Genomic DNA, 48,595 nt, shown 5'->3' on the forward strand with positions numbered 1-48,595 from the left:
GCTGTGAGAAATAAAATAATCCATCGGGTTTTTGCAGTAATAAAAAACCAAATCCCTTATAAAAAAGATTTGGTTTTATCATAGAAATCGGGATGACAAAAAATGCGCAAAGAAAGCTTAAAAAATAAAAAACTTTGCGACTCTGCGACTTTGCGCGATTAATAAAAATAGCCTCGCGAACTTTGAGAGAGATTTATACATAATGCTTAAAATGAACTTATATAACTTATATGGTTCAAATCAGATCAAGCAAATCACAAAACTCGTTTTATCTTCATCGGTTTGGTAACTTAAGTAGCCGCCATGGGCTTCGATGATGTTTTTAGAAAGTGTTAGACCAATTCCGGCGCCATCTTTTCTGGTGGTGAAAAATGGCAGAAATACTTTGTCTCTAATCTCAGAATCAATTCCTTTTCCGTTGTCTGAAATGGTAATAAAAAAGCGATTGTTTTCGGTATAACTGGACAAAAACATTTTCTTTTCTGACTTTTCTTTTAAGGCGTAAACACTATTGGTGATGAGATTAATAATCACTTGTTCGATCTGACTTTTATCTATCAAAATAGATCTTGGGCTACTGATTTCATTAACCAATTCGATATTCTCCGCTTTCAAAATTGGACTCATAATTCGCATACAATCCTCTAAAAGTAAATTTATTGGCGTCATTTGTTTTGTAGGCGTTGGCAGCATGGCGAGTTTTCGATAATTTTCGACAAAAACCTGCAAGTGATCACTTCGATTGATAATGGTCGAAATACTACTTTTAATATCATCGAAATCATCTTCTTCAAGTTTTTCCTGATCGACAATCTGAAGTAAATTCTGCGAAAGCGCACGAATTGGCGTTAAGGAATTCATCAATTCATGCGAAATAATTTTCATCAGATTAATCCAGGCTTCTTTTTCTTTTTTCTCAATAACACGCTGAATACTATCTAATAAAATAATAAAATATTCTTTTTCATACGTTTGTGTGTAGGATGTTTGCAGCATAAAAGTCTGTAGATCCTGTTCTTCTATTTTAATCGAAATTGCCGATTTTAATTCTGAAAATTCGGTTTTCTCAATCTCAGTACAAAGTGATGGTAAATAATTTTTCAGGTATTTCCAGTGACTCACTTTTGGTACTTTAAACAAACGGGAAAAACAATCGTTCATTAAAAAAACATTCCAGTCTTCGTTTTCTTTTTCAAGAATCAAAGTCGCTGTATCTATATTATTTAATATCGATTTATAAATTAATTCTTTTGAAGTCTGATCTTGCTGCTGGTATTTTAAGGTCTCATATAAAAGATATAAATTACTAAATTTCTTTTCTTTATAATCTTTCGGGAAGTTGGTCGAAAAATCATTCTGCAAGATCGAAAGCAATATCTTGTCATAAAACAAAGAATGATTTTTAATATAAAAATACATCTCAAACAATAATAGAAAAATAAAAAACCCAACTAAAAGCGCATTGTAATAAAGCGTTTTATAAATCAAAAAAATGCAAAAGAAAAAGGGAATCATAACAAAGACAACCCTTAAAAACAACGCATTATAAAATTTCCAGTTTTTCATTATTTTATTTTTTATTGCCCGAGATTAAAGTTTTTAACCGCAAAGCACACAAGGTTTTTCGCAAAGTTCGCAAGGTTTGGTTTGCAATTTAAACCTAATTAAAGATCACAAAACTATATCTATAGAATTGTGTTATGAGTTTTTCAAATCGTACTTTTCAATCCTTCTGTATAATGCAGCTCTTGACAAACCAAGCTCTTCTGCCGTTTTACTGATGTTTCCGTTGTATTTGAAAAGTGTTTTTTCGATAGCACTTTTTTCCATTTCAGATAACGGGTTTTCATCGTTTTCCTGAATTTCTTCGAAATCTAAAATATCGAGATTCGTTACAGAAATGGTATTATTATCGGCTAAAATCAAAGCGCGTTCTATTTTATTTTCAAGTTCGCGAATATTTCCTTTCCATGGATATTTTTCTAAATATGGCGCTACATTATCTTCAAAATGCCATCCCGAAGCTTCAGGACCATGATTGTATTTTTCGGCAATCTTATCCAGAATAAAATGTGCCATCGGGACAATATCATCTTTTCGTTCGCGCAATGAAGGCAAATGAATTTCCATTGTATTGATTCGATATAGCAAATCTTCACGGAAGGTTTTGTTTTTAACCTCAGCTTTTATATCACTATTGGTTGCTGCAATTACACGAACATTCAAAGGTCTGGCCTTACTTTCTCCTAAACGGGTAACGGTTTTAGTTTGCAAAACGTGCAATAGTTTAGATTGCAAATGCAGCGGAATATTGCCAATTTCATCCAGAAAAATTGTTCCTCCGGAAGCTATTTCAAATCGGCCGGGAGTATCTGTTTTGGCATCTGTAAAAGCGCCTTTTGCATAACCAAAAAGCTCACTTTCGAATAAATTATCACTCAAGGAACCCAAATCGACATGAATAAAGGGTTGTGCTTTTCGCTCAGAATTCAGATGAATAAATTCTGCAAAGACATATTTTCCTGTTCCGTTTTCACCCAGAATTAAAACGTTTGCATCTGTTCTGGCCACTCTTTCGGCAATAGAATAGGCTTGTTTTATTTTAAGCGAATTTCCAACAAAGTAGTTTTTTGCTGGTTTTTCTTCGACAACTTTTTTACTATTTTTTCTGCTTTCGGCTACAGCCTTATCAATTACTTCAAGTAATTTTTCGTTATTCCAGGGTTTCAGAATATAATCAAAAGCACCAATTTTTATTCCTTCAACAGCGGTATCAATTTTACCAAATGCGGTCATTAAAATCACAATGGTTTGTGGCGAAAGTGTTTTTATTTCTTTGAGCCAATGAATGCCTTCACGCCCATCTTCGAAACCAATTCGGTAATTCATATCTAATAAAACCACATTTATTTCATTTTCACTTAAAATAGAAATGATTTTTTTTGGACTATTTTCTGTAAAAATGGTTTCAAAATGTTTTTTGAGAATCATTTTTGCCGAAAAAAGAATTTCTTCCTGGTCGTCGACGATTAATATTTGGGCTTGTTTTTTTCGCATGATGTCTTTTTTTGTTCGATAACGAACGGTCAACTGTTCATTATCGAACACTTCTTTTTTGAATGGTTTTTAAAGCTTCTTTAAAATCAACACTTTACAAATAATAATTTTTACGGCACAGTATTTACCTATTGGTAATCAGTAAATTATTAAAGAAATGGACAAAGTAATTCCTCGTAAAAATAGAAAATTTAGATATCTCACAATAGCAATTGGAGTTTTTTTAGTTTTGGCAACAATCGTATTTTTTTCGTTTAATACTAAAAGAAGTTTAAATGTAAAAGCAGAAGAATTAAGTGTTCAGAAAGTTGAAAAAGCTTTTTTTGAAGATTTTGTTGTTTTTCAGGCCAAAGTAGAACCTTTGAATGTGATGCTGGTAAATGTTACTGAAGGAGGATCTGTAAAAGAGATTTTTGTTGAGAATGGCGCGATGGTTACACAAGGTCAGTCGCTGGCTCGTTTGTACAACCCAAATACGGAGCTGAATTATCTGACTCAGGAAACAGCAATTATTGAGCAAATCAACAATTTGAATACAGGAAAACTAAACATTAGAAATCAGGAATTAAACTTAAATAAAGATTTGGTTTTAATTGAACATGATTATAATGATGCAAAAAGATTATACGACATGAATGCCCGATTATATGAAAAAGAGGTGATTTCTAAAAATGACTGGAATACGTTTAAGGAAAGTCTTCGTTTTCAGGAAGAACGCAAAAGAACGATTCAGCAAAGTATTCAAAAAGAAAAACAAACGAATCAGATTCAGATTTCGCAAATCAATCATTCGATTCAAACCATGGAGAAAAGTTTGGATATTTTGAGAAACAACAAAAAGAACTTTTTGATTACTGCTCCGGAATCCGGCCGATTAACTTCTTTTCAACCCGTGTTAGGAAAAACATTTCAGGCGGGTGAAAGCATCGGAAAAATAGATTCTAAACAAGGTTACAAATTGACTGCGGATGTTGATGAATTTTATTTGGAAAAAATACGCGAAGGTTTGAAAGGTCATGTAGAATTTAAAGGGAAAAACCTTGAAGTTTTAGTTACCAAAGTAATTCCGGAAGTGAAAGGAGGACATTTTATAGTAGAACTGGCTTTTACATCTAAAGAGGATATTGTATTACAAGACGGATTAAGTTTTGGCGTGAAACTAATTTTATCTGAAAAAAATAAAACTCTTGTCATTCAAAAAGGAAGTTTTAGTCAGGAAACCGCAGGAAAATGGATCTTTGTAGTAAAAGGAAATAAGGCTGAAAGAAGAAATATAAAATTAGGCCGGGAAAACCCTTCGTATTATGAAGTTCTGGAAGGTTTAAAAGAAGGAGAATCTGTGATCACTTCGTCTTATACTGACTATAAAGATGTTGAGCAATTATCGATTAGTAGTTCACAGTAAAACAGTTTTCAGTCTCAGTTTTCAGTTAAAAAGTTTGCCACGAATTTCACAAATTTTCACGAATTTTTATTCTGATAGTCAAAAATTTAATTCGTGCTAATTCGTGAAATTAGTGGTAAAAAATAAAAGTTTCAATCATCAATCAAAAAACAATCAATAACAACTAAAATTTTAAAACTATGATAACAATTCAAAATTTAACCAAAGTTTTTAGAACAGAAGAAGTAGAAACATCAGCTTTAAGCGGGATTTCTTTAGAAATTAAAAAAGGAGACTTCCTTACAATCATGGGACCTTCTGGTTGCGGAAAATCGACTTTACTAAATATAATCGGACTTTTGGATAGCGCAACCAGCGGAAGTTATAAGCTTTTAGATCAGGAAATGGTGGGTTTAAAAGAAAAAGGAAGAGCCATTGTCCGTAAAGAAAACATTGGTTTTATTTTCCAGAATTTTAACCTGATTGATGAACTTTCGGTTTATGATAATATCGAATTGCCTTTGCTTTATAACAATGTAAAAGCATCAGAAAGAAAACAAAAAATCGAGGCAATTGCTGAGAAACTAAATATTTCGCACCGATTAAAACATTATCCGCAGCAACTTTCAGGAGGACAACAACAAAGGGTTGCCGTTGCAAGAGCTTTGGTAAATGATCCTAAAATTATCCTTGCCGATGAGCCTACAGGAAATCTGGACAGTAAAAATGGTAATGAAGTAATGGAACTTTTAACAGATTTACATGCTAAAGGAGCTACTATTTTGATGGTGACACACTCCGATTATGATGCTTCGTTTTCGCAAAAAACGATTCACATGAAAGATGGTGTTATATTTTCTGAAAAACTAAATCAGAGAAATGTTGATGTTTTTATGGACGCTAAATAATCTTAAAATGATAAAATTTATTGTAACCGCAATCTTAATCCTGGTGGGATTTGTTTGCAAAGTATTAGCTATAATATAACAATCTAACAGGCTTAAAAACCTGTTAGACCAAACTAAAAAAACCAACTACAATAACTATAAAAAAACTATCATGATTTTTAACTGGTTTAAAATATTTATATATCATTTAAAGCAAAACAAATTGTTTTCGTTTTTGAATGTCATGGGATTAAGCATTGGAATCGCCGGAGTAATTTTCGCAATTTTATATTGGAATAATGAACACGCCTACGATAAATGGAATCCTGAAAAAGAAAATGTATATCAGGTTCTAAATAAATTTGGAGACAGTGGCGATATATGGAACTCAAGCCCTGTGCCTTTTGGCTTAACCTGCAAAGCCACTATTCCTGAAATCGAATCTATTACTTTTTTCGCCAATTGGTATGCCGAAGATGTAATAAAACATGGCAGCCAAAAATGGATTGGAAAAAAAATCATAATGGCAGATTATGACTTTTTTGATTCTTTTCCGTTCCCAATTCTCAAAGGATCCAAAAAAGACATCTTAAAAGAAAAAAATAGTGTTGCTATTTCTGATGAGACTGCGAAACTAATTTTTAAAAACGAAGATCCTATTGGCAAAATTATTACAAAGGACAATAAACCTTTTGTGGTAAAATCGGTTTATAAAATCATCAAACCTTCTTCTATAGAACCCAATTATGTTTTTGGGGGCTTAATAGACCAAAATGATATTAGCCAATGGGGGAACTTCAATTATACCCTAATGATTAAAACCCGAAAAGGAGTTAGTATAGAGACGGTTTTAAAGAAGATGAAAAATGTAAATTTTATCAACAGGACTCTAAAAAGTGCTAAAGAAAATGGTCAAACAGCTGAGCAATATATCAAAGAAAATGGTGAGATTGGGATTATTGTTGACCAATTAGCGACATCTCGCTTACACGGCACAAAATCTATTAATGTCGATAATTTTCCTGAAGGCAGAGGTAATTTACAATTACTTTATATCATGGTTGGTTTATCTATCCTGATTCTTACTTTGTCTTTAGTAAATTATATTAATCTTGCAACTGCTTCGGCAATAAAACGTGCCAAAGAAGTAGGAGTTCGTAAGATTGTTGGTGCGAGCAAAAAACAAATTATCGCTCAGTTTATATTTGAAACTGCTATAATTGTAACTCTGGCTATTCTTTTTGCCTTGGCAATTGTAGAACTTTCATTGCCATACTATAACAACTTTTTGAAAAAGTCTTTAACTATGAATGGCAACGAATTTTACCTGCAGCTTATTTTTATATTTGTATTAGTAATTGTTCTTGCTGGTATATTCCCTGCTATTTACATCTCTAATTTTGAAACATTAAAAGTTTTAAAAGGCAATTTTTCCAGAAGCAAAAGCGGTATCTGGATCCGAAATTCGATGTTGATTTTTCAGTTTGGTATTGCTGCCTTTTTTATTATTGGTGCTTTAATCGTAAACTCTCAGGTAACTTATATGATGAATAAAGATCTTGGCTTTAGCGGAGATCAAGTCATCCGTATTCCGTTTAGATATAATGATCAATCTAAAAAATCCGAAAAGTACCAAACTACAAAACAAGAGATCTTAAAATTTTCAGGCGTTAAGGATGCATCTACATTTGCAGGTTCTTTTGGAAATGGCAGTAATTCAAGTTCAGGTTTTACCTACAATGGTATTTTTGTACAGCCAAGGAATATTGTAATGGATTATGGTTTTCTCGAAATGATGAAAATTAAAATTGTTAAAGGAAGAGATTTATCCCCGAAATACGCTTCAGACACCATCAGCAATTGGCTAATAAATGAAACTCTGGCCAAGAAACTAGGACTTAAAAACCCTATAAATACCATAATACAATCCGGTTGGGGAAATGAGAAAGGAAATATGTCATTTAAAGTGGTTGGTGTTGTTAAAGACTTTCATGTTACCGGTCTTCAGAGCGAAGTTCCTCCAATGATTTTCGTAACAATAAAAACTCTTAAATGGAATAATTTTGATAATGTTTTTGTAAAAGTTTCACCTAACAACCTAACCGAGACTTTAGCAAAATTAAAAAACTATTGGGAGAAAAACATCAATCAGGATTATCCTTTTGACTACGAATTTGTAAACAAAGGATTTGCCAAAACCTATCAAGAACAGGTGAAACAGAAAAATTTATTTTTTATCCTGAATCTCGTGGTAATCATTATAGCCGTTTTTGGATTATTTGCTTTAGCCTCATTCTCGATGGAAAGAAGATTAAAAGAAATCGCAATCAGAAAAACATTAGGCGCAGAAACGGATGCTTTACTAAAAGAACTTTCCAAACAATATATCGGTTTCTGTTTATTTGGGTTTGTAATTGGTATTATCCCAGCCTATATTTTGTTACAAAAATGGCTGGAGAATTTTGCATTCAGAACCAGTATTTCAGTTGCTCCGTTTAGTGTTGCTCTAGTTTCGTTAGTGATTTTAACTTTAATAATAGTGTTGGCAAAAGCCTATCAGGTAACCAAAATCGATATCTTAAAATATTTAAAATACGAATAAGCTTGTAGACCATTTTTTTTAAGAAACCCGCCAAATTTTAACAACTTGGCGGGTTTCTTTTTATTTTACATTACAGCATCAGCATAGAGTAGTTTATACAATTGCGTGTCTCTATCATAAACATCAGGATAAAAACCAATATCGCCGTCATCGCTTACCCAGGCTGTAAAATAACCAATGTAAATAGGTATTTTAGTTTTAAGCTTACAAGTAGTTTCTTTTTCGCCGCTCATCGCCTGATCTATTTTATCAACTGGCCAATCCGGATCGTCTTTTAAAATGGCAAGCGCTAGATTTTTTGCTTCTTTTACATTAATACATCCATGGCTAAAAATACGTTTTTCGAATTCGAACAAACTTTTTGCCGGTGTATCATGCAAGTAAATATCATTCGGGTTTGGGAACATAAATTTCACCAATCCCAGAGAGTTTTTAGGACCTGGTTTTTGTCGAACGTTCCCGCCATTCCATTCCATATTATGATCGGCCAGATAGTTTTTATCTTCGGCCATTTTTAGTTTTAATTCATTTTTAATGATACTCTGCGGAACATACCAATAGGGGCTAAAAACAATCCTGTCCATCTCTCCGCTAAAGATCACCGTTTCGGTCATTCGGGTTCCCACAAAAACATCTGATACTAATTCGTATTTACCATTTTTTACATAAATCAACCTGAATGATGGTATATTAATCATTATATATTCATCTGCTTTTGCCAGATTTGTCGGGATCCATCGGCAACGCTCCATGTTTAGCATTATCGTTTTTATACGATTACCAATTGGCTCATTCATTTGGTTGATATGATCTCTGGTAAGGGCATAATTTAATTTAAGTCCGTATCTTTTTTTATACTTTAAAACACCGGCCATCATCTCTTCGTCGTAGACATCTCTTTTAGAATCCTGCGCTAAATCTCCCACCACAAATAATCGTTCGCGTATTTGTTTTATCGCAACACCACTATCAAATGGTCGCAAATCTTTGTAAGTTGCACTATCAATATCTATTTTTTTCCAAAGATTATTTTTCTCAATTGTTCGGTATTTTTTTAATACTTTTTGAAGTTTATAATATTGTCCGAATAAAAGATTTTCATCTTTATTTAATCGGTCCGGATCAACCATAAGAGAGTCTAATATCTTGGCATACGATATGTTTTTTGCCGGCAAGAACCAACCAATTTTCTTTAGGGTTGCAGCATCAACACCTGAATAAACGTTGCTCGCATAAAACACATACATATTAGACAATAAAAGTTCGGTATCAATTTGAGGTAATTTATTAGAGACATTTTCATTAAAAATATCATCTACCAAATCCATATAAGGCATCGTAGCTTTTATACCCTGGTCATTAAGCAAATGCACTTTATGATACAAGAGCGATCCAAATTCGCTAACACTTTTATCATCATGCCAAATCAAATTATATTCTTTCTTTTTATAAAGATCCAGAACATCATTTTGGTATTTTTTTAATTTGGGATATTTTTTATAAAACTGAGTAATGGATTCCGCATCAACAGTAGCTTTTGAAACATATCTTTTGGAGGAAAGAACATTTTCAAATTCCGTCTTTTTATTTTTTGTAATAATCTCTTTGGCAGAAGATTCAAAGGGTGACATCAAAAAACTAACAGCAATAATTACAGAGAAGAAAGTAAAATTTCGCATATTTCTTAGATTTAAATTAGAAAGGAAATTCTATTAAAAAAATACCGAAACCCCATAATTTGTCCAAAAACAAGTTTTCATATATTTTTCAAACAGTGGAAATCATAATTTGGGTACTCAAATATAGCTAAGATTATTGACATTTTAGTCATCATTTTTTTAAAATTGAATATAAAATTAATCAGTTTTAACTTAAAAAGCATTTTTAATGCATCGTCTAAGATGCAATTTTTGCTTTAGTTTTATTGTAAGAAAGCAAATACAAACCATTAAAATCATTTTGACTAATCTCTATATCAATAAATACAATTTAAAAGGGTTTGAATCCGAACATAATCTGTTATCTTTGTAGTCTGAAATCAGTTTAAATAAACACAATACGTAAATTGATTTCTTTCAATAGAAAACAGTAGATTAAGATGAAATTAGATAGAAAAGAAATTCTTAAAGCTCTAGAGACAATCACTATAGCCGGAGAAGGAAAAAATATGGTTGAAAGTGGCGCTGTTGCCAATGTCATTACTTTTGGTGATGAAGTTGTAGTAGATTTACTTTTGCACACACCAGCAATGCACATTAAAAAAAGAGCCGAAGATGATATCAGAAAAACAATTCTTGAGTTGGTATCTCCTGAGGCAAAAATCAAAGTAAACATTAAAGTTGAAGCAAAGGAAAACCCGAACGAAATAAAAGGAAAGGCTATCCCGGGAATCAAAAATATCATTGCCGTTGCCTCTGGTAAAGGTGGAGTTGGTAAATCGACTGTTACTGCAAATCTTGCTGTAACGCTTGCTAAAATGGGTTTTAATGTTGGTATTCTTGATGCCGATATCTACGGACCATCGATGCCTATTATGTTTGACGTTGAAAGCGAAAAACCAATTTCGATCACTATTGACGGAAAATCAAAAATGAAACCTGTTGAAAGTTACGATATCAAAATACTTTCTATTGGTTTCTTTACAGCTCCAAGTCAAGCTGTTATCTGGAGAGGTCCAATGGCTGCAAAAGCATTGAACCAAATGATTTTTGATGCAGATTGGGGAGATTTAGATTTTATGTTAATCGATTTACCTCCGGGAACCGGAGATATTCATCTTTCGATCATGCAATCGTTACCAATTACTGGTGCTGTTGTAGTAAGTACTCCTCAGGCTGTGGCTCTTGCCGATGCTAAAAAAGGAGTTGCTATGTTTATGCAGGATAACATCAATGTTCCTGTTTTGGGAATTATCGAAAATATGGCGTACTTTACACCAGAAGAATTACCTGACAATAAATACTATATTTTTGGACAAGAAGGTGCAAAAAACCTTGCTCAGGATTTAGATGTTCCGTTTTTAGGTGAAGTACCAATCGTACAATCTATTCGTGAAGCCGGAGATTATGGCCGCCCTGCAGCAATGCAAACTGCCTCTGTAATCGAAACTGTTTTCGAAGAGATCACCAGAAATGTTGTGCAGGAAGTAGTAAACAGAAATGATACTTTGCCTGCTACAGAAGCCATTAAAATTACAACTATGGCAGGTTGTTCAGCAGTAAAGAAATAAATTAGATAATGAGATAATGAGGCAATTTGATAATGTTTCCGGGAGAATTTAAAATTTTCTTTAAGCATTATCGAATTCTCTAATTCTCTAATTGACACATTAATATTATGACAACAGAAGAATTAACAAACAACGTATTATTGGCTCTAGACGAAATCAGACCTTTTTTAAATTCTGACGGAGGAGACATTACGCTAATTTCTATAGACGATGACAAACATGTCAAAGTTCGTCTTGAAGGAGCATGTATTAGCTGTAGTGTAAACCAAATGACGCTAAAAGCAGGTGTTGAAACAACAATAAAAAAATATGCTCCGCAAATAGAAACTGTGGTAAATATAATGTAATAAAAACGCTATTTTTTCTGCTTTTTAGATTTAATCAATTAACAAGAATAATAGTTCTTTAAGCGCTTTGATTTGATATTTTTTAAAAATAAGACACAAACAAAGCAACTTATTGCGGATTTAGCAAAAAACAACGTAAAGATTTAAGAGTTTTAGTTAAGGAATTGTTACATATTTAACTTAAATTTGTCACATAACCCCAAAATCTTAAATTTATGAAGAACTATTACGCTCTATTTTTATTGCTATTTTTTGTTTCTGTGAATTATGCACAGCAAACTACGCAAACTCTAGTTGTTGACAAAGCCTGGTTAAACGAATCAGAAGAATGGTCAGACTTTAAATACTCAGGTCAGATTGTATTTTCGACCAACGCAAATGAAGAAGAAGGCAGTTTAAGAATTGGTAATTATGATTTCTTATACGATTTCTGTAACGGCAAAGCCAAATTTGCAAACAAAGCAACTTACAGCGCAGCTCAATTTGCACATCCTAGAAAAGTATCTGTAACAACAGATAAACAAGGAGTAATGAATTCAACTTATGAAGGTACTTTAATCTTTCAATCAGATAAAGATTATTATTCTGTAATTGCTTTTGTCACTATACTAGAAAAAAACGGAAATATTCTTGGTGTAAAAATGCGCCCTAAAGAAGGAAGCAAAAAAGAATACGCATTTAGTTTAAAAAATAGTTAACGTAATTAAGGATTTTTTCACGTTATAAAATCCTAACCAGTAAAATTCCAAATAATTAAAATGGATGTATTAATAAAGATTAAAGATCGAGAAGGAGTTATACACGAGTTACAAGCTCCAACTGATATGGCAATGAATATAATGGAGTTATGCAAAGCATACGAACTACCTGTTGAAGGAACATGCGGCGGAATGGCCATGTGTGCTTCTTGCCAGTGCTATGTTCTTAATGATGTTGCATTACCTGAAATGGGAGATGAAGAAGAAGCCATGCTGTCGGAAGCATTTTACGTTAAATCAAATAGCCGTTTGGGTTGCCAGATTCCAATTACTACCGAGTTAGAAGGATTAGAATTAGAATTAGCTCCTGAATACTAAACCATAAAGTACAATATTTTAAAATTCCAAATTCCAACAATAGTACACACTATCGGAATTTGGAATTTTTTATTTGTAGTTTACCCCAACTCATTCGGATCAAAAGGTTCAAATTCTCTTTCAGGAAACGCTTCGGTTAAAATTCCTGACGAACACAACCAGGTTATCGTTTCTTCGAGTGTATTTCCTGCTTTATAAATCATTTCGCTATGTCTTGGCAAAACGAAATATTCTCCTTTATAAAGAATAATTTCATCTCCGTCATACGTGTCTCCAATTCTAATTGTCCCGAAATCTCGGGATAAAACTTCCTCTTTTGTCAACACCTCTTTTCCTTCATCCCAAAACCAATATTCAGTTATACGATTTTTCCATTCTTCTAAAGTAAGAATTATGGTTTCCGGAAGATAGATTCGAACATAAGTTCCGCCAAGAATTCCGCTTCCGTAAGTTGAAACATATTCTTTATAATCATCATCAAAAACAATATTTAAGGTTTTCTCGCACGCCAGAATATCTTCATCCTCTGCAAGAAATAAGTCTGTTTTATTGGTCTTGTAATTCGGGATTATTTTATAATTGTCGAAATTCATTTCATCTGTATTTATAATAGCTAAGATACGATTTTCGCTATTTTCTTTAAAACTTTAAACTCAAATATCATATTCAATTTCTCCTATATATAAGAGATTAAATTTTGCATCAGCTATCGAAACCGGGTTTTTAATTTGATTTTTCGAAATAAACACAAGCGTATTTAGCTCTTCCGGATTTTTGTTTAAGTGCATCAATCTTTTTTTCGCTTCAGAAATCCATTGTGTACCATACGAATATCCCACGAATTTTTCTTCAAAAGAAATCGCTTCATTTTCAAATCCGCTTTCGATAAAATCATGATCTAAAAAATGCTCGCTTTGGGATTTTGCAAACTCCGATATGTATTTTTCTTCGTAATCATCATCTTTATAATACGCCTCATCTTCTCCCACAAAATCAAAATATTCTTTTTCTGATTCAAACTTCCCAAACCAAAAATAACTAATCTCTGTTCTCATAATTTTAAATGAATATCAAACAAAAGTATCGTTTATGAATTACAATTTTTAAAAGTTACGCAATAAAAAAACCGCAATCACATTTCTGCAATTACGGCTTTTCCTTTATAACAATTTTCTTTAATCTCTAACTTATACCAAACCTGCCTGAATTAAATATTCAGCAATTTGAATTGTGTTTGTTGCAGCACCTTTTCTCAGGTTATCAGCAACGATCCACATGTTTAATGTATTTGGCTGGCTTTCGTCACGACGAATTCTACCTACAAAAACATCATTTTTACCTTCTGCATATAATGGCATTGGGTATGTAAATGTATCTAAATTATCCTGCACCACTACTCCATCTGTATGATGCAAAATTTCACGTACTTCGTTTACATCAAAATCATTTGTAAACTCAACATTTACCGCTTCACTATGTCCGCCAACAACTGGTACACGAACTGCAGTTGCAGTAACTCTGATAGTATTATCACCAAGAATTTTTTGAGTTTCACGAACTAATTTCATTTCTTCTTTAGTGTATCCGTTTTCTTCGAAACTATCGCAATGTGGAATCGCATTTCTATGAATTGGATATTTGTATGCCATTTCTCCCTGAATTCCGGCGTACTCATTTTCTAATTGTCTTACCGCTTTTACGCCAGTTCCGGTGATCGATTGATAAGTAGAAACAATGATTCTTTTGATGTTGTATTTTCTGTGCAAAGGAGCCAAAGTCAATACCATTTGAATAGTAGAACAGTTTGGGTTTGCAATAATTTTATCTTCTTTTGTTAATGTATCAGCATTGATTTCCGGAACGATCAATTTTTTTGTCGGATCCATTCTCCATGCCGAAGAATTATCAATAACTGTTGTTCCTGCTGCTGCAAATTTTGGTGCCCACTCTAATGAAGTATCTCCTCCTGCCGAAAAAACAGCAATATCTGCTTTCAAATCAACAGCGGTTTGTAATCCTACAACTTTATATTTTTGACCTTTATATTCAATTTCTTTTCCAACCGACTTCTCAGAAGCCACAGGAATTAATTCTGTAACAGGGAAATTTCTTTCTGCTAAAACTTTAAGCATTATTTCGCCAACCATACCAGTGGCACCTACAACGGCTATTCTCATTTTTATATTTTTAGTATGAATTAATCTAATTTACTCTGCAAAAGTAGCTATAATAAAAAACAAAACAATGTGCTTCACAAAAAATAACAAAATGTTACAAATCAAACAAAAATAAAAAAAACCGCCTCAATCAAGAAGCGGTTAAGTTAGACTTAGTGTAGCGGTATATTATATTATTGCTTATTCTTTAACAGATCTCTAATCTGAATAAGTAATTCTTCCTGTGTTGGTCCTGCTGGTGCAGCTGGTGGCGGAACTTCTTTCTTTTTTGCATGATTTATTCCTTTAATAATTAAGAATAAAACAAAAGCAACAATAAGAAAGTTAATTACTGCCGAAAGAAACAAACCATATTTAACGCCTCCAAAAGCAGTTAGCTCTTCTATAGTCGATAAATGTGCCGCATCTAGTGCCGGTTTTAATATTAATGGCGTAATTACATTTTCAATTAATGAGCTCACAATTTTGCCAAAAGCAGCTCCAATTATAACACCGACAGCCAAATCGACTACGTTGCCTTTCATTGCAAATTCCTTAAATTCTGAAAACATCCCCATAATTGATTCTTTTAGTTTATAAATTAATTGAAATCGAAAATACGGAATTTTCTGCAAAGTTTCAAAATCTACCTAAAAAATACTCTTTTTACGCGTTGCGAAATGCTGGTCATAATTTCATACGGAATCGTTTTTAGCGCTGCAGCCATTTCTATAACGGTTGGGCTTTCGCCGAAAATAATCACAGAATCTCCTTCTTTACAGTCGATATGGCTTACATCAACCATCAGCATATCCATACAAACATTCCCTACTATTGATGCTTTTTGATTTTTAATTACAACATAACCCACTAAATTTCCCCATAAACGAGAAATTCCGTCAGCATAACCTATTGGTATTGTTGCAATTTTAGTTTCCTTTTCGGCCATAAAACGACGTCCGTAACCCACACTATCTCCGGCAGGAATTGTTCGAACCTGAGAAATAATCGATTTTAAAGTCCCAACGTTCTCCAGGTATTTCTGTTCTGCCGGATCGTTTGAAACTCCATACAAACCAATTCCTAAACGTACCATATTATATTGTGCGTCCGGGAAATTACTAATTCCGGATGTATTTAGAATATGACGAATTGGGTTTATATTTAATTCTGAAATTAATTTTGATGATAATCTTTCGAATAAATTAATCTGCGAATGAACAAAATCAAAATGTCTTGCTTCGTCGCTTGTTGCCAAATGCGACAATACACTTTTTACTTTTACGGTTGAATTTCCTTTTAAAGTCTGAATCAATTCGTCCAGCGTATTTTCTTCAAAACCCAAACGATGCATTCCTGTATCTAATTTAATATGAATAGGAAAATCTTTTAAATTCTTTTCGCGGGCAATTTTCAAAAAGGCTTTCAATCCTTTTACACTATAAATTTCTGGCTCAAGATTGTACTGAATAATCGAAGGAAAACTGGTCGATTCAGGATTTAAAACCATAATTGGCAGTTTTATTCCACCATTCTTAAGCGAGATTCCTTCATCGGCGAAAGCCACACCCAAATAATCGACTTTATGATGTTCGAGTAATTTCGCAATTTCTAATCCTCCGTTGCCATAACCAAATGCTTTTACCATCACCATTAACTTTACGTTATTGGCTAATTTTGATTTAAAATAATTCAGATTATAACTGATAGAATTCAGATTAATTTCGAGAACTGTTTCGTGCGTTTTCTCTTCGAGCAGCGACACAATTTCTTCAAACTGAAATGATCTTGCTCCTTTTATTAAAATCGTTTCATTTTCGAAATTCAGATTTTCAATTTCAGCAATAAATTCGGCTGTATTTTGAAACGTGATGACATTAGAAAATTTAGACTTAAAAGCCGAAATTGTAGTTCCAATTCCGATCACTCTGTTAATTTTATTATCCGTAATTAATTGCCCAACTTTAGTGTACAATTCTTCATTCGAAAAACCACTCTGAACAATATCAGACAGAATAATCGTTTTTGAAGCATTCTTTTTCTTCTGACTTTCCAGAAAATCAAGGGCAATTGTTAGCGACTCAAAATCGGAACTATAACTATCATCAATTATACTGCAATTATTGATTCCGTTTTTAACTTCCAGACGCATTTGTACCGGATACAAACGCGCAAATCTATTCTGAATCGTCTCTGAATCGTATTTTAAATAAAGCAAAACTACCAAACAAGAGATGGCATTTTCTATAGAAGCGGTATCACTAAACGGAATTTCAAGATCGAAAGTTTCTCCTTTATATTGGTATTGAATATGTGTTGAATCGCTTTTATTTTCTTTTTTCAGAATAAAAACATCAGCAGAAGTATCTATAAAACTCCACGAAAAAAGAGTTCTTGGATGCATCATATATTCGGCGACAAACTGAGATAAACAAGAATCTACAATTTCGTTCTTTTGATAAATTATTACCGGGCAGTCTTTAAATAAAATTAATTTTTCGTCGATCTTTTGCACTAAATTCAAAAATCCCTCATCGTGTGCGCTTCCTATATTGGTAAGTACGCCAGTGGTGGGTTTGATAATTTTCTGCAGATTTACCATTTCGTTAACCGTAGAAATCCCGGCTTCGAAAATTCCTAAATTATGTTTTTCATTAATGGCAAGTACAGACAAGGGAACTCCTACCTGAGAATTGTAGCTTTTAGGGCTTCTGATGATATTAAAATCAGGGCTTAACAAGAAATTAAGCCATTCTTTTACGATCGTTTTACCGTTGCTTCCGGTTAACCCAATAATAGGAAAATCGAAAAGATTACGGTAATATCCTGCCAACTCCTGTAATGCTTTTAGCGTGTTTTTAACGACAAGAAAATTGGCTTTACCCGCACAATTTTCTGGGATATATTGTACTACGAAATTTTGAACACCATGCGCAATCAACTCCTCAATATACAAATGAGCATCATTATTAACACCTGATAAGGCAATAAACAAAGTTTCAGATCCGTTTTGTAAAGAGCGGCTATCGATTGAAATATGATTAATAAAAATATCCGTTTCGGAGCCCGTCCATTCGGCATTAAGAACCGGTATAAGGCTTTTTAAGTTTATGCTCATTGAGAAATTCTTTTTGTCAAATTTAAAAAAAGGTTTGCCATGAATTTCACAAATTTTCACTAATTCTTTGTGTGTTTTTTTTGCCACAGATTAAAAAAAGGTTGCCACGAATTGCACAAATTTTCACTAATTCTTTGTGTGTTTTTTTTGCCACAGATTAAAAGATTCCCGGAGATTAATAAAGGTTTGCTAAGAATTATAACAAATAAAATTTGTGTTATTTCGTGAGATTGCTTCGCCTGTTCGCTATCGCTCGGGTCGTGGCAAAAAACCAGCATAGAAAAGAAATCTTTTTTAATTCTTTTAATCTGTGGAAAAAAAAATAATTCATGCTAATCCGTGAAATTCGTATCAAAAAACATTATTTGTTTATATTTGCTTAACACCACTAAACACAACGTTTTGAAAAGAATCCTTCCTTTATTTTCGTATATATTACATCCGATTTTTATCTCGATGTATGCCACTTTATTTTACCTTTTTTGCAAAAATGACGCTTTTACTAATCAGGAAAAATATTACGTTTTATTTCAGATTCTGATCATTACGATTTTAGTACCGGTATTGTTTTTCTTGTTGTTACGTTCAACGGGACATGTAAAATCAGTAATGGTACATGAAACTTCACAACGCAGGATTCCGCTTGTCCTGCAATGTTTTTTGTATATTTTACTGGTAAAAAGAAGCATTGTTATCGCGCGTTATCCGGAGCTGCACTTCTTTTTTCTGGGTGCGTTGTTTAGTACAATTTTAGCTTTGGTACTTTCCATGTTTAAAGTAAAAGCAAGTTTGCACATGATGGCCATTAGCGGATTTACAATTTTTGCCATCGGGCTTAACATGCATCTTCAAATGCAAAATCCTTATTGGGCTGCTTTTCTGATTTTAATGACTGGAGTTGTAGCATCTTCTCGTTTAGAAATGGAAGCACATTCGCCAAATGAATTACTCATTGGAACTTGTATAGGTATTGTTCCGCAATTGCTGTTTTTATATTTGTGGCTATAAAATATAGAAAATCAAACCTATATTCATAGCGTTCATTTGAATACTTTCTCCAGAAACGGTTTTCACTGATTTATCGAACAAACTATTTAAACCATAATAACAATACACGTTCCAGGTATTATAACCCGCTGACATGTAAACGCCGTATTGAAATTGATTGACGTCTTTATTATTAGAGATTTTATAAGTCGTTTCTCCGTCTTTCAGGATTGATTTATCTGAGAATATATAACTCAATTTTACCCCGCTATAAATCCTCCAGAATTTATAACTTTCGTAGGTCGAGGTTCTCCATCGAAACTCAATAGGCATATCTACTGAGTATTGCTTGTATCTGTTGGTAACAAATTCGCTATAGCCATTTACGCCATACACCTGCTCTCCGTCCGGACCTTTTGAAATGGTTAAGTTTTGATAAAAGTTTTGATAACTCAACCCTAAACCTGCTGCAATCGAAATGTTTCTTGTTTTATTGATGGGCATATCACGCAAAAAACCTGCAGAAAGTCCTGCTGAAAATTTGTCCTGTTTTAAACCTGAAGGAGCCTGAACCAAAAGATTATATGTAACCGAAAAATAAAACTGATCTTCACGATATAAAGAATCGATTTTTACAATAGGTTTTATCTCCGGCTTAACGTCTTGCGCAAAAGAATTGAAAAACGATACTAAAAACAAACAACTAAAAAGTAATCGCATATCGTATTTTGGTTTTAAAGAGTTTTTCAAGTAAACGTTTTTTAGAGTAGATTTATTTTACTTACAAATATAATATAATGCTAGTTCAGGAAGCAATTAGATCGTAATTATTCTCTTTTTGATGAAGAATAAATTCATTCTTTGCACTTTTTTCATCAAATCAGGAACAGAATTCAAAAAATAAATCGATTTTACTTTGATCTTTTATACCTTTGTCGGGAAATGAAAAGAAAACAACTCATATTAAGTGTTTCTTTGGCTCTGACAGTATTGTTCTCAATATTGTTTCAGTCCATACACAGTTATGAGCATATTGTAAAGCAGCTTTCAGAAAAACAATGTCATCATAACTATAATGACCCAAATGGCGAAATAACGCATCAGCATCATGATTATGATGTATGTTTTGTTTGTCATTTTGTTTTTGGAAGTTATATTGTTCCTGAACAATTTGCTTTTGAGTTTCATTCTTTCAACTACGAAATCCCTTATTTTTTCTCTCTTTCAGAAAAAACATTTTCACTTTCAGAAAGTCCGTATTTACTGCGTGGCCCGCCCTCTGCTATAGTTTCTTAAGTTCGAAATCATTCGAAGTAAAATCAAACTCTTTTTAAATCTAATCCTGAAAAATTAGCAGATTTCCCCATCCTGAAATTCTCGGGATCGGCAAATTTTACTATTCTTTTTCGTTTTTGTTTTTCAAAAGATAAATACAATTAACTATAGCATCATTTTCAAATGAAAAAAATAATATTAGCCCTTATTTTAGGGTTTTCGGGCATTCTTTCTGCTCAAAATTCGGTTTCAGGAACAGTAACAAATCTTGAAAACCAACCGTTAGCAAACGTATCTGTTTATGCGCCTGAGCTGCACAAAGGAACGACGACTGATCAGAACGGAAAATATGAATTTAAGAATCTTCCAAACGGAAGCTTCCGTATTACTTTTAGTATCGTTGGATTCACCGCTCAAAGTAAATCAATCAATAAATTATTAAAAGAAAATACCATCGATATAACGCTTACCGAATCTGTTTTTGAAATGGATGAAGTGGTAGTTTCAACACCTTTTAATAAGCTGCAATCGCAAAACGTAATGAAGGTGGAGCACGAAAGTATTAAAACTTTACAGCAAAAAGGAACTTCGACTTTAATCGAAGGTTTGGCTACAATTCCAGGGGTTTCTCAAATTTCTACCGGAACCTCTATCGGGAAACCGGTCATTCGAGGTTTGAGCGGAAATCGTGTTTTGGTTTATTCTCAGGGTGTTCGTATCGAAAATCAACAATTTGGAGACGAACATGGTTTAGGTTTAAATGATGCCGGAATCGAAAGTGTCGAAGTGATCAAAGGGCCAGCATCTTTATTATATGGTTCTGATGCTTTGGGTGGAGTTTTGTATTTTAATCCCGAAAAATTTGCCGATGCAAATACATTCAAAGCTAATTTTAGTCAAAAATATTTCACGAATACACAAGGAAGCAATTCTTCTATTGGACTAAAAACTTCGACTGATAACTGGAAATTTCTTGCTCGTGGAAGTTTCAATACACATTCTGATTATAAAATTGCAGATGGGGAACGCGTAACCAACACTCGTTATAACGAAACTGATTTTAAAACCGGAATTGGCTACAGCAATTCTAGTTTTTCTAGTGTTTTAAGATACAACTACAACAAACTTGATCTTGGAATGCCAGATAACGGAATTGGAGAGCAATCGACCAGCAAAAACACAGAGTTTCCAAGACAGGGAATTTTCAATCATTTATTGAGTTTAAACAACGTTATCTTTTTTCAAAATTCGAAATTAGATGTTGATTTAGGATATATTGCGAATGACAGAAGCGAGTTTGAAGACAGTAACGAAGCATCGCTTCATATGAAACTGAATACTTTTAACTACAATGCTAAATATCATTTCCCAAAATTGGGTAAAATTGAAACTATTTTGGGAGTTCAGGGAATGCACCAAACAAACAAAAATTCTGGTGAAGAATATTTGATTCCGGACGCTACAACAAATGATTTTGGTGTTTTTGGAACTGCAAATTACGAATGGGACAATAGTGTTATTCAGGCCGGATTGCGTTTTGACAACCGAAATATTACTTCTATAGCACACGGAACTGAAGGCGAAGAAGGTTACTTTTTACCTCTTGACAGATCTTTTGACAGTTTTAATGCTTCTTTGGGTTATAAAACAAAACTGGCAGAACCGCTAACTCTTAGATTGAATGTGGCAACCGGATTTAGAGCTCCAAATTTAGCGGAATTAACTTCGAATGGGGTTCACGAAGGAACCAACCGTTATGAAATTGGAAATGCTAATTTGAAAACGGAACAAAACGTTCAGACTGATTTGAATTTAGAATACAAAAACACGCATTTTGAATTCTTTATTAATGGATTTTACAATCATGTAAACAATTATATTTTCACTTCGCCAACTGGAGAAGTTCGTGACGATAATGATGTTTTTGCTTATATTCAGGACAATGCAAAATTATACGGTGGTGAAGTTGGTCTACACTTTCACCCTCACCCATTAGATTGGTTGCATTTTGAAACTAGTTTTGAAACGGTTACGGGTAAAAAAGCAAACAATGATTATTTGCCTTTAATTCCTGCTAACAACTGGAACAACACTTTAAGAACGGAATTTAAAATCAACAACTGGTTTGAAGAGGGATATGCTTCTTTGAATGTTTCATCAACTTTCGCGCAGAAAAATGTGAGTGGTTTTGAAACGGCTTCAGACGGCTATACTTTAGTAAATTTAGCTTTTGGAGGAACGGTAAAACTTGGTAAACATGCTTTTGATGTAAACCTGAACGGAAATAACTTATTCGATAAAAAATATATTGCTCACTTATCAAGATTAAAAACAGACGGAATTCCTAATATCGGACGTAATATCGTGTTGGGAGTTAACTTCAACTTATAATTTTTTTTAATTAAACCATGTAAGTATGATGCCTGTTTATTTTGTTTTTGGTTGAACATGTATTTCTTACGTGGTTTATTTAATTGTACTTTTTTAAACCACGAATTTATATTTTAAACCATATAAGTTATATAAGTAAATATTAGGCTAAACCTAAATTAAATGAACTTATATAACTTATATGGTTTAGTTCTTTATCGCTTTTATTTTCACAACAAAAAACGCTATTTTTGTGACAACTGTTAAACATAAACTATGAAAAAAACATTTCTTATAATGGCAATTACAACTGCAGGAATTTCATTTGCACAAAATAAAATTCAATATCCTGAAACTAAAAAAGGCGAAACAGTTGACGTCTATTTTGACACAAAAGTAAACGATCCTTACCGTTGGCTTGAAGATGACAAATCAGCTGAAACAGGTGCTTGGGTAAAAGCTCAAAATGAGGTTACTTACGGATATTTAGATAAAATTCCATTTCGTGAAGAACTAAAAAAACGAATGGAAAAACTTTGGAATTATGAGAAAATCAGCGCTCCATTTGTAGAAGGAAAATTTACTTATTATTCAAAAAACAACGGACTTCAGAATCAAGCTGTTATTTATAGAAAAGGAAAAGATGGCAAGGAAGAAACTTTCTTAGATCCAAATACGTTTTCTAAAGACGGAACAACTTCTCTTGGTGGTTTGAATTTTTCTAAAGATGGAAATAAAGCTGCTTACGCGATTTCTGAAGGTGGAAGCGACTGGAGAAAAGTAATCATTATTGATGCTTTGTCTAAAAAAGCTATCGAGGACACTTTGGTTGATGTAAAATTCAGCGGTGTTTCATGGCACGGAAACGACGGGTTTTATTACTCTAGTTATGACAAACCTAAAGGAAGCGAATTATCTGCTAAGACAGATCAGCACAAATTGTATTACCACAAACTTGGAACTTCTCAAAAAGAGGATAAAGTTATTTTTGGTGCAGATCAAAAAAGAAGATACGTAGGCGGTTATGTTACTGAAGACGATAAATATTTAGTAATTTCTGCTGCTAATTCTACTTACGGAAACGAATTATACATCAAAGATTTAACTAAAGCGAATAGTCCGATTGTAACGATTGTAGACAATTTTAGCAGCGACAATCAGATCATCGAAAACGAAGGAACAAAATTGTTTATCGAAACTGACTTAAACGCTCCAAACAAACGTGTTGTAACGGTTGACATAAGCAATCCTAAACCAGAAAACTGGAAAGATTTTATCAAAGAAACTCAAGATATTTTATCGCCTTCAACCGGAAGCGGATTTTTCTTTGCTAATTACACAAAAGATGCTGTTTCATTTGTACAACAATACGATTATAACGGAAAATTAGTTCGCGAAATCAAACTTCCTGGTATAGGAACTGCAGCTGGATTTGGAGGAAAAAAAGACGAAAAGACTTTATACTATAGTTTTACAAACTATATAACTCCAGGGACAATCTATTCATTTGAACCAAAATCTGGTAAATCTGAAGTATATCAAAAACCAAAAGTTGATTTTAAAAGTGAAGATTACGAATCAAAACAAGTATTCTATACTTCAAAAGACGGAACAAAAATCCCGATGATCATCACGTATAAAAAAGGATTAAAATTAGACGGTAAAAACCCAACAATCCTTTACGGTTACGGCGGATTCAACATTAGCTTAACGCCAAGTTTCAACATTGCAAATGCTGTTTGGTTAGAAAATGGCGGAGTTTACGCTGTTGCTAACTTAAGAGGTGGTGGAGAATATGGTAAAAAATGGCATGATGCAGGAACTAAATTACAAAAGCAAAATGTATTTGATGACTTTATTGCTGCCGGCGAATATTTAATCGCGCAAAAATATACTTCATCTGCTTTCTTAGCGATTCGTGGAGGTTCTAACGGAGGTTTATTAGTTGGAGCTACAATGACACAACGTCCGGATTTAATGAAAGTTGCATTACCAGCTGTTGGTGTAATGGATATGTTACGTTACCATACTTTTACTGCAGGTGCAGGTTGGGCTTACGATTACGGAACGTCTCAGGATAGTAAAGAGATGTTCGAATATTTAAAAGGATATTCTCCTGTACAAAATGTAAAAAAAGGTGTTCAGTATCCTGCAACTATGGTTACAACTGGAGATCATGATGACCGTGTAGTTCCTGCACATAGTTTTAAATTTGCTGCTGAATTGCAGGAAAAACAAACTGGTCCTAATCCGGTTTTAATTCGTATTGATGTAAAAGCTGGTCACGGAGCAGGAAAATCTGTTGCGGCTATGATCCAGGAAAATGTAGACATTCAGGCGTTCACGCTTTACAATATGGGTTTTAAAGCTTTACCTAAAAAATAAAACTTTAATCGCTTAAATTGTTAGCCACGAATTCACGAATTATTTTTGTGAGTTCGTGGCTTATTTTTTTTACCACAGATTCTGTGACGTTTTTTTTCGCCACGAATTTCACGAATTAGCACGAATTATTTTGCCGAGAGCTATTTTATTTCGGATTGAGAATTTTACCGCAAAGCACGCAAAGATTTTGTATCAGCTTGTCGTTGTAAAAACACAAGTTTCGCAAAGCTGGTTCAATACAAAGCTTTGCGAACTTTGCGTTTTTATAAAATCTTCTAAGTATAAAAACTTTGCGTGCTTTGCGGTAAAATTAAATCTGCATGAAAATTAATTCGTGAATTCGTGGCTGTTTTTTGTTTTCTCGCAGATCTTGCAGATTTAGCAGATTTTTTGTGTTAGGATCTGCAAAGCTTTGTATTGTTGAATCCAGCTTTGCGAACTTTGTGTTTTTATAAAATCTTCCAGGCATAAAAACTTTGCGTGCTTTGCGGTAAAATCAAATCTGCATAATCTACATGAAAAAATAATTAGTGAAAATTCGTGAAATTCGTGGCAAACCTTTTTAAATTTGAATAACTAAAAAACCAAAAAAAATGAAAATTGTAAAATGGGGAATTATAGGTTGTGGAAATGTAACCGAAGTAAAAAGTGGTCCTGCATTTCAGAAAACGCCTAACTCGGCTTTGGTTGCTGTTATGCGCAGGGATGCGGCTCTTGCCGAAGATTATGCCAAACGTCATAATGTAGCTAAATGGTATTCGAATGCTGCTGATTTAATTAATGATCCGGAAGTCGATGCTGTTTATATTGCCACTCCTCCATCGTCTCATAAAGAATATACTATTTTGTGTGCCAAAGCAGGAAAACCGGTTTATGTAGAAAAACCAATGGCCCTGAATTTTGAAGAATGCAACGAGATGATCAGCGTTTGTAAAGAACACAATGTTCCTTTGTTTGTTGCGTATTACAGAAGAAGTTTACCGCGTTTTTTAAAAATAAAAGAACTTATTGATCAAAATAAGATAGGAACTGTCAGACACGTAAATTGTGTTTTATACCATCCGTTTGAAGAAAGATACGATGACGAAATTAACTTGCCCTGGACGGTTTTACCGCATATTTCAGGTGGCGGGATTTTTGTTGATCTGGCTTGTCATACTTTAGATTTTCTGGATTTTGTTTTGGGTCCGATTCAATCGGTTCGTGGTCATGCCAGTTCGCAACTTAAAGCGTATCCGGCCGAAGATTCGGTTTCGATGTCTTTTTTATTCGAAAACGGAATTCACGGAACGGGTTTATGGAATTTCGCTAGTTTTGAGCGTTATGACAATACTGATATTGTGGGTGATAAAGGAAAAATATCGTTCTCTACTTTTGGAAATGACCCAATACATATTCAATATGCAAATGGTGAAAAAGAAAGTATTACGATCGAAAACCCATTACATATTCAGCAGCCTCTTATTGAAACTGTTGTTGCTGAGATTTTGGGTAATGAAGGAATTAATCCATCAAAAGGAACATCGGCGGCAAGAACTACCTGGGTTATTGATGAAGTTTTGAAGGAGTTTAGGAATTCTAAATAATTATTATAATTGTGAGTTGTAAATTGTGAATTGTGAATTCTCTCCAGCTTTAATGGAGTTTGCATACTTACTATCAAGAGGGCTTTAGCCAAAAGGTTTGAATCTTTGGCTAAAGCCTTTTTTGTTTTCATTGTGTTCCTCCAGCTAAAGCTGGAGACAATTCAATTCTTTATCAAAAATCATTGTTTGCAACGAATGAATTAAAATCCTTTGCGTTAGTTTCTTGCGGAGATCCTTCGTTCCTCGGAATAACAAACTATATTGAAATATTGTTATGAAAACGTGTGTCCTAGCCCCGATAGAAGTGGAAATCCTTTTATTTTTTTCCTTTAAAAAAATAAAAGATTGGAGCGGATAGCGGGATTAGCTCCTGAAAAAAAATATTATAAAAACTAAGATGAAAAGTTTGTGCAAAAAAAAGAGGATATTCATTATGAATATCCTCTTTTTCAAAAAACTAAAAAGTACTATAAAATTATAGGCTGTATTTAAGACCAAGTGTTAGTCCTAAACCTGAAATTCCAACGTAAGAACTTAATTCATCCATTGGTTTAGTTTTATCAACACCATTTGGATTTGTCAAAGCATTATTAGAATTAACATCTAATTTACTTCTATAATTTGTATGAATTTGAGATGTAGATCTTGTTGCTAAGGCATCATTGCCATTAACTGTAAATTCAGTAGTTTCTTTAGTCTTACCGTGTACAGTAAAATTACGATATTCTAATTCACCAAAAACTGAAATATTTTTTCCTAATTTATAAGATGTTCCTAAAGCGGCAACAAATCCAACTGTTGGGTTTGGTTTTACTTTATCGACACTATGAACATTTCCAAAAGCAGTTGGAGCCCCTGTATTTGAAAAAGCAATTGGAGCGTATGCATCAGAAGTAATTTCTAAATCTCCGTGGATAGGAACTAAAACACCTACTTTAGTATAAGGCTCAAAACCTTTGTGTTCTCCTAAAAACAATACCAAAGCCGGAGCAAGATCAAAAGCAGTAATCTGACCTACTGATTTAAAAGCATATACACCAGCTGGTGTAATAGGCACATCTGATCTGGTTTGTGCCATTGTCTTATCTTTACTAGTGTAATAATTAACCCCTAATTCAACTCCTAAACGAGCATTAAATCTATATCCGGCAGTGATTCCAGTTCTAAAACCTTCACCAAAAGAACCTGTAACACTTTCTTCAGAAACTAATTTTCCTCCTACAAAAGTTCTATCCAATGGAAGATTTCCTCCTACAGTTGGGAATTCAGTAGCAGCGGTTTGAATAAAATAAGATCCACCCAATTTAAAATACCAACTTTCTGGTTTATCTGCTTTTTCTGTTTGCGCCATTGTGGCCATAGAGCAAACTAATAATCCGAGTAAAAATAGGTTTTTTTTCATAATTCTGTTTTTAATTGTTTTTTTACAAACTTAGATTATTTTAACATATTCTTAGAGTTTGCATTGTTAGACTTGGCACGAAAACGTTGTAATTTTAAGCAATATTACTAAAAAACTATTATGCATGCATAATTTTAACACTAAAAAAATACATAACCCTAAATTTTAACTGTTAAAATTTAGTTTAGCTTAAAATTTATCTGCATTTTCTCTAATTCTATCAATAACTCGGTAGAAATCTTAACTTTTAGCCTGCGACTAGGCATGGTAAGTTTGGTTACAACTTTTATTTCTTCGACTTCATTTACTTCCTGAATTTTAGTTTCTTCAATTGCTGCTTCGGTATCTTCGTTTTCGTCGACAAAAACAGCATCATCAGCTTCTTCAAAATCAGTTGGAGTTTCTACTTCGACCAAACGTTTTATCTTTTCTAACTCCATGATTTCAAAAGTCACAGAATTGTCTCCTTTATTTTCACTAAACAAGCGACTCAACGAATGAATAAACTCTTCTTGTAAGTCTTTTATATTTAATAGTAAAATCAATTTTTTGGCAAAAGCTTCCAGAATATCCTGCAACTGTCGAATCTCGACAAATTGCATTCTTGGATCTGACTTTTTACCGGTATCATGATTGACCCAACCGTCTTTTATTAATATTTTTATGAAAGCAAAATTATTCTGAATCAGGAAATGGCGGAATTTCAAGTATTCTTCGCCAAAAATCTTAAACTCATAACTTTCATCATAACCTTCGAGATTAAATACAGCCCAGCCTTTTCCGTTTTTTGCCACACGATGCTGAACGTTATTAATGATTCCGGCAAAGTTTAGATTTTTACCCACATATTCGTTCATGCTTTTCAGGGATTCTAATCGGGAATTACAGAAGTATTTCATCTCAAATCTAAAATCATCAAGTGGATGTCCTGAAATGTAGATTCCAACTACTTCTTTCTCTTTGGCCAATTTTTCCATCGTGCTCCAGTCTTCACATGGCGGCACAACCGGTTCATCAATTTGTACTTCGCTAGTTTCTCCAAACAAACTTACCTGTGATGAATTTTCATTTTCCTGAAATTTAGATCCGTAACGAATTGCTTTTTCATAAAAGGTAATTCCGTCGCCATCATCATGAAAATATTGGGCTCTTGTCGTTCCTTCAAACGAATCAAAACCTCCTGCCAAAGCCAGGTTTTCGATTGCTTTTTTATTTGCAGCACGCAAATCAATACGTTTTGCTAAATCAAAAATCGATTTGTACTTACCGTCTTTTCTGCTTTCTACAATGGTTGCCACAGCTCCGGAACCTACTCCTTTAATCGCTCCCATACCAAAACGAACAGCATATTCATCATTTACGGTAAATTTGTAAAACGACTCGTTTACATCCGGTCCTAAAACCTGTAAGCCCATTCGTTTGCATTCTTCCATAAAAAATGATACTTGTTTGATATCATTCATATTATTCGAAAGTACCGCCGCCATATATTCAGCAGGATAATGCGCTTTTAAATAAGCAGTTTGATACGCAATCCAGGCATAACAAGTCGAGTGGGATTTGTTGAAGGCGTAACTCGCAAATGCTTCCCAGTCTTTCCAGATTTTCTCCAGAACTTTTGCATCATGACCTTTTTTCGCCGCTTGTTCTACGAACTTAGGCTTCATTTTATCTAGTACGTCTTTTTGTTTCTTACCCATCGCTTTACGCAAAACGTCGGCCTCACCTTTTGTAAAGTCAGCCAGCGATTGCGACAAAAGCATTACCTGCTCCTGGTAAACGGTAATTCCGTAGGTTTCTCCTAAATATTCCTCACAGGCATCTAAATCGTATTTGATTTCTTCCTCGCCATTTTTTCTTCGTACGAAAGACGGAATATACTCTAAAGGTCCCGGACGATACAAGGCGTTCATGGCAATTAAATCTCCAAAAACCGTAGGTTTCAGATCCTTCATGTATTTCTGCATTCCGGGTGACTCATATTGGAAGATTCCAACCGTTTCTCCTCTTTGGAAAAGTGCATAAGTCTCAACATCATCAATCGGGAAAGTATCGGGATCCAAATCAATTCCGTTTCTATATTTTACCAGTTTAACGGTATCTTTAATCAAGGTAAGGGTCTTCAGACCCAAGAAGTCCATCTTCAGCAATCCTGCACTTTCTGCAACCGAGTTATCAAACTGTGTTACATATAAATCAGAATCTTTTGCTGTAGTTACGGGAACGAAATTCGTAATATCCGATGGCGTAATGATTACACCACAGGCATGAATTCCGGTATTTCGCATCGATCCTTCCAGGATTTTTGCTTGTTGAATGGTTTCTCCCGCCAAATCATCTTCGTTGGCAATGGCGATCAATTCTTTTACATTATCAAATTCATCAGAACGAAGCGCTTTTTTAACCTCTTCTTCGCTTTCAGAAATAAAACGCGCCAAATTCCATTTTGACGGCATCATTCCCGGAATCAGTTTTGCAATTCTATCGGCTTCAAACAATGGTAAATCCAGTACACGAGCCGTATCACGAATCGCCGATTTGGTTGCCATTTTACCATAAGTAATAATTTGCGCCACCTGATTTTGTCCGTATTTATTAATTACGTAATCCATAACACGACCACGACCCTCATCATCAAAATCGATATCAATATCGGGCATGGATACACGGTCAGGATTCAGGAAACGCTCAAAAAGCAAATCGTACTTAATAGGGTCAATATTGGTAATTCCTAAACAGTATGCTACGGCAGATCCCGCAGCAGATCCACGGCCTGGCCCTACAGAAACGTCCATTTTTCGGGCTTCAGCGATAAAATCCTGAACAATCAGGAAGTAACCCGGATATCCGGAATTGGAAATCGTTAATAACTCAAAATCCAGACGCTCCTGAATCGATTCTGTGATTTCTCCGTATCGTTTTTTTGCTCCCACCATTGTAAGGTGTCGCAGGTATTTATTCTCTCCACGAACTCCTCCATCAGCTTCATCTTCAACAACTACAAATTCTTCCGGGATATCAAATTTAGGAAGTAATACATCTCGGTAAAGCGAATAAATCTCAACTTTATCTACAATTTCCTGAATATTAATAATCGAATCAGGCAAATCGGCAAAGAGTTTTTTCATCTCTTCTCCAGACTTGTAATAATACTCCTGATTAGGTAATCCGTAACGATATCCACGTCCACGACCAATTGGCGTAGCTTGTTTTTCACCATCTTTTACACACAATAAAATATCGTGCGCATTGGCGTCTTCTTTATTTAAATAATAGGTATTATTGGTTGCAATTAATTTGACATTGTGCTTTTTAGAAAACTCAATCAGGGTTTTGTTTACACGATTTTCGTCTTCCTGATTATGTCGCATAATCTCAAGATAAAAGTCATCGCCAAATTGTTCTTTCCACCAAATCAAAGCTTCTTCGGCTTGGTTTTCACCAATGTTCAGGATCTTACTCGGAATCTCTCCATATAAATTCCCGGACAACACCATGATGTCTTCTTTGTATTTTTCGATAATGGCGCGGTCAATCCTCGGAACATAATAAAATCCGTTTGTAAAAGCGATCGAAGACATTTTCGCCAGATTATGATAACCATTTTTATTTTTGGCTAATAATACAACCTGATTTCCGTTGTCTTTTTTACTTTTATCCAAGTGATTGTCGCAAACATTAAATTCGCAACCCACGATTGGTTTTATTTCGGTTTCTGTTGGTTCTTCACCCGCTTCAACCAAAGCTTTATTTTTTCCTGATGCTGCTTTATTGTGGTTCATAACGGCGCTCACAAAGTGAAAAGCTCCCATCATGTTTCCTGTATCCGTCATGGCAACGGCAGGCATTCCGTTTTTGGCTGTAGCCGCAACAATATTTCCAATTCCTATAGTCGATTGTAAAACCGAAAATTGGGTGTGATTGTGTAAATGCGCGTATTTTGCCTCTTTAAAATCTTCTCTGTCAGAATGCGAAACTGCAGGTTCTTGCCCTACAGACTCTAAAGCTTTTAACTGCTCTCTGATTTTATCAGAAGCTGCTTTTAGATTGATGTGCTTTAAACCAATTAACGGAAATTCCTGTGGGTTTCTATTTTGAAATTCCTTGAAATAATCCTTCGGAACATCCAGTTCTTCTTTGGTAAAAACTTCTCTTCTTATTAATTCCAGAAAACAACGCGTAGTTGCCTCAACGTCGGCAGTTGCGTTGTGCGCTTCTGCGAAAGGTTTATTAAAAAGATATTCGTGTAATTCTGTAAGTGTTGGTAATTTAAACCTTCCTCCACGACCTCCCGGAAGTTTTAATAACGAAGCCGTAACCTCGGTACAAGTATCTAAAACCGGCATTGAACTCATAGGAGAATCTACTCCCATTCTATGAAATTCAGCACCCATAATATTAACGTCGAAACCTAAATTCTGACCTACAATAAATTTGGTTTTGCTTAAAGCAATATTGAATTTTTCTAAAACCTCAGCCAAAGTAATTCCATCGGCCTCGGCCAATTCTGTCGAAATTCCGTGAATACGCTCTGCATCATATGGAATATTAAATCCGTCAGGTTTTACCAGGTAATCCTGATGTTCAATAAGCTGTCCCATTTCGTCATGAAGCTGCCATGCGATCTGAATACAGCGAGGCCAGTTATCAGAATCGGTTATTGGAGCATCCCAGCGTTTTGGTAATCCGGTTGTTTCGGTATCGAATATTAAATACATAGAGTGAAAATACAAAAATTAAAGCTCCAAATTCCAAATCCTTCCTATATAAACATCTGATTATATGGAATATAAAAAACTACTCTGTAAATTATGGAGGAAGTTCAAATTTACGCTTTTTTTAAACAAATTAGCTAGTGAATTTTGTTAAGAATTGTGCCTAATTTATTCCTTGCCTTTTACAAAAACCATTAAAGAAATTGCCAAATACGGAATATCTTTTAAAATAAAAAAATCGGTAACAGGAAACCCCTCTACAGTTTTAAAAACACCCGGAGTTGTAATTAAAAAACTCAACGTTGTTACAAATATTACTGCTGAAGCAAAACCGGCATAAAAACCAATTCTTTTAAAAAACAAAGAAATAAACAACCCAATTCCGGTAAGAACTTCAAAAATTCCAATAAAATTAGAAACCTGTTGTACAGACATCACTTTATACATCCAGCTCATCGCAAAATGATTCTCGACCAAACCTTTTATCGCTCCGGCTTCAACGGCTGTAAACTTAAAAAGCCCTACCCAGATTAAAATAATTACAGTTCCTAAAACTCCCAGTTTGTACGCAAATTGATTTAAATTCATGATATTTTATTTAAAATTAAATTCTTCAATATTAGAAGTTCTTTTTAAAAGTAATTGTCAGCTAGCTGTCATAATGAAGCAATTGACCCATTATGATATTTAAATTTCCATTTAATTTCATTCTGAAAACTTCGATTATTCATTTTGGATACTCATTGCACCAAAATGAACACTTTTAAACTCGGCTCTATCCTGAACTTTGCCCTATCAATTTAAAACAAATTATTATGAAAACTATTTTTATCACAGGCGCATCATCAGGATTAGGAAAAGCTACAGCAAAATTATTTCAGCAAAAAGGATGGAATGTAATTGCTACAATGAGAACTCCGGAAAAAGAAACCGAACTTTCTAATTTAGAAAATGTAACACTTTTACCATTAGATGTTACCAACTACGATCAAATACAAAGCACCGTTAAAAAAGCATTAGAATTAAGCGATATTGATATCGTTTTTAATAATGCAGGTTATGGTTTAATTGGACCTTTGGAAAGCTTTAATGACGATCAAATCACGAAACAATTAAACACAAATTTATTAGGCGTAATTCGTGTAACTAATGCTTTTATTCCGTATTTCAGAGAAAGAAAAAGCGGATTGTTTATCTCTACAACTTCTATTGGCGGATTGATTTCTTTTCCTTTAGCATCTGTATATCACGCAACAAAATGGGGATTAGAAGGCTGGAGCGAAAGTATGGCTTATGAATTAAATCCGTTTGGAATCAATATTAAAACGGTTTCTCCGGGCGGTATCAAAACAGAATTTCTTCATGGTTCGCTTGATACAGGAGTTAAACCTGAATACCAGGCAATGGCAAATAAAATGTTTGAAAATGTAGATGTAATGTTTGAAATGGCATCAACACCGGAACAAATTGCCAATGTTGTTTACGAAGCTGCAACCGATGGAAAAAGCCAACTAAGATATGTAGCCGGAGAAGATGCAAAAGCACTTTACAAATAAAGACAGGAACAAGGTGACGAAGTTTTTCGCGCTGCATTTGGCAAACAATTTTTAGGAGCATAATTTATTACTGATACCGCTCAGGTTTGATAAGCTGTGCGGTATTCGTTTTTGATTTTTTTATACATTTATATCATGGAAAAGAAAAACAATAATCCGGCAAAAATTTCCTCTATATCGCAATTTCATAGCTTACTGAGGCTTCCAAAACCGCTTCATCCTATGATAAGTTTAGTCGATAATACGCAACTTGTTATAAATGCTGATTTAACGAATACTTCTTTTTTACTCGATTTTTACAAAATATCTTATAAGTTTTCTACTAACGGAAAAATGGGCTACGGTCAGGGATATTATGATTTTAATGAAGGCGGATTAATGTTTGCTTCGCCTAATCAATTGATTTTCACTGACAATGAAGAAGGTATCGAGTATTTTGGTTTTACCTTGCTTTTTCACCCGGACTTTATTAGAAATTATCCTTTAGGCAAAAACATCAAAAAATACGGTTTCTTTTCTTATGATACGAATGAAGCACTACACCTTTCTGATAGCGAAAAAACAACCATTATAGGATTATTAACCAGCATTGATAACGAACTTCATACTGCAATAGACGAAATGAGTCAGGATGTAATTGTTTCTTATATTGATGTTTTGCTGAATTACAGCAATCGTTTTTACAAACGCCAGTTCATTACCCGAAAAACAGTCAGTCACGATTTATTACTGAAAGTCGAAGAAACGCTGGACAATTATCTTAATAATGCCGAAACTTTAAAAAAAGGATTACCTACAGTAGATTTTCTTGCTTCACAAATCAACGTTTCTACGCATTACCTGAGCGACATGCTCCGAAATCTAACCGGACAAAATGCGCAACAGCACATTCATTCGAAACTCATCGAAAAATCAAAAGATTCCCTGATTTCTACCAATCTTTCGGTAGCAGAAATAGCCTATCAATTGGGTTTTGAATATCCACAATCGTTTAGCAAACTCTTCAAAAAGAAAACCAATCTCACGCCATTGGAATTTAAAAACTCATTGAATTAGTCTCTAAAATTATCTTCTTCAATAGATTCGTTTTTACATTAAAAATCATAAAATTTCATAAAAATACACTTCTTGGATGTCGTAGTATTTTAATGAATTTTAGAATATTTAAAAACTTCAAAAATTAGCTTTTAAAGCCATTACAATCCATAAAAACAAAAACTTCAAAACAAATCAAACCTAACAATTATTACTATTTCAACTCATATTGTTACATTTTTTTGAATAAAAACCTATATTTTATATTGATTTTGAGATAAATTTGCCAACTATTAAAATTAAAGCAATCAAATCAAAATTAACCTGAAAAGGAAAAGGAAAACCAATTTATATTCATTCTACAATCAAATCTAAGGGCAAAAAAGCCAATCACAATTTGTATTTAAGTTTGGGTATCGTATATAATGAAATATTGAAATTGACGCCCTTATATCTTTTTCTAATTTTGTTTTCCTATTATAATGAGCAGGAAATTGCTGTGGTTAGAAATTACAATTAAAAAAAATAAAAATGAGTAAGACATTATTTGACAAAGTATGGGATTCACATGTAGTGCGTAAAATTGAAGATGGACCAGATGTGTTTTTTATTGACCGTCATTTCATTCATGAGGTTACGAGTCCTGTTGCTTTTTTAGGATTAAAAGCCAGAGGCGTTAAGGTTTTATATCCTGAGCGTACTTTTGCAACTGCAGATCACAATACACCAACCATAAACCAACATTTACCAGTTGAAGATGCACTATCGGCAAATCAGCTTAAAGCGCTTGAAGATAATGCTGCCGAATACGGAATTTCGCACTGGGGATTAGGTCACATTAAAAATGGAATTGTACACGTAGTGGGTCCTGAAAACGGAATTACTTTGCCAGGTGCTACTATTGTTTGTGGAGATTCTCATACGTCTACTCACGGTGCTTTTGGAGCGATTGCTTTTGGTATCGGAACTTCTGAGGTTGAAATGGTGCTTTCTACTCAATGTATTATGCAGCCAAAACCAAAGAAAATGCGTATCAACGTAAACGGTCAATTAAGTAAAGGTGTTGGTCCAAAAGACGTTGCGCTTTATATTATTGCTCAATTGACTACTTCTGGAGGAACAGGTTATTTTGTTGAATATGCTGGTGATGTTTTCGAAAACATGACTATGGAAGGTCGTATGACTGTTTGTAACCTAAGTATCGAAATGGGTGCTCGTGGTGGTATGATTGCTCCTGACCAAACTACTTTTGATTTCCTTGAAGGAAGATTATTTGCTCCTAAAGGTGAAGCATGGACAAAAGCAGTTGAATACTGGAAAACTTTAAAAACGGATGCTGATGCTGTTTTTGATGCTGAATTAAACATCAAAGCTTCAGACATTGAACCAATGATTACTTATGGTACTAACCCTGGAATGGGAATTGGTATCTCAAAACATATTCCGAACGCCAATCAAGTTGAAGGCGGTGAGGAAACTTATAAAAAATCGTTAGCTTATATGGGCTTCCAGGAAGATGATGTGATGATTGGAAAACCAATTGATTACGTTTTCTTAGGAAGTTGTACAAACGGACGTATTGAAGATTTTAGGGCTTTCGCCGAAATTGTAAAAGGAAGAAAAAAAGCAGATAATGTTACCGCTTGGTTAGTTCCGGGTTCTCACGTTGTTGAAGCTCAGATTAAAGAAGAAGGTATTTTAGATATTTTGACAGAAGCTGGTTTTGTATTGCGTCAGCCGGGTTGTTCAGCGTGTTTAGCAATGAACGATGATAAAGTTCCTGCTGGAAAATATGCAGTAAGTACTTCAAACAGAAACTTTGAAGGTCGTCAGGGTCCTGGTTCAAGAACATTATTAGCAAGCCCAATTATGGCTGCCGCTGCTGCTGTTACCGGAAAACTAACAGACCCGCGCGAATTATTTTAGATTGGAGATTTTAGATTTTTCAACTATGAGCAATCTTTATCTAAACTTCTTCAAATAAAATTGATTTACATTATTTAATACAAAACATTTTTAGGTTCTAACATTTTAAGTTTTCAAAAGAAAATCTAAAAATCTAAAAATCTAAAATCTAAAATTCCAAAAAATGGCATACGATAAATTTAATATACTTACAAGTAGTGCTGTGCCACTACCAATTGAGAACGTAGATACAGATCAAATCATCCCGGCTCGTTTCCTGAAAGCTACAAAGCGTGAAGGTTTTGGAGACAATCTTTTTAGAGACTGGAGATATAACGGAGACGATTCTCCAAAAGCTGATTTCGTTTTGAACGATTCAACCTATAGCGGAAAAATCCTTGTTGGAGGAAAAAACTTTGGTTCAGGATCTTCAAGAGAACACGCTGCCTGGGCAGTTTATGATTACGGTTTTAGAGCTGTAGTTTCAAGTTTCTTTGCAGATATCTTTAAAGGAAACTGTTTAAATATTGGAGTTTTGCCAGTTCAGGTTAGTCCAGAATTTGCAGACACAATTTTTAAAGCGATTGAAGCTGATCCAAATACACAACTAGAAATCAACTTGCCAAACCAAACCATTACTTTATTGTCAACTGGTCAGCAAGAATCTTTTGCGATTAACGGATACAAAAAGAACAACATGATTAATGGCTTTGATGACATTGATTATTTGCAAAATATTAAAGAAGATATTGTGGCTTTCGCCGATAAACTTCCTTACTAACAATCAACCTATAAAAATGCAGTTACTCAGGCTTCAACTTTATAGTTGAGCTTAGTAACTGCTTTATAATTTAAAATAATAACCAATTGCAATTTATAACTTCTAAAAAATGAACGACAATAGCATTGTATTACCGAACCATTATTCAGAAATCAAAAACGCTTCTGAAAAAATTTCGTTTTCAATGCCGTCAGATTTACAAACAGGAAGTTTACTTAGAACATTAGTTGCAACAAAAAAAGACGGACATTTTTTAGAATTAGGCACTGGAACAGGATTATCACTTGCGTGGATGATTGAAGGAATGAGCAAAAATGCTAATTTAATTTCGATCGACAATTCAGCAGAATATCAAAACATTGCTAAAAAATATTTTCAGGAACCGAATGTCAGATTCGTTTGTGAAGATGCCGAAAAATGGATTTTAAATTATACAGAAGAAAAATTTGATTTGATTTTTGCCGATGCCTGGCCAGGCAAATATGTTGTTTTAGAAGAAACATTAAACCTCTTAAATCCAGGAGGAATCTATCTAATTGATGACATGTTGCCACAGCGAAACTGGCCAAAAAACCACGATAAAAATGTCGAAGCTCTTATTCAGGATTTAGAAAAAAGAAAAGACATTCAATTAACAAAAATGTGCTGGTCGACAGGTTTAATTCTTATCACAAAAATATAAGTCATCAAGATTACTCATGCTTAATTATCTAAAGCAAACAATATTATAATGGAAAAAAGAAAAATTGAAATAATGGATACAACGCTCCGTGATGGTGAACAAACCTCGGGAGTATCTTTTTCTGCTGCAGAAAAATTAACCATTGCGCAATTATTGTTGGAGGAATTAAATATTGATAGAATCGAAATTGCTTCGGCTCGCGTAAGCGAAGGAGAATTTCAAGCCGTAAAAGGCATTACATCCTGGGCTGAAGAGCGAGGATATATTAATAGAATTGAAGTACTTTCGTTTGTAGACGGAGGTGTTTCTATCGAATGGATGAAAAAGGCCGGTGCCAAAGTGCAGAATTTATTGACGAAAGGCTCAATGAATCACTTAACGCATCAATTAAAAAAAACTCCTGAACAGCATTTTTCTGAAATCGCTCAAATCATCGCTTTAGCGAAAGAAAATAATATTGATACCAATGTTTACCTGGAAGATTGGAGCAACGGAATGCGAAATTCACCAGAATATGTTTTTCAGTTTTTGGATTTTTTATCTACTCAGCCTGTTAAACGAATTTTACTCCCAGATACTTTAGGTGTTTTAATTCCATCTTTGACTTTTGAATTTATTTCAAAAATCAGAGCAAAATATCCAAATATTCACTTTGATTTTCATGCACATAACGATTACGATTTAAGCATTGCTAACGTTATGGAAGCTATAAAAGCAGGTATAAACGGACTTCACGTTACAGTAAACGGAATGGGAGAACGCGCCGGAAATGCTCCGCTTGAAAGTACGGTTGCCGTAATCAATGATTATTTACCAGAAGTTAGCATCAACATAAAAGAGACTTCCCTTTATACGGTAAGTAAATTAGTTGAAACCTTTACAGGTTATAGAATTCCTGCCAACAAACCAATTGTGGGCGATAACGTTTTTACACAAACCGCCGGAATTCATGCTGATGGAGATAACAAAAACAATTTATATTTTAATGATTTGCTTCCGGAACGTTTCGGGAGAAAGAGAAAATACGCTTTAGGAAAAACTTCCGGAAAAGCCAATATCGAGAAAAATCTTCAGGAATTGGGTTTAAAATTAAATCAGGAAGATTTAAAATTGGTTACGCAACGAATCATAGAACTAGGCGACAAAAAAGAAACCGTTACCAAAGAAGATCTTCCGTATATTATTTCAGATGTTCTGGACAGTCATACTTACCAAGAAAAAATTACCATACAGTCTTACGTATTAATGCATTCAAAAGGAACGCGCCCATCATCAACATTAAGCTTAAATCTTGATGGAGAAATCATAGAAGAACATGCTCAAGGCGATGGTCAGTTTGATGCATTTATGAATGCTTTATCCAAAATTTATAAAAGCAAAAAACTAACACTTCCGAAATTGATTGATTATGCCGTGAGAATTCCTCCCGGAAGTAGTTCAGACGCTTTATGCGAAACGATCATCACCTGGACAAACAACGGAAAAGAATTTAAAACAAGAGGACTAGATTCAGATCAGACAGTTGCAGCAATTATTGCAACTCAAAAAATGCTGAATGTAGTTACTTCTTAAAGGCACTAAGGCGCTAAGATTCTAAGCTACTAAGGAAAAGTTAGAAGCTTAGAAAATCTCAAAAAAACTAATAAAACAATTATAAATAAAGATTCTCATTTACTAAGAAAAAAACTTAGAACCTTAGTAACTCAGAATCTTAGAAACTCAAAAAAATGAAATTTAACATAGCCCTTTTAGCAGGAGACGGAATTGGTCCTGAGGTAATAAATGAAGCTGTAAAAGTATCTGATGCTATTGCAAAAAAATTCAATCACGAAATAACCTGGGCTCCTGCCCTGACTGGAGCTTGCGCAATTGATGCCGTTGGAGTTCCTTATCCTGATGAAACGCACGAAATTTGCATGAAAGCTGATGCGGTTTTATTTGGAGCAATTGGTCACCCAAAATATGATAACGATCCAAGCGCACCAGTTCGTCCGGAGCAGGGATTATTATTGATGCGTAAAAAATTAGGCTTGTTTGCAAACGTACGTCCTACTTTTACTTTTCCTTCTTTGATTGATAATTCTCCTTTAAAAAGAGAAAGAATCGAAGGAACTGATTTGGTTTTCTTAAGAGAATTAACAGGCGGAATTTACTTTGGAGAAAAAGGAAGAAAAGACGACGGAGAAACTGCTTTCGATAATTGTGTTTATACAAGAGCCGAAGTACAGCGTTTGGCTAAAAAAGGTTTTGAACTCGCGATGACTCGTAGCAAAAAATTATGTTGCGTTGATAAAGCTAACGTTCTTGAAACTTCACGTTTATGGAGAGAAACGGTTCAGGCAATGGAAAAAGATTATCCTGAAGTTACTGTTTCATACGAATTTGTTGATGCTGTTGCAATGCGTTTGGTACAATGGCCAAACTCTTATGACGTATTAATCACTGAAAATTTATTCGGAGATATTTTAACTGATGAAGCTTCTGTAATTTCAGGCTCAATGGGATTAATGCCTTCTGCTTCTGTTGGAGAACATACTTCTTTATACGAACCAATTCACGGATCTTACCCACAAGCTACAGGATTAAATATTGCAAACCCATTAGCGACTATTTTATCTGCAGCGATGATGTTCGAAGACGCATTCGGATTAAAAGACGAAGCCGAAGCGATTAGAGCAGTTGTAAACAAATCATTAGAGCAAGGAGTTGTTACTGAAGATCTTGCAACTAAAGGATCAAAAGCATACAAAACCAGCGAAGTTGGAGATTGGCTTGTAGAAAACCTATAATTTTTATTTTCGCAGAGACGCACAGCAGTGCGTCTTTTGCGTTAGATGCACTGCTGTGTATCTCTACAGAAACAAATCTTACTGCATAAAAAAAGGGATCAACGCAAGTTGATCCCTTTTATATATTTAGAAAAAAATATTAATATCCTCCTCTGTTACCACCACGGTCGTTTCCACCACCACGGTTGTTTCCGTAACCTCCGCGAGAATCACCTCCACGGTTGTTATTGAAGCTTCTTCTTTCACCTTCAGGTTTCGGTTCAGATTTATTAACTACAATTGCACGACCTTGAACAGTAGCTCCGTTCAATTCATCAATTGCTTTTTGAGCCTCTGCATCGTTTGGCATCTCTACGAAACCAAAACCTTTGCTTCTTCCTGTAAATTTATCAGTAATGATTTTAACTGAATCTACTGCTCCGTAAGCCTCGAAAGACTCTCTTAAATCTGCTTCCTCAATACTGAATGGAAGGCTTCCAACAAAAATGTTCATATGTACTTATTTATAATAATGTAGCAAATGTAGTCTTATTTTTCTGTAATCTACTATATATTAGTTTATTTATGTTTTTATTTTGATTTAAAAAAATAGAAATCAATAAAACCAAACAATTGCAAATGAAAAACTTAATTTTTAGAAGTTTACCTTCGGTGTGTAAGGAATCTTATAAAAAACACCTTCGGTAAAATGCAGCTCAGATTTTTCTCCATCTCCCGCATTCTCATTTACTGCCGTAAACCTAAATGTACCTGAAATAGTACTGTTTTTAACATCAAATTCTGTAATCACAATCTGGCCATTACCCAGATTTGTACCTGTAGTAAATTTAGGCACTGTATTGGCAAAAACATCAGAATAGGAAGCTGTAACCTGATCATTAACACCCAAAATATATGTTTGAGGAATTGGAGATGGCATTTTTAAGCTTACTTTTTCAGCTCCCAACCCTCCTTCGATAATTAAATCTCCGTTTATTTTTGTGTAAGCTGTATAATTTTGAGACCTCCAAAAGACGTTATCTTTTAATCCCTGAAAAGCAGGAGTATTAAATTTCACATCTTCAGTACAGGATGCAAACACAAAAACACTAAGTAACAAGTAGATATATTTTTTCATAAAGTCATGAATTTGAGGCAAAAGTACCTTATTTGAGTCGGAAAATGAAAATTCGAACTTCAAAAAAAGCTCAAAAAACAACAAAAATCTACTGTAAATATATTTAATAAAGTTTGAAACCGATAATTCATAAAAAAATTATATCTTTGCGCCCTTAATTAACAGAGGTCGAGTACCTCAAAATTTAATCATAAGATTATGTCAGTAAAAATTAGATTACAAAGACACGGTAAAAAAGGAAAACCTTTTTACTGGGTTGTAGCTGCAGATGCACGCTCAAAAAGAGATGGTAAATACTTAGAGAAAATCGGTACTTACAATCCAAACACTAACCCAGCAACTATCGACTTAAACCTTGATAGTGCAGTTAAATGGTTACACAATGGTGCACAACCAACTGATACTGCAAGAGCAATTCTTTCTTACAAAGGTGCTTTATTGAAACACCACCTTGATGGAGGTATTCGTAAAGGTGCTTTAACTCAAGAGCAAGCTGATGCTAAATTATCTGCTTGGTTAGATGCTAAAGCTGGAAAAGTTGATGCTAAAAAAGAAGGTTTAACAAAAGCGCAAGCTGATGCTAAAGCTAAAGCTTTTAAAGCAGAACAAGAAGTTAACGCTAAACGTTTAGCTGCTGCAGCTCAAGCTGAAGCTGATGCTATCGCTGCTGCAACTCCTGCAGTTGAAGAAGAAGTTGCTGAAGTTGAATCAACTGAAGAAACTCCTGCTGCTGAAGAAAATAACGAAACAACTGAAGCATAAATTATAATTAGCGAGAATGCGTAAAGAAGAATGTTTTTATTTAGGTAAAATCGCTAAAAAATTTAGTTTCAAAGGTGAAGTTCTGGCTTATTTAGACACGGACGAACCTGAGTTATACGAAAATCTGGAATCGGTGTTTGTTGAATGCAACAAACACCTGGTTCCTTTTTTTATTGAAACAAGTTCATTACATAAAAACGATTTTCTTAGAATTCGTTTTGAAGATGTAAATAATGAAGAAGAAGCAGAAGCCTTATTGGGTAATGCCATTTATCTTCCTTTAAACATGTTACCTAAACTTACTGGTAACAAATTCTATTTCCACGAAGTTATCGGTTTTGAAATCGAAGATCAACGTCTGGGTGTTTTTGGCAAAATTGTTGCCGTAAACGATAGTACCGCACAACCTCTTTTTGAAGTTTTAAATGGTGAAGTAGAAATGCTGATCCCAATGATCGATCATTTTCTTGTAAAAATCGACCGCGAAAACAAAAAAGTAATAATGAACCTTCCGGAAGGATTGGTTGAGATGTACCTATAATTAGATTTTTAGACTTCTTAGATTGCTGGATTTTTAGATTATAACTTTCTAAGAATTTCAATTGTTAACTTATAATCATAAATAAAATGTTTCAGTTTAAGCAATTTTCTGTAAAACAAGACAAAACTGCCATGAAAGTCGGCACAGATGGCGTTTTATTGGGTTCTTGGGCTCCTATTCATCATAATCCATTTAGTGTGTTAGATGTTGGTGCAGGAACCGGAATTATTGCTTTGATGCTTGCTCAGCGAACTTATGCAGAACAAATTGATGCACTTGAAATTGATGAGGATGCATACGAACAAGCGGTTGATAATTTTGAAAATTCTCCCTGGGGCGACCGCTTATTTTGCTTTCATGCCGGATTGGACGAATTTATTGAAGAACCAGAGGACGAATACGATCTGATTGTTTCAAATCCTCCTTTTTATGCTGAAGATTATAAAACAGAAAATGAACAACGTTATTTAGCGCGCTTTCAGGACGCAATGCCGTTTGAAGAACTTATTGAAGCAGCAGATTTATTACTTTCAGAAAACGGAATATTCGCCTTAATTCTTCCTTTCAAAGAAGAACAAAATTTTATCGCTTTAGCAAAAGAATCAGAATTATATCCAACCAAAATTACACGCGTAAAAGGCACTCCAACTTCAATTGTAAAACGCAGTTTATTGGCTTTTAGCCGCAATGAAAATTCAGTACCTGAAGTCGACGAGTTAACCATCGAAATTGACAGACACGTTTATACTCCGGAATATATTGAGTTGACTAAGGATTTTTACTTGAAGTTTTAAACCTGCTCAAAAATACTTTTAAACTGATATAAAATTCTTTCGATAAGTCGTAAATCTTCGGTTACAATTTCGGCGCTTCCTTTCATTTCCTGCTGGAACACGATTTGTTTATTATAAGAAGTTTGCAATCCGTTTGGAAGAGCAACATCTAATAATAAATTTCCATCTTTATCCGGAACCAGAGAAATATTCTGAATTTTTCCTTTTAACACTCCAAATTCTCTGTCTGGGAAATTCGCCAATCGAATATTTACTCGTTGCCCTACTTTTATTTTTCCTGAATTTAAAGCTGGTGCTTTTACTTTTCCTACAAATCCATTTTTTGTATCCGGAATGATAGAGAAGACATTATCACCAGTATTTATGGTTTGATTTTCTGTCCAAACCTGCAAAAATGTAACTACTCCGCTCACAGATGATTTTAAGGCATAAGCCAATTCCCAATCTTTTATTACTTTTTTAAGCTGATAGAAGGACTGCGCCATGTTTCTTCCTAACGTAACTTCTTCTTTAGTGCCGCTTATTTGCGAATTCTGACTCAATTTCGAATTATCAATCAAAGAGGATTTTAGCTGAGAAATCGACGTTAACAGGCCTTTATAATTCTTCTGCGCCTGAAGATAACCTAACTTTTTAGCCTCCATTTCCTGAGCCGAAATAATTCCTTTATTGAAGAGTGTTTCAAAACGGGCAATTTCGTTTTTTTGAAGCTGTAATTCGCTTTCGTTAATTACCTTTTGCTGCTGCAAAATCTCTAATCTTTCTTTGATTTGAACTTTCTCTGAAACCTGCGCTCTGTTTTCGACCTGAAAAGGCTGCAAATCCTTATTTAATTGTTCTGCCTGATAATCTTTTTGAAAAACAGCAAAAGCACTTTCGATTTCTCCTAACTGTGCATTTTTTAGCAAAGCAAAAGGAAAAGCTTTCTGAGGATTGTTGATATTATATTCATCGACTATTTTTTTTAATAAAAAAACATCTTTGTAATTGGCTGTGTTTTCGATAATCGCAAGCGTGCTGTTTTTTGAAACGATCGATTTGTTTTTGACCAAAAGAGCCTCGATACGTCCTGAAGATTTCGAAACTATTTTTTCTGGCGGAATATTGGTTGTAATGACAATTTCGGTATTGACAACATCCGGATATTTGATGAACCAGGATACAAAAAATAACATAAAAATAATTACAAATATCAATACTGTTCCCCAACGAATCATCCAGTGGGGTACTCTGGTAAGGATGTCCTGAACTTCCTCACTTCTTAATTCGAATGTAGTATCTTCGGCCATGATTAATTTCCTAATTGTAATTGATTTTTAACCAGTTCAAAATAATTTCCTTTTTGTTCTACCAAGGCAGAATGATTGCCAATCTCAATAATTTTTCCTTTGTCTAAAACTACGATTTGGTCTGCATTCATCACCGTACTTAATCGATGTGCAATAACCACTACAGTTTTATCTTTAAAGAAAATATCGAGTTTGCGCATAATTTCTTTTTCATTATTAGCATCCAGAGCTGATGTTGCTTCATCAAAAAACAATATCTCAGGATTTTTATACACTGCCCTTGCTATTTGCATACGCTGTTTTTGTCCTGTACTCATTCCGGTTCCTTCCGCTCCAATTTTTGTATTATAACCAAGCGGCAAACCACTGATATATTCTTTTATATTGGCTACATCAGCCGCGTACACCAAGCGTTCTTTATCGACTTTATCAACTCCAAAAGCAATATTATTGGCGATAGTGTCACTAAAAATAAAACCTTCCTGCATAACTGCTCCAATATGAGATCGCCATGCTTTTTGCGAAATGTTTTTAAACTGTGCATTGCCAATGGTAATTTCCCCTTTTTCGGGTTCATAAAATTTAAGAAGCAATTTCATTAAAGTTGTTTTTCCGCTTCCGCTAACGCCAACTATTGCGGTTACTTTTTTGGCAGGAATCTTTAGCGTTAAATCATCTAAAACCGGAATATCTGATCCCAGATAACGGTACGAAAGATTCTTTATCTCAATATCAGAGTCAAACGGGACATCATTTGTCTGATGAACTTCTTGTTGCATTTCATCTTCTTTTTCGTGAATTTCAGACAATCTGGCCAATGAAATTTTAGCATCCTGAAGTTCTCTCACAAATTCTATAAGCTGCGTGATAGGTCCGTTTAAACTTCCTACGATAGAACTTATCGCCAGCATCATTCCTAACGTTATAGAACCATCAATTACTAATTTTGCAGAAAGAAATATGATAAAAATATTTTTTAATTCATTGATTACAGATGAACCAATAGTTTGGGTTTGCTCTAAAACCAATCCTTTTATCGAAACCCTGAAAAGTCTGGCCTGAATATATTCCCAACCCCATCGTTTTTGCTTTTCGGCATTATGCAGTTTGATTTCCTGCATTCCGTTAATAAGTTCCATTACTTTATTTTGTTCGTTCGAAACCTCAGCAAAACGTTTATAATCGAGCACTTCTCTTCGTTTTAAGAACAAGGTAATCCAACCAAAATAAAGTATACTACCAACAAAAAACACAAAGAATATCTGAAGATTAAAATAAGCCAATACTCCGCCCAGCACAAACATATTAATTACAGAAAACAAAACATTTAATGATGATGTGGTTAGAATTTTTTCGATTCTGCGGTGATCATTAATACGCTGCATAATATCTCCGGTCATTCGCACATCAAAAAATGAAATGGGCAGATTCATTAATTTTATAAAGAAATCCGAAATAAGTGAAATATTGATACGAGTTGAAAGATGCAATAATATCCAACTCCTGATAAGTTCCAGGCCAGTTCTTCCGGCAAAAAGAAATAATTGCGCAAAAAGAATTAAATAAATAAAGTGGATGTTTTGGTTTTGTATACCGACATCAACAATACTTTGGGTTAAAAACGGAAAGATTAGCGACAGCAAACTACTGGCTAATAATCCTATACTCAATTGAATTAAAAATGATTTGTATCGCAACACATATTGCGATAATAATCTAAACCCTAAACCTTTATTTTCTTCCTTATCAAATTCAGACTGAAAAAACTTTGGAGTAGCTTCCATCAATAACGCAACTCCTTCCTGAGTCAGTTCGTCTGCATTATTCCCTATCCAGAATTTAATAAAATCCTGTTTGTTATATTCGATTAGACCAAAAGCAGGATCAGAAATATAATAAGTTCCTCTTTTGATTTTATAAAGTACCACATAATGGTTTTTATTCCAATGCAAAACACATGGCAGTGGTGCCTCGTGTAATCTTTCAAGATTTAATTTTACACCTAAAGTTCTAAAACCAATTCTTTCTGCTGCATCGCTTAAAAAAAGTAAATTACTTCCTTCACGAGTTGTTTCACTAATGTCTCTCAACTCCTGAATGTTGATTGTTTTTCCGTAATGCTTAGCGATAATCTTTAAGCATGTAGGCCCGCAATCCTTATAATCAGCCTGCTTGTAATTGGTAAATTTTTTCAACTTCAAATCTTTTATTTCAGAGCAATTTAAGATTAAATTTCTTTATTTAACAAAAATATGATATTTACTGTTAAATTATTTTTTTTCTCTTTTTATGAAAATTTTCAATACTATATTTTAAAGTAATTACACTTAATACATCGTATTTCTATTTAATCTCTATCAATTTTGTTTTAATTAATTTCTATAAATCAGAACACCTGCAAGAACCATCAGGAGTTGTATAAAAGAAACCGCCTAATAAAACATGAGGCGGTTTCTCTTTATTTAAAAATTATGAAAATTAGCTATTTAGTAAACAACTTTCCTCAATAACTGATGAGCAAACTTCACCTTCTCCCGGATGAATAACACCTGCAAAAGTACCATCAGGACAATAACAAGCCTCAATTCCTGGCCCTCCGCCATTAATACTTTTCTTCTCACTGTTACTTAAAACTTCAATTCCAATTAAATCTTTCAATTTTTTCATAATTTGTTTTTTTGATTTGTTATTTCTTCAATCATTTTAAGACAGTTGAAGGCTCTGTCTGCTAAAAAACTATCATAATATTGATTACTATTATTCTATGA

The 48,595-nt window shown here is 34.1% G+C and carries 38 protein-coding genes and 1 pseudogene; 22 read left to right on the forward strand and 17 right to left on the reverse strand.

Annotated features, from left to right (window positions below; translation table 11 throughout):
• Positions 1 to 240: 240 nt before the first annotated feature.
• Positions 241 to 1,566 carry a sensor histidine kinase gene (locus tag FLACOL7796_RS04080; protein ID WP_173969559.1) on the reverse strand — a complete coding sequence of 442 codons (1,326 nt, stop codon included), beginning with the start codon at positions 1,564 to 1,566 and terminating at the stop codon, positions 241 to 243.
• Positions 1,567 to 1,698: 132 nt separating this feature from the next.
• Positions 1,699 to 3,057: a sigma-54-dependent transcriptional regulator gene (locus FLACOL7796_RS04085; RefSeq protein WP_173969560.1), complete on the reverse strand. Its 1,359-nt coding sequence runs from the start codon at positions 3,055 to 3,057 to the stop codon at positions 1,699 to 1,701.
• A 157-nt stretch (positions 3,058 to 3,214) separates the two neighbouring features.
• On the opposite strand from FLACOL7796_RS04085, the gene FLACOL7796_RS04090 reads away from it, so the two are divergent.
• The 3 genes from FLACOL7796_RS04090 to FLACOL7796_RS04100 all read left to right on the forward strand — a co-directional run bounded on the left by FLACOL7796_RS04090 (position 3,215) and on the right by FLACOL7796_RS04100 (position 7,930).
• Complete coding sequence (locus FLACOL7796_RS04090) at positions 3,215 to 4,462, forward strand: efflux RND transporter periplasmic adaptor subunit (RefSeq protein WP_173969561.1); 1,248 nt, start codon at positions 3,215 to 3,217, stop codon at positions 4,460 to 4,462.
• A gap of 179 nt (positions 4,463 to 4,641) precedes the next feature.
• Positions 4,642 to 5,349 carry an ABC transporter ATP-binding protein gene (locus tag FLACOL7796_RS04095; protein WP_173969562.1) on the forward strand — a complete coding sequence of 236 codons (708 nt, stop codon included), beginning with the start codon at positions 4,642 to 4,644 and terminating at the stop codon, positions 5,347 to 5,349.
• Positions 5,350 to 5,500: 151 nt separating this feature from the next.
• Positions 5,501 to 7,930 (forward strand): ABC transporter permease, encoded by a 2,430-nt coding sequence (locus tag FLACOL7796_RS04100; protein WP_173969563.1) that lies wholly within the window; start codon positions 5,501 to 5,503, stop codon positions 7,928 to 7,930.
• A 65-nt stretch (positions 7,931 to 7,995) separates the two neighbouring features.
• Here FLACOL7796_RS04100 and FLACOL7796_RS04105 read toward each other — a convergent pair whose 3' ends face one another.
• Positions 7,996 to 9,609, reverse strand: coding sequence for a L,D-transpeptidase family protein (locus tag FLACOL7796_RS04105; RefSeq protein ID WP_173969564.1), 1,614 nt, complete (start codon positions 9,607 to 9,609; stop codon positions 7,996 to 7,998).
• A 419-nt stretch (positions 9,610 to 10,028) separates the two neighbouring features.
• Here FLACOL7796_RS04105 and FLACOL7796_RS04110 point away from each other — a divergent pair, with 419 nt between their 5' ends.
• From FLACOL7796_RS04110 to FLACOL7796_RS04125, 4 genes are all read left to right on the forward strand, one after another.
• Positions 10,029 to 11,159: an Mrp/NBP35 family ATP-binding protein gene (locus FLACOL7796_RS04110; protein ID WP_173969565.1), complete on the forward strand. Its 1,131-nt coding sequence runs from the start codon at positions 10,029 to 10,031 to the stop codon at positions 11,157 to 11,159.
• Between the two features lie 107 nt (positions 11,160 to 11,266).
• The gene (locus FLACOL7796_RS04115; RefSeq protein ID WP_055097397.1) at positions 11,267 to 11,506 is read left to right on the forward strand and encodes a NifU family protein; all 240 of its coding nucleotides are present in this window, start codon (positions 11,267 to 11,269) and stop codon (positions 11,504 to 11,506) included.
• A 215-nt stretch (positions 11,507 to 11,721) separates the two neighbouring features.
• Positions 11,722 to 12,204, forward strand: a complete 483-nt coding sequence (locus FLACOL7796_RS04120; RefSeq protein ID WP_173969566.1) for a hypothetical protein — start codon at positions 11,722 to 11,724, stop codon at positions 12,202 to 12,204.
• A gap of 60 nt (positions 12,205 to 12,264) precedes the next feature.
• Positions 12,265 to 12,582, forward strand: a complete 318-nt coding sequence (locus tag FLACOL7796_RS04125; protein ID WP_026982672.1) for a 2Fe-2S iron-sulfur cluster-binding family protein — start codon at positions 12,265 to 12,267, stop codon at positions 12,580 to 12,582.
• An 80-nt stretch (positions 12,583 to 12,662) separates the two neighbouring features.
• On the opposite strand, the gene FLACOL7796_RS04130 is transcribed toward FLACOL7796_RS04125, so the two are convergent.
• The 5 genes from FLACOL7796_RS04130 to FLACOL7796_RS04150 all read right to left on the reverse strand — a co-directional run bounded on the left by FLACOL7796_RS04130 (position 12,663) and on the right by FLACOL7796_RS04150 (position 17,856).
• Positions 12,663 to 13,175 carry an SMI1/KNR4 family protein gene (locus FLACOL7796_RS04130; RefSeq protein WP_173969567.1) on the reverse strand — a complete coding sequence of 171 codons (513 nt, stop codon included), beginning with the start codon at positions 13,173 to 13,175 and terminating at the stop codon, positions 12,663 to 12,665.
• Between the two features lie 60 nt (positions 13,176 to 13,235).
• Positions 13,236 to 13,637 (reverse strand): immunity 22 family protein, encoded by a 402-nt coding sequence (locus tag FLACOL7796_RS04135; protein ID WP_173969568.1) that lies wholly within the window; start codon positions 13,635 to 13,637, stop codon positions 13,236 to 13,238.
• 132 nt (positions 13,638 to 13,769) lie between these two features.
• Complete coding sequence (locus FLACOL7796_RS04140) at positions 13,770 to 14,759, reverse strand: aspartate-semialdehyde dehydrogenase (protein ID WP_173969569.1); 990 nt, start codon at positions 14,757 to 14,759, stop codon at positions 13,770 to 13,772.
• A 173-nt stretch (positions 14,760 to 14,932) separates the two neighbouring features.
• The gene (gene mscL / locus FLACOL7796_RS04145) at positions 14,933 to 15,316 is read right to left on the reverse strand and encodes a large conductance mechanosensitive channel protein MscL (protein ID WP_065451524.1); all 384 of its coding nucleotides are present in this window, start codon (positions 15,314 to 15,316) and stop codon (positions 14,933 to 14,935) included.
• Between the two features lie 68 nt (positions 15,317 to 15,384).
• Positions 15,385 to 17,856: a bifunctional UDP-N-acetylmuramoyl-tripeptide:D-alanyl-D-alanine ligase/alanine racemase gene (locus tag FLACOL7796_RS04150; protein WP_173969570.1), complete on the reverse strand. Its 2,472-nt coding sequence runs from the start codon at positions 17,854 to 17,856 to the stop codon at positions 15,385 to 15,387.
• A 402-nt stretch (positions 17,857 to 18,258) separates the two neighbouring features.
• On the opposite strand from FLACOL7796_RS04150, the gene FLACOL7796_RS04155 reads away from it, so the two are divergent.
• The gene (locus tag FLACOL7796_RS04155; protein WP_232067289.1) at positions 18,259 to 18,864 is read left to right on the forward strand and encodes a hypothetical protein; all 606 of its coding nucleotides are present in this window, start codon (positions 18,259 to 18,261) and stop codon (positions 18,862 to 18,864) included.
• On the opposite strand, the gene FLACOL7796_RS04160 is transcribed toward FLACOL7796_RS04155, so the two are convergent.
• The gene (locus tag FLACOL7796_RS04160) at positions 18,859 to 19,593 is read right to left on the reverse strand and encodes a porin family protein (RefSeq protein WP_317168322.1); all 735 of its coding nucleotides are present in this window, start codon (positions 19,591 to 19,593) and stop codon (positions 18,859 to 18,861) included. The two genes, FLACOL7796_RS04155 and FLACOL7796_RS04160, sit on opposite strands and share 6 nt — an antisense overlap.
• A 192-nt stretch (positions 19,594 to 19,785) precedes the next feature.
• On the opposite strand from FLACOL7796_RS04160, the gene FLACOL7796_RS04165 reads away from it, so the two are divergent.
• From FLACOL7796_RS04165 to FLACOL7796_RS04180, 4 genes are all read left to right on the forward strand, one after another.
• Positions 19,786 to 20,139, forward strand: a complete 354-nt coding sequence (locus FLACOL7796_RS04165; RefSeq protein ID WP_173969571.1) for a hypothetical protein — start codon at positions 19,786 to 19,788, stop codon at positions 20,137 to 20,139.
• A 162-nt stretch (positions 20,140 to 20,301) separates the two neighbouring features.
• The gene (locus tag FLACOL7796_RS04170; RefSeq protein WP_173969572.1) at positions 20,302 to 22,509 is read left to right on the forward strand and encodes a TonB-dependent receptor; all 2,208 of its coding nucleotides are present in this window, start codon (positions 20,302 to 20,304) and stop codon (positions 22,507 to 22,509) included.
• Between the two features lie 255 nt (positions 22,510 to 22,764).
• Positions 22,765 to 24,873 (forward strand): prolyl oligopeptidase family serine peptidase, encoded by a 2,109-nt coding sequence (locus FLACOL7796_RS04175; RefSeq protein WP_173969573.1) that lies wholly within the window; start codon positions 22,765 to 22,767, stop codon positions 24,871 to 24,873.
• Between the two features lie 593 nt (positions 24,874 to 25,466).
• A complete protein-coding gene (locus FLACOL7796_RS04180) occupies positions 25,467 to 26,459 on the forward strand; it encodes a Gfo/Idh/MocA family protein (protein WP_173969574.1) in 993 nt (330 codons plus the stop codon).
• A gap of 475 nt (positions 26,460 to 26,934) precedes the next feature.
• Here the strand turns inward: FLACOL7796_RS04180 and FLACOL7796_RS04185 are convergent, their stop codons facing one another.
• The 3 genes from FLACOL7796_RS04185 to FLACOL7796_RS04195 form a co-directional block, all read right to left on the reverse strand.
• Positions 26,935 to 27,861, reverse strand: coding sequence for an outer membrane beta-barrel protein (locus FLACOL7796_RS04185; RefSeq protein WP_173969575.1), 927 nt, complete (start codon positions 27,859 to 27,861; stop codon positions 26,935 to 26,937).
• A gap of 179 nt (positions 27,862 to 28,040) precedes the next feature.
• Complete coding sequence (dnaE, locus tag FLACOL7796_RS04190) at positions 28,041 to 32,579, reverse strand: DNA polymerase III subunit alpha (protein WP_173969576.1); 4,539 nt, start codon at positions 32,577 to 32,579, stop codon at positions 28,041 to 28,043.
• 165 nt (positions 32,580 to 32,744) lie between these two features.
• Complete coding sequence (locus tag FLACOL7796_RS04195) at positions 32,745 to 33,164, reverse strand: DUF417 family protein (protein WP_173969577.1); 420 nt, start codon at positions 33,162 to 33,164, stop codon at positions 32,745 to 32,747.
• Positions 33,165 to 33,391: 227 nt separating this feature from the next.
• Between FLACOL7796_RS04195 and FLACOL7796_RS04200 the strand changes: the two are divergent.
• The 7 genes and pseudogenes from FLACOL7796_RS04200 to leuB form a co-directional block, all read left to right on the forward strand.
• Positions 33,392 to 34,129: pseudogene (locus FLACOL7796_RS04200) on the forward strand (SDR family oxidoreductase); the annotation flags it as partial.
• A 138-nt stretch (positions 34,130 to 34,267) separates the two neighbouring features.
• Positions 34,268 to 35,188, forward strand: a complete 921-nt coding sequence (locus FLACOL7796_RS04205) for a helix-turn-helix domain-containing protein (RefSeq protein WP_173969579.1) — start codon at positions 34,268 to 34,270, stop codon at positions 35,186 to 35,188.
• Between the two features lie 510 nt (positions 35,189 to 35,698).
• The gene (gene leuC / locus FLACOL7796_RS04210) at positions 35,699 to 37,093 is read left to right on the forward strand and encodes a 3-isopropylmalate dehydratase large subunit (protein WP_083695346.1); all 1,395 of its coding nucleotides are present in this window, start codon (positions 35,699 to 35,701) and stop codon (positions 37,091 to 37,093) included.
• Positions 37,094 to 37,256: 163 nt separating this feature from the next.
• Complete coding sequence (gene leuD / locus FLACOL7796_RS04215) at positions 37,257 to 37,853, forward strand: 3-isopropylmalate dehydratase small subunit (RefSeq protein ID WP_173969580.1); 597 nt, start codon at positions 37,257 to 37,259, stop codon at positions 37,851 to 37,853.
• 109 nt (positions 37,854 to 37,962) lie between these two features.
• Positions 37,963 to 38,535, forward strand: coding sequence for an O-methyltransferase (locus tag FLACOL7796_RS04220; RefSeq protein ID WP_173969581.1), 573 nt, complete (start codon positions 37,963 to 37,965; stop codon positions 38,533 to 38,535).
• Between the two features lie 48 nt (positions 38,536 to 38,583).
• On the forward strand, positions 38,584 to 40,107 hold the full coding sequence (locus tag FLACOL7796_RS04225; RefSeq protein ID WP_173969582.1) for an alpha-isopropylmalate synthase regulatory domain-containing protein: 1,524 nt from the start codon (positions 38,584 to 38,586) through the stop codon (positions 40,105 to 40,107).
• Positions 40,108 to 40,262: 155 nt separating this feature from the next.
• Entirely contained in the window at positions 40,263 to 41,324 is a 1,062-nt protein-coding gene (leuB, locus tag FLACOL7796_RS04230) for a 3-isopropylmalate dehydrogenase (RefSeq protein ID WP_173969583.1), read from the forward strand.
• 139 nt (positions 41,325 to 41,463) lie between these two features.
• Here leuB and FLACOL7796_RS04235 read toward each other — a convergent pair whose 3' ends face one another.
• Positions 41,464 to 41,817 carry an RNA recognition motif domain-containing protein gene (locus FLACOL7796_RS04235; RefSeq protein WP_173969584.1) on the reverse strand — a complete coding sequence of 118 codons (354 nt, stop codon included), beginning with the start codon at positions 41,815 to 41,817 and terminating at the stop codon, positions 41,464 to 41,466.
• Between the two features lie 141 nt (positions 41,818 to 41,958).
• Entirely contained in the window at positions 41,959 to 42,441 is a 483-nt protein-coding gene (locus FLACOL7796_RS04240) for a DUF6252 family protein (RefSeq protein ID WP_173969585.1), read from the reverse strand.
• 198 nt (positions 42,442 to 42,639) lie between these two features.
• Between FLACOL7796_RS04240 and FLACOL7796_RS04245 the strand changes: the two genes are divergently transcribed.
• The 3 genes from FLACOL7796_RS04245 to FLACOL7796_RS04255 all read left to right on the forward strand — a co-directional run bounded on the left by FLACOL7796_RS04245 (position 42,640) and on the right by FLACOL7796_RS04255 (position 44,538).
• Positions 42,640 to 43,203, forward strand: a complete 564-nt coding sequence (locus FLACOL7796_RS04245; protein ID WP_173969586.1) for a 30S ribosomal protein S16 — start codon at positions 42,640 to 42,642, stop codon at positions 43,201 to 43,203.
• A gap of 16 nt (positions 43,204 to 43,219) precedes the next feature.
• Positions 43,220 to 43,744: a ribosome maturation factor RimM gene (gene rimM, locus FLACOL7796_RS04250; RefSeq protein WP_173969587.1), complete on the forward strand. Its 525-nt coding sequence runs from the start codon at positions 43,220 to 43,222 to the stop codon at positions 43,742 to 43,744.
• Between the two features lie 86 nt (positions 43,745 to 43,830).
• Positions 43,831 to 44,538, forward strand: coding sequence for a tRNA1(Val) (adenine(37)-N6)-methyltransferase (locus FLACOL7796_RS04255; protein WP_173969588.1), 708 nt, complete (start codon positions 43,831 to 43,833; stop codon positions 44,536 to 44,538).
• On the opposite strand, the gene FLACOL7796_RS04260 is transcribed toward FLACOL7796_RS04255, so the two are convergent.
• From FLACOL7796_RS04260 to FLACOL7796_RS04270, 3 genes are all read right to left on the reverse strand, one after another.
• Positions 44,535 to 45,827 (reverse strand): HlyD family secretion protein, encoded by a 1,293-nt coding sequence (locus FLACOL7796_RS04260; protein WP_173969589.1) that lies wholly within the window; start codon positions 45,825 to 45,827, stop codon positions 44,535 to 44,537. The genes FLACOL7796_RS04255 and FLACOL7796_RS04260 overlap by 4 nt on opposite strands.
• A 2-nt stretch (positions 45,828 to 45,829) precedes the next feature.
• Entirely contained in the window at positions 45,830 to 48,022 is a 2,193-nt protein-coding gene (locus FLACOL7796_RS04265; RefSeq protein WP_173969590.1) for a peptidase domain-containing ABC transporter, read from the reverse strand.
• A 283-nt stretch (positions 48,023 to 48,305) separates the two neighbouring features.
• The gene (locus FLACOL7796_RS04270) at positions 48,306 to 48,494 is read right to left on the reverse strand and encodes a hypothetical protein (RefSeq protein ID WP_173969591.1); all 189 of its coding nucleotides are present in this window, start codon (positions 48,492 to 48,494) and stop codon (positions 48,306 to 48,308) included.
• Between the last annotated feature and the right edge of the window lie 101 nt (positions 48,495 to 48,595).

The sequence above is a fragment of the Flavobacterium bizetiae genome (genome assembly GCF_902804475.1).
GTDB lineage: Bacteria > Bacteroidota > Bacteroidia > Flavobacteriales > Flavobacteriaceae > Flavobacterium > Flavobacterium bizetiae.

Excerpts from the sequence above, each read along its gene's own strand:
- FLACOL7796_RS04080 (WP_173969559.1), bottom strand. The coding sequence starts at position 1,566 with ATGAAAAACTGGAAATTTTATAATGCGTTGTTTTTAAGGGTTGTCTTT.
- FLACOL7796_RS04085 (WP_173969560.1), bottom strand. The coding sequence starts at position 3,057 with ATGCGAAAAAAACAAGCCCAAATATTAATCGTCGACGACCAGGAAGAA.
- FLACOL7796_RS04090 (WP_173969561.1), top strand. The coding sequence starts at position 3,215 with ATGGACAAAGTAATTCCTCGTAAAAATAGAAAATTTAGATATCTCACA.
- FLACOL7796_RS04095 (WP_173969562.1), top strand. The coding sequence starts at position 4,642 with ATGATAACAATTCAAAATTTAACCAAAGTTTTTAGAACAGAAGAAGTA.
- FLACOL7796_RS04100 (WP_173969563.1), top strand. The coding sequence starts at position 5,501 with ATGATTTTTAACTGGTTTAAAATATTTATATATCATTTAAAGCAAAAC.
- FLACOL7796_RS04105 (WP_173969564.1), bottom strand. The coding sequence starts at position 9,609 with ATGCGAAATTTTACTTTCTTCTCTGTAATTATTGCTGTTAGTTTTTTG.
- FLACOL7796_RS04110 (WP_173969565.1), top strand. The coding sequence starts at position 10,029 with ATGAAATTAGATAGAAAAGAAATTCTTAAAGCTCTAGAGACAATCACT.
- FLACOL7796_RS04115 (WP_055097397.1), top strand. The coding sequence starts at position 11,267 with ATGACAACAGAAGAATTAACAAACAACGTATTATTGGCTCTAGACGAA.
- FLACOL7796_RS04120 (WP_173969566.1), top strand. The coding sequence starts at position 11,722 with ATGAAGAACTATTACGCTCTATTTTTATTGCTATTTTTTGTTTCTGTG.
- FLACOL7796_RS04125 (WP_026982672.1), top strand. The coding sequence starts at position 12,265 with ATGGATGTATTAATAAAGATTAAAGATCGAGAAGGAGTTATACACGAG.
- FLACOL7796_RS04130 (WP_173969567.1), bottom strand. The coding sequence starts at position 13,175 with ATGAATTTCGACAATTATAAAATAATCCCGAATTACAAGACCAATAAA.
- FLACOL7796_RS04135 (WP_173969568.1), bottom strand. The coding sequence starts at position 13,637 with ATGAGAACAGAGATTAGTTATTTTTGGTTTGGGAAGTTTGAATCAGAA.
- FLACOL7796_RS04140 (WP_173969569.1), bottom strand. The coding sequence starts at position 14,759 with ATGAGAATAGCCGTTGTAGGTGCCACTGGTATGGTTGGCGAAATAATG.
- mscL (WP_065451524.1), bottom strand. The coding sequence starts at position 15,316 with ATGGGGATGTTTTCAGAATTTAAGGAATTTGCAATGAAAGGCAACGTA.
- FLACOL7796_RS04150 (WP_173969570.1), bottom strand. The coding sequence starts at position 17,856 with ATGAGCATAAACTTAAAAAGCCTTATACCGGTTCTTAATGCCGAATGG.
- FLACOL7796_RS04165 (WP_173969571.1), top strand. The coding sequence starts at position 19,786 with ATGAAAAGAAAACAACTCATATTAAGTGTTTCTTTGGCTCTGACAGTA.
- FLACOL7796_RS04170 (WP_173969572.1), top strand. The coding sequence starts at position 20,302 with ATGAAAAAAATAATATTAGCCCTTATTTTAGGGTTTTCGGGCATTCTT.
- FLACOL7796_RS04175 (WP_173969573.1), top strand. The coding sequence starts at position 22,765 with ATGAAAAAAACATTTCTTATAATGGCAATTACAACTGCAGGAATTTCA.
- FLACOL7796_RS04180 (WP_173969574.1), top strand. The coding sequence starts at position 25,467 with ATGAAAATTGTAAAATGGGGAATTATAGGTTGTGGAAATGTAACCGAA.
- FLACOL7796_RS04185 (WP_173969575.1), bottom strand. The coding sequence starts at position 27,861 with ATGAAAAAAAACCTATTTTTACTCGGATTATTAGTTTGCTCTATGGCC.
- dnaE (WP_173969576.1), bottom strand. The coding sequence starts at position 32,579 with ATGTATTTAATATTCGATACCGAAACAACCGGATTACCAAAACGCTGG.
- FLACOL7796_RS04195 (WP_173969577.1), bottom strand. The coding sequence starts at position 33,164 with ATGAATTTAAATCAATTTGCGTACAAACTGGGAGTTTTAGGAACTGTA.
- FLACOL7796_RS04205 (WP_173969579.1), top strand. The coding sequence starts at position 34,268 with ATGGAAAAGAAAAACAATAATCCGGCAAAAATTTCCTCTATATCGCAA.
- leuC (WP_083695346.1), top strand. The coding sequence starts at position 35,699 with ATGAGTAAGACATTATTTGACAAAGTATGGGATTCACATGTAGTGCGT.
- leuD (WP_173969580.1), top strand. The coding sequence starts at position 37,257 with ATGGCATACGATAAATTTAATATACTTACAAGTAGTGCTGTGCCACTA.
- FLACOL7796_RS04220 (WP_173969581.1), top strand. The coding sequence starts at position 37,963 with ATGAACGACAATAGCATTGTATTACCGAACCATTATTCAGAAATCAAA.
- FLACOL7796_RS04225 (WP_173969582.1), top strand. The coding sequence starts at position 38,584 with ATGGAAAAAAGAAAAATTGAAATAATGGATACAACGCTCCGTGATGGT.
- leuB (WP_173969583.1), top strand. The coding sequence starts at position 40,263 with ATGAAATTTAACATAGCCCTTTTAGCAGGAGACGGAATTGGTCCTGAG.
- FLACOL7796_RS04235 (WP_173969584.1), bottom strand. The coding sequence starts at position 41,817 with ATGAACATTTTTGTTGGAAGCCTTCCATTCAGTATTGAGGAAGCAGAT.
- FLACOL7796_RS04240 (WP_173969585.1), bottom strand. The coding sequence starts at position 42,441 with ATGAAAAAATATATCTACTTGTTACTTAGTGTTTTTGTGTTTGCATCC.
- FLACOL7796_RS04245 (WP_173969586.1), top strand. The coding sequence starts at position 42,640 with ATGTCAGTAAAAATTAGATTACAAAGACACGGTAAAAAAGGAAAACCT.
- rimM (WP_173969587.1), top strand. The coding sequence starts at position 43,220 with ATGCGTAAAGAAGAATGTTTTTATTTAGGTAAAATCGCTAAAAAATTT.
- FLACOL7796_RS04255 (WP_173969588.1), top strand. The coding sequence starts at position 43,831 with ATGTTTCAGTTTAAGCAATTTTCTGTAAAACAAGACAAAACTGCCATG.
- FLACOL7796_RS04260 (WP_173969589.1), bottom strand. The coding sequence starts at position 45,827 with ATGGCCGAAGATACTACATTCGAATTAAGAAGTGAGGAAGTTCAGGAC.
- FLACOL7796_RS04270 (WP_173969591.1), bottom strand. The coding sequence starts at position 48,494 with ATGAAAAAATTGAAAGATTTAATTGGAATTGAAGTTTTAAGTAACAGT.